This is a genomic window from Limosilactobacillus vaginalis (assembly GCF_025311515.1).
Taxonomy (GTDB): domain Bacteria; phylum Bacillota; class Bacilli; order Lactobacillales; family Lactobacillaceae; genus Limosilactobacillus; species Limosilactobacillus vaginalis.
On record NZ_CP104399.1, the window covers coordinates 519,044 to 576,714 of the forward strand.

Annotated in this window: 51 protein-coding genes and 2 other annotated features (2 of these 53 running past the window's edge); of the genes, 48 read left to right on the top strand and 3 right to left on the bottom strand. The window is 40.5% G+C overall.

The annotated features are described in order from the left end of the window. Window positions 1-39, bottom strand: the start of a protein-coding gene (locus N4627_RS02405) for a GAF domain-containing protein (RefSeq protein ID WP_003717694.1). Its footprint begins 420 nt before the window's first position; the window shows 39 of its 459 coding nt (coding positions 1-39); the start codon lies at window positions 37-39; the stop codon falls past the left edge of the window. A 122-nt stretch (window positions 40-161) separates the two neighbouring features. Between N4627_RS02405 and ezrA the strand changes: the two genes are divergently transcribed. The 41 genes from ezrA (at window position 162) to trxA (ending at window position 52,224) form a co-directional block, all read left to right on the top strand. Continuing rightward, window positions 162-1,865, top strand: coding sequence for a septation ring formation regulator EzrA (gene ezrA / locus N4627_RS02410; protein ID WP_124031447.1), 1,704 nt, complete (start codon window positions 162-164; stop codon window positions 1,863-1,865). 168 nt (window positions 1,866-2,033) lie between these two features. Next, window positions 2,034-3,182: a cysteine desulfurase family protein gene (locus tag N4627_RS02415; RefSeq protein WP_191337118.1), complete on the top strand. Its 1,149-nt coding sequence runs from the start codon at window positions 2,034-2,036 to the stop codon at window positions 3,180-3,182. 15 nt (window positions 3,183-3,197) lie between these two features. Then, window positions 3,198-4,418, top strand: a complete 1,221-nt coding sequence (thiI, locus tag N4627_RS02420) for a tRNA uracil 4-sulfurtransferase ThiI (RefSeq protein ID WP_098044689.1) — start codon at window positions 3,198-3,200, stop codon at window positions 4,416-4,418. A 49-nt stretch (window positions 4,419-4,467) separates the two neighbouring features. After that, window positions 4,468-4,684 (top strand) — a binding site (T-box leader). 67 nt (window positions 4,685-4,751) lie between these two features. Further along, window positions 4,752-7,409 carry a valine--tRNA ligase gene (locus N4627_RS02425; RefSeq protein ID WP_003717699.1) on the top strand — a complete coding sequence of 886 codons (2,658 nt, stop codon included), beginning with the start codon at window positions 4,752-4,754 and terminating at the stop codon, window positions 7,407-7,409. Window positions 7,410-7,752: 343 nt separating this feature from the next. Continuing rightward, window positions 7,753-9,168, top strand: coding sequence for a cytochrome ubiquinol oxidase subunit I (locus N4627_RS02430; protein ID WP_040531652.1), 1,416 nt, complete (start codon window positions 7,753-7,755; stop codon window positions 9,166-9,168). Then, window positions 9,169-10,185, top strand: a complete 1,017-nt coding sequence (cydB, locus tag N4627_RS02435) for a cytochrome d ubiquinol oxidase subunit II (protein ID WP_260964901.1) — start codon at window positions 9,169-9,171, stop codon at window positions 10,183-10,185. A 5-nt stretch (window positions 10,186-10,190) separates the two neighbouring features. Then, complete coding sequence (gene cydD / locus N4627_RS02440; RefSeq protein ID WP_003717702.1) at window positions 10,191-11,909, top strand: thiol reductant ABC exporter subunit CydD; 1,719 nt, start codon at window positions 10,191-10,193, stop codon at window positions 11,907-11,909. Next, a complete protein-coding gene (gene cydC, locus N4627_RS02445) occupies window positions 11,909-13,648 on the top strand; it encodes a thiol reductant ABC exporter subunit CydC (RefSeq protein ID WP_260964902.1) in 1,740 nt (579 codons plus the stop codon). The genes cydD and cydC overlap by 1 nt, the downstream gene beginning before the upstream one ends. Window positions 13,649-13,710: 62 nt before the next feature. After that, a complete protein-coding gene (locus N4627_RS02450) occupies window positions 13,711-14,928 on the top strand; it encodes an NAD(P)/FAD-dependent oxidoreductase (RefSeq protein ID WP_260964903.1) in 1,218 nt (405 codons plus the stop codon). A gap of 171 nt (window positions 14,929-15,099) precedes the next feature. Beyond that, entirely contained in the window at window positions 15,100-16,410 is a 1,311-nt protein-coding gene (locus N4627_RS02455; RefSeq protein ID WP_040531655.1) for a bifunctional folylpolyglutamate synthase/dihydrofolate synthase, read from the top strand. A gap of 64 nt (window positions 16,411-16,474) precedes the next feature. Further along, window positions 16,475-17,113 carry a JAB domain-containing protein gene (locus tag N4627_RS02460; RefSeq protein WP_003717706.1) on the top strand — a complete coding sequence of 213 codons (639 nt, stop codon included), beginning with the start codon at window positions 16,475-16,477 and terminating at the stop codon, window positions 17,111-17,113. Between the two features lie 142 nt (window positions 17,114-17,255). Beyond that, window positions 17,256-18,260, top strand: a complete 1,005-nt coding sequence (locus N4627_RS02465; protein ID WP_040531657.1) for a rod shape-determining protein — start codon at window positions 17,256-17,258, stop codon at window positions 18,258-18,260. A gap of 87 nt (window positions 18,261-18,347) precedes the next feature. Further along, complete coding sequence (mreC, locus tag N4627_RS02470; RefSeq protein WP_003717708.1) at window positions 18,348-19,196, top strand: rod shape-determining protein MreC; 849 nt, start codon at window positions 18,348-18,350, stop codon at window positions 19,194-19,196. 13 nt (window positions 19,197-19,209) lie between these two features. Beyond that, a complete protein-coding gene (mreD, locus tag N4627_RS02475; protein WP_260964904.1) occupies window positions 19,210-19,764 on the top strand; it encodes a rod shape-determining protein MreD in 555 nt (184 codons plus the stop codon). A gap of 29 nt (window positions 19,765-19,793) precedes the next feature. Beyond that, window positions 19,794-20,025, top strand: a binding site (T-box leader). A 175-nt stretch (window positions 20,026-20,200) separates the two neighbouring features. Beyond that, window positions 20,201-20,848 carry an amino acid ABC transporter permease gene (locus N4627_RS02480; RefSeq protein WP_040531661.1) on the top strand — a complete coding sequence of 216 codons (648 nt, stop codon included), beginning with the start codon at window positions 20,201-20,203 and terminating at the stop codon, window positions 20,846-20,848. Between the two features lie 13 nt (window positions 20,849-20,861). Beyond that, the gene (locus tag N4627_RS02485) at window positions 20,862-21,509 is read left to right on the top strand and encodes an amino acid ABC transporter ATP-binding protein (RefSeq protein ID WP_003717711.1); all 648 of its coding nucleotides are present in this window, start codon (window positions 20,862-20,864) and stop codon (window positions 21,507-21,509) included. 18 nt (window positions 21,510-21,527) lie between these two features. Then, window positions 21,528-22,370, top strand: coding sequence for an amino acid ABC transporter substrate-binding protein (locus N4627_RS02490; RefSeq protein ID WP_260964905.1), 843 nt, complete (start codon window positions 21,528-21,530; stop codon window positions 22,368-22,370). A gap of 266 nt (window positions 22,371-22,636) precedes the next feature. Then, window positions 22,637-23,890: an EF-P 5-aminopentanol modification-associated protein YfmF gene (yfmF, locus tag N4627_RS02495; protein ID WP_191337114.1), complete on the top strand. Its 1,254-nt coding sequence runs from the start codon at window positions 22,637-22,639 to the stop codon at window positions 23,888-23,890. Window positions 23,891-23,896: 6 nt separating this feature from the next. After that, window positions 23,897-25,195, top strand: a complete 1,299-nt coding sequence (yfmH, locus tag N4627_RS02500) for an EF-P 5-aminopentanol modification-associated protein YfmH (protein WP_124031454.1) — start codon at window positions 23,897-23,899, stop codon at window positions 25,193-25,195. A gap of 84 nt (window positions 25,196-25,279) precedes the next feature. Then, entirely contained in the window at window positions 25,280-26,344 is a 1,065-nt protein-coding gene (locus N4627_RS02505) for a helix-turn-helix domain-containing protein (RefSeq protein WP_260964906.1), read from the top strand. Between the two features lie 21 nt (window positions 26,345-26,365). Beyond that, entirely contained in the window at window positions 26,366-26,953 is a 588-nt protein-coding gene (gene pgsA, locus N4627_RS02510; RefSeq protein ID WP_260964907.1) for a CDP-diacylglycerol--glycerol-3-phosphate 3-phosphatidyltransferase, read from the top strand. Between the two features lie 176 nt (window positions 26,954-27,129). Beyond that, the gene (locus tag N4627_RS02515; protein ID WP_003717717.1) at window positions 27,130-28,488 is read left to right on the top strand and encodes an MFS transporter; all 1,359 of its coding nucleotides are present in this window, start codon (window positions 27,130-27,132) and stop codon (window positions 28,486-28,488) included. 182 nt (window positions 28,489-28,670) lie between these two features. Next, window positions 28,671-29,912, top strand: a complete 1,242-nt coding sequence (locus N4627_RS02520) for a competence/damage-inducible protein A (RefSeq protein ID WP_260964908.1) — start codon at window positions 28,671-28,673, stop codon at window positions 29,910-29,912. Between the two features lie 88 nt (window positions 29,913-30,000). Next, window positions 30,001-31,083 carry a recombinase RecA gene (recA, locus tag N4627_RS02525; protein WP_260964909.1) on the top strand — a complete coding sequence of 361 codons (1,083 nt, stop codon included), beginning with the start codon at window positions 30,001-30,003 and terminating at the stop codon, window positions 31,081-31,083. A 230-nt stretch (window positions 31,084-31,313) separates the two neighbouring features. Continuing rightward, on the top strand, window positions 31,314-32,873 hold the full coding sequence (gene rny / locus N4627_RS02530) for a ribonuclease Y (protein ID WP_260965071.1): 1,560 nt from the start codon (window positions 31,314-31,316) through the stop codon (window positions 32,871-32,873). A gap of 184 nt (window positions 32,874-33,057) precedes the next feature. Further along, window positions 33,058-35,691, top strand: a complete 2,634-nt coding sequence (mutS, locus tag N4627_RS02535; RefSeq protein WP_260964910.1) for a DNA mismatch repair protein MutS — start codon at window positions 33,058-33,060, stop codon at window positions 35,689-35,691. 10 nt (window positions 35,692-35,701) lie between these two features. Continuing rightward, the gene (gene mutL, locus N4627_RS02540; RefSeq protein ID WP_056974573.1) at window positions 35,702-37,705 is read left to right on the top strand and encodes a DNA mismatch repair endonuclease MutL; all 2,004 of its coding nucleotides are present in this window, start codon (window positions 35,702-35,704) and stop codon (window positions 37,703-37,705) included. A gap of 17 nt (window positions 37,706-37,722) precedes the next feature. Then, complete coding sequence (ruvA, locus tag N4627_RS02545) at window positions 37,723-38,325, top strand: Holliday junction branch migration protein RuvA (RefSeq protein ID WP_003717724.1); 603 nt, start codon at window positions 37,723-37,725, stop codon at window positions 38,323-38,325. Between the two features lie 19 nt (window positions 38,326-38,344). Beyond that, on the top strand, window positions 38,345-39,361 hold the full coding sequence (gene ruvB / locus N4627_RS02550) for a Holliday junction branch migration DNA helicase RuvB (RefSeq protein WP_260964911.1): 1,017 nt from the start codon (window positions 38,345-38,347) through the stop codon (window positions 39,359-39,361). A gap of 8 nt (window positions 39,362-39,369) precedes the next feature. Next, a complete protein-coding gene (locus tag N4627_RS02555) occupies window positions 39,370-40,398 on the top strand; it encodes a tRNA-guanine transglycosylase (RefSeq protein WP_260964912.1) in 1,029 nt (342 codons plus the stop codon). Window positions 40,399-40,508: 110 nt separating this feature from the next. Next, the gene (gene yajC / locus N4627_RS02560) at window positions 40,509-40,949 is read left to right on the top strand and encodes a preprotein translocase subunit YajC (RefSeq protein WP_003717727.1); all 441 of its coding nucleotides are present in this window, start codon (window positions 40,509-40,511) and stop codon (window positions 40,947-40,949) included. A 154-nt stretch (window positions 40,950-41,103) separates the two neighbouring features. Next, window positions 41,104-42,009, top strand: a complete 906-nt coding sequence (gnd, locus tag N4627_RS02565; RefSeq protein WP_003717729.1) for a phosphogluconate dehydrogenase (NAD(+)-dependent, decarboxylating) — start codon at window positions 41,104-41,106, stop codon at window positions 42,007-42,009. Between the two features lie 229 nt (window positions 42,010-42,238). Next, on the top strand, window positions 42,239-43,192 hold the full coding sequence (locus N4627_RS02570; protein ID WP_003717730.1) for a DHH family phosphoesterase: 954 nt from the start codon (window positions 42,239-42,241) through the stop codon (window positions 43,190-43,192). Window positions 43,193-43,208: 16 nt separating this feature from the next. After that, a complete protein-coding gene (locus tag N4627_RS02575) occupies window positions 43,209-44,585 on the top strand; it encodes a DEAD/DEAH box helicase (RefSeq protein WP_260964913.1) in 1,377 nt (458 codons plus the stop codon). 258 nt (window positions 44,586-44,843) lie between these two features. Beyond that, entirely contained in the window at window positions 44,844-47,498 is a 2,655-nt protein-coding gene (alaS, locus tag N4627_RS02580; RefSeq protein WP_098044704.1) for an alanine--tRNA ligase, read from the top strand. A gap of 209 nt (window positions 47,499-47,707) precedes the next feature. Continuing rightward, entirely contained in the window at window positions 47,708-47,953 is a 246-nt protein-coding gene (locus N4627_RS02585; RefSeq protein ID WP_003717733.1) for an IreB family regulatory phosphoprotein, read from the top strand. Beyond that, window positions 47,950-48,393: a Holliday junction resolvase RuvX gene (gene ruvX, locus N4627_RS02590; protein ID WP_003717734.1), complete on the top strand. Its 444-nt coding sequence runs from the start codon at window positions 47,950-47,952 to the stop codon at window positions 48,391-48,393. The genes N4627_RS02585 and ruvX overlap by 4 nt, the downstream gene beginning before the upstream one ends. Window positions 48,394-48,404: 11 nt before the next feature. After that, window positions 48,405-48,704 carry a DUF1292 domain-containing protein gene (locus N4627_RS02595; RefSeq protein WP_003717735.1) on the top strand — a complete coding sequence of 100 codons (300 nt, stop codon included), beginning with the start codon at window positions 48,405-48,407 and terminating at the stop codon, window positions 48,702-48,704. Between the two features lie 197 nt (window positions 48,705-48,901). Beyond that, window positions 48,902-49,429, top strand: a complete 528-nt coding sequence (locus tag N4627_RS02600; RefSeq protein WP_040531676.1) for a CvpA family protein — start codon at window positions 48,902-48,904, stop codon at window positions 49,427-49,429. A gap of 13 nt (window positions 49,430-49,442) precedes the next feature. After that, window positions 49,443-51,821, top strand: a complete 2,379-nt coding sequence (locus N4627_RS02605) for an endonuclease MutS2 (protein WP_260964914.1) — start codon at window positions 49,443-49,445, stop codon at window positions 51,819-51,821. Between the two features lie 85 nt (window positions 51,822-51,906). Then, window positions 51,907-52,224, top strand: a complete 318-nt coding sequence (gene trxA / locus N4627_RS02610; RefSeq protein ID WP_040531681.1) for a thioredoxin — start codon at window positions 51,907-51,909, stop codon at window positions 52,222-52,224. Window positions 52,225-52,350: 126 nt separating this feature from the next. Here trxA and N4627_RS02615 read toward each other — a convergent pair whose 3' ends face one another. After that, the gene (locus tag N4627_RS02615) at window positions 52,351-52,863 is read right to left on the bottom strand and encodes a DUF2507 domain-containing protein (protein ID WP_003717739.1); all 513 of its coding nucleotides are present in this window, start codon (window positions 52,861-52,863) and stop codon (window positions 52,351-52,353) included. Between the two features lie 142 nt (window positions 52,864-53,005). Between N4627_RS02615 and murI the strand changes: the two genes are divergently transcribed. The 4 genes from murI to cbpB are packed head-to-tail and all read left to right on the top strand — an operon-like array spanning window position 53,006 to window position 55,438. Beyond that, a complete protein-coding gene (gene murI / locus N4627_RS02620) occupies window positions 53,006-53,806 on the top strand; it encodes a glutamate racemase (protein ID WP_003717740.1) in 801 nt (266 codons plus the stop codon). Next, complete coding sequence (locus tag N4627_RS02625) at window positions 53,806-54,402, top strand: XTP/dITP diphosphatase (protein WP_098044706.1); 597 nt, start codon at window positions 53,806-53,808, stop codon at window positions 54,400-54,402. Before murI ends, N4627_RS02625 begins: the two co-directional genes overlap by 1 nt. After that, window positions 54,402-54,923, top strand: a complete 522-nt coding sequence (locus N4627_RS02630; protein WP_098044707.1) for a metallophosphoesterase — start codon at window positions 54,402-54,404, stop codon at window positions 54,921-54,923. Before N4627_RS02625 ends, N4627_RS02630 begins: the two co-directional genes overlap by 1 nt. A gap of 32 nt (window positions 54,924-54,955) precedes the next feature. Beyond that, entirely contained in the window at window positions 54,956-55,438 is a 483-nt protein-coding gene (cbpB, locus tag N4627_RS02635) for a cyclic-di-AMP-binding protein CbpB (RefSeq protein WP_098044708.1), read from the top strand. A gap of 84 nt (window positions 55,439-55,522) precedes the next feature. On the opposite strand, the gene N4627_RS02640 is transcribed toward cbpB, so the two are convergent. Continuing rightward, window positions 55,523-56,392, bottom strand: coding sequence for a mechanosensitive ion channel family protein (locus N4627_RS02640; RefSeq protein WP_098044709.1), 870 nt, complete (start codon window positions 56,390-56,392; stop codon window positions 55,523-55,525). Between the two features lie 130 nt (window positions 56,393-56,522). On the opposite strand from N4627_RS02640, the gene N4627_RS02645 reads away from it, so the two are divergent. From N4627_RS02645 to ccpA, 3 genes are all read left to right on the top strand, one after another. After that, a complete protein-coding gene (locus N4627_RS02645; RefSeq protein ID WP_260964917.1) occupies window positions 56,523-56,954 on the top strand; it encodes a DUF948 domain-containing protein in 432 nt (143 codons plus the stop codon). Further along, on the top strand, window positions 56,954-57,409 hold the full coding sequence (locus N4627_RS02650; protein WP_003717746.1) for a hypothetical protein: 456 nt from the start codon (window positions 56,954-56,956) through the stop codon (window positions 57,407-57,409). The genes N4627_RS02645 and N4627_RS02650 overlap by 1 nt, the downstream gene beginning before the upstream one ends. Window positions 57,410-57,641: 232 nt before the next feature. After that, window positions 57,642-57,671, top strand: the start of a protein-coding gene (gene ccpA / locus N4627_RS02655; protein WP_040531685.1) for a catabolite control protein A. Its footprint extends 978 nt past the window's final position; 30 of the gene's 1,008 nt are visible here — the first part of the coding sequence; it begins with the start codon at window positions 57,642-57,644; the stop codon falls past the right edge of the window.

Consider the following 57,671-nt stretch of genomic DNA (forward strand, 5'->3'; position numbering starts at 1 on the left):
CGCGGAAAGTTGTTCATTTAACAGGGATAATTCTGTCATAATCGTTCCTTCTTCCTTCTAATGTTAAATTGGTTCCAGTAATAGCAGACCATTATGGTATAATTTTCATAGAATTTTAGAGCCGATGGATATAATTTGTCAATGATGGCTTAAAGATGTAGGTGGATAAATTGGTTTTTCAAATAATAATTGGGATTTTAATTGTTCTTGCAATTATCTTGGCGGCATTATATTACTACCAAAAGCGGCTAATCCGTCAGTATGAGCAAATTGATGCACAAGTTAAGCAGTTACAGGAAATGAAAATTGAACAACATTTTGAAAAAGTTGAGCAATTGAAGGTAACTGGCGATTCCCAGGAACAATTAGAGAAACTTGAAAAGAACTATCAAGACGAGGTCGTTTCTCAAGAAAAGAAGCTAGCGGGCGAGTTAGAGACAATTAAGTCACTAATCCACACAAGCAAAGTTTTCTCTCTTGCTAAACGGTTAAGTGATTTAGAATTAGCGGTTCACCAGGTGAATGACCAGTGCTTGCAGATAAAATCTTCACTTCATCATATAGAAGAGCTGCACCAAGCTCATAAGCGGGCAATCGATCAAATTAAGCAACGTTATCGTCATTTCCATCACGTTCTTGATGAAAAGAGCTTTGAATATGGTGATAGTATCAAACTGCTTAATGATCAACTTGATGATCTTGAACATGAATACGATAAGTTTTCCCAGTTGAGTCAGACGGGAGATTTTGATGCTGCCCAACAGATATTGACTGATTTAAAGCAGAATAATCAAAAATTGGCAGACTTGATTGAGCAAGTCCCTAAGCTTTATAAACCATTGATTGCTGAATTTCCTACCCAGTTAAATGAATTAGCAAGTGGCTATGAGCAGCTCACTAAGCAAAATTATCGCTTTACAACGGATAACATTCCTGAAAAAGTTAATCAGCTTCGGCAGTTATGCCAAGAGGATCTCAAGCAGATTAATACCCTTCAGCTTGATGGGGTTGAGGATTCAATTAAGGACATTGCTGATCAGATTGATGATTTGTATGCAACAATGCAAAGTGAGATTGATGCTCGTCCACAAGTTGAACATCTGATGGGAGTTTTAGGAAAGTTTATTAACCATGCTTCAACTCAAAATAATGAGTTAAGTAATGAACTTGAGCGGCTAAGCATTAATTACACATTGAATAACCACGAAATTGAAACCGCTCGTTCGTTAAATGAACAAATTATTAACATTGAAAAGGAATATAAGGACGACCAGGCCGCAATCAAAGACCATACTGCTATTTATAGTCAAGTCCTTGCACGGCAAAATAAGAATGAGCGTTCCTTAACGGAGATTGAAAAGCAACAGGCAAAGATTAACGATGAGGTTGCCAAGCTACAAGGTGATCAGCAACGGGCTGAACAAATGCTGCAAAAGTATTCAACAAAGCTGAGGACGACACGGCGGCAAGTTGAGCAACTAAACTTGCCTGGATTACCAAAGGATTATTTAGATTACTTCTTTGGGGTTAGCGATGAAATCAAGCGGTTGGCCGATGAACTACAAAAATATAAGGTTAATATGGATGAAGTTACTAAGCAGCTAATAATTGTTGAATCAGACTTAGAAACTCTTGACGAAAAGACAAATGATATTCGTGATAGCGTTGAGTTAACTGAGCGGCTTCAGCAATATGCTAATCGCTTTAGTGATGAATCAAAAGTCGCTGCTGCAGCGGCAAAGTCTCAAGAAGAGTTTAATAAGTTTAATTACACGACAAGCTTAGAAACAATCGCAACGGCTCTGGAAGAGGCTGAACCTGGTAGTTATAAGCGGATTGAAGATAGCTACTATAATGAAAAGTAGCAAAAATTAAGAGGGTAAGAAAAAGCAGATGTTTTTTCTCACCCTCTTAATTATTATCTGCTATAATAAAAAACTGGTTTATTGGCGTCGCAACCAAAACATCTATCCAATTTTTAGCGCATTAATAATATTTATAATCAAGCTTTGTTTGATGAAAGGAAAATAAGCATGATCTATTTTGATAATAGTGCGACAACTCAGGTAGCACCTGAAGTTCTCCAGACCTATAATACGGTTAGTCAAAAAATTTGGGGTAACCCAAGCAGCCTTCACAATTTTGGTGAAGAAGCGTGGAACCTGCTGGAACAAGCACGACAACAAATTGCTAACTTATTTCACGTTAATCCAGGCGAAATCATCTTTACCAGTGGCGGCTCTGAAGGTGACAACTGGGTAGTTAAAGGAACTGCGATGGCAAAACAACGCTTTGGTAAGCACATCATTACGACCTCAGTTGAGCATGCCGCTGTTCGTAACCCAACTGAACAGTTAAAGGAACTGGGCTTTGATGTGACTTACCTTCCCGTTGATAAGGAAGGGCGGATTAATCCAGCAGATTTAAAAGCAGCTATTCGTCCAGACACGATCTTGGTTTCAATTATGGCAGTGAACAACGAGATTGGAACAATCCAACCAATTAAAGAAGTTGGTGAAATATTAAAGGATTATCCGAATATTCATTTCCATGTTGATGCTGTTCAAGCAATTGGCAAGGGGATTGATGATGCTGTTTTTAGTGATCGGGTTGACTTCGCTACGTTCTCTGGGCACAAGTTCCATGCTCCTCGGGGAACCGGCTTTGTTTATGTTAAGGCTGGCCGAAAGTTAGCACCGCTAGTAGCTGGTGGTGGTCAGGAACGTGGATTGCGGAGTGGTACTGAGAATACTCCTGGTGACGTTGCAATGGCCCGGGCAATTCGGTTAGTTAAAGAGGGCGAGGCTGATGCTGTCAAGCGTGAACAAGCCATTAAGGAACGAATTTATGATCACATTAAGCAGTTTGACCACGTTAAGATCTTTTCTGGACGTGATCAGGGATTTGCTCCACACATCCTTTGCTTTGCAATTGTTGGTGTTCGTGGTGAAACAATCGTTCATGCGTTTGAAGATCAAGGAATTTACATCTCTACGACTAGTGCTTGTTCATCAAAGAAGCATGCTGAAGCAGGAACCTTGGCCGCAATGAAAGTTCCAGAAAACGAAGCAACGAGTGCAGTCCGGATTAGTTTAGGCGATCAGAATACGCTGGAAGAAGCAGAGCAGTTTAATAAGACCTTTGATAAGCTCTATGCAGGATTTAAGAAAATTATTGAATAGGAGGGAGCAATACTAGTGGATTATACTGAGATTATGGTTCGGTATGGTGAATTATCAACCAAGGGCCATAACAAGAAAAACTTCATTGACCGCCTTGGTACTAATGTCCGGAAGGCGCTTCATCGCTTTGAACAGGTTAAGGTTCATGCCCAGCGTGATCGCCTTCACGTTGAATTAAACGGGGCAAATTACAACCAGGTCATGGAACGGTTGCAGGACGTCTTCGGAATTCAAAATTTTTCACCATCGATCAGGGTTGAGAAGAGCTTTGAGGCAACTGCCAAGGCTGCTGAACAGATGATCCGTGAGCAGGTTAAGTCCCCAATTACATTTAAGATTAATACCCGCCGTTCTGATCATAAATTTCCAATTGATACGTTTGAAATGAATGATCAGCTGGGTGGCTACCTCTTGAAGAAGTTTCCAGATCTTTTGAAGGTTGACGTTCACCATCCTGACTTAACGCTCCGGGTGGAAATTCGCTTGAACGGGATCTTCCTTTCAAGTGAAACTATTAAGGGTGCTGGTGGTCTTCCCGTTGGAACCGCTGGTAAAGGAATGATGATGCTTTCGGGTGGAATTGACTCGCCAGTTGCTGCCTATCTAGGAATGAAGCGAGGCGTTTCCATGGAAATGGTTCACTTCTTCAGTCCGCCATATACCAGTCCCCAAGCCCTTGCTAAGGCAAAGCAATTGACGGAAAAACTTGCTAGGTATAGCGGGAGTATTAAGTTCATCCAGGTGCCGTTCGCTGAGATCCAAGAAACCGTCAAGGAGAAGGTTCCTGAAGGCTACTTAATGACCGTACAGCGACGGATGATGTTACGATTAGCTGCTGCACTAACGATGAAACGTCATGGCCTAGCAATCTTTAATGGTGAATCTTTAGGACAAGTGGCATCGCAAACGATGGAAAGTATGCTGGTAATTAATGACGTTACTAGTCTTCCGGTATTGCGGCCGGTTCTTTCTTATGATAAGACCGAAATTATTGATGTCGCGAAGAAGATTGACACTTATGATCTTTCGATTTTGCCATATGAAGATTGCTGTACTGTCTTTACACCGCCTTCGCCAAAGACTAAACCTGATCTTGAAAAGACACGAAAATACGAAGAACGTTTGGATATTGACGGCTTAATCAAACGGGCGTTAGACGGGATTGAAATTACTGAGATTCATTCTGGTGAAGATTTCTTAAACCAGAATGAGGACGTTTTTGCAGAACTTCTTTAAACTTCTGCTTGACGATGGTTTTTAAATTGGCTATCATTACAAGCAAATAGTAAATGCGTTGATCAAAAGAGTAGGTAACTATTTTCTTCACAGAAAGGGAATAATTAATGGAATATTCCTAGAAAGTAGTTATTGAAAGTAGTTTGGTAGCACTCTAACTGAAGTAACAGTAGGTTGGAACGGTTCATTTTACCGTTATAAAATGAATGAGTGAGACTATAATTAGATAGTCTAAAATAGGTGGTACCGCGGAACTCGTCCTATATGTTAGGGCGAGTTTTTTATTTTCAGCGTAAAATACTTGCAAATTAACTACTTAGAGGAGGACTCATAATGAGTACTGAGAAAGAAATGTCCACTAAGTACGACCCAACAGCTGTTGAAGCTGGTCGTTATCAATGGTGGATTGATCAAGGTTTATTTAAGCCTAGTGGAGATAAAAAAGCACATCCATATTCAATTGTTATTCCGCCACCGAACGTTACCGGGAAGCTTCACTTAGGTCACGCCTGGGATACAACGTTGCAGGATATGATTATTCGTCAAAAGCGGATGCAGGGATACGATGTCCTTTGGCTTCCAGGAATGGATCATGCTGGGATTGCTACCCAAGCAAAGGTTGAAGCACGGCTACGTAAACAAGGAATTTCACGTTACGATTTAGGTCGAGAAAAATTTGTTCAACAAGTTTGGGACTGGAAAGATGAATATGCTGACATTATTCATAAGCAATGGGCCAAAATGGGGATTTCCGTTGATTATGATCGGGAACGATTCACCCTTGATAAGGGATTGAACAAGGCTGTTCGGAAGGTCTTTGTTGATCTTTACAATAAGGGATTGATTTACCGGGGAACTTACATTATTAACTGGGATCCGCAAGCACGGACCGCATTGTCAGATATTGAAGTAATCCACAAAGACGATAAAGGGGCATTCTATCACGTTAAATACCCATTTACTGATGGAACTAAGTTTAACGGTAAAGATTACATTGAAATTGCTACTACTCGTCCAGAAACAATGTTTGGTGACGAAGCAGTTGCCGTTAACCCGCATGACGAACGGTACAAGGACTTAGTTGGTAAGCATGTTCGCGTTCCATTAGTTGATCGGGAAATTGAAATTATTGCGGATGACTATGTAACCCCTGACTTTGGTACCGGGATGGTAAAGATTACCCCAGCTCACGATCCAAACGACTTTAAGGTTGGTAAGCGTCACAATCTTCCTGAGCTAAATACCATGAATGAAGATGCTTCAATGAACGAGAATGCCGGAAAGTACGAAGGAATGGACCGGTTTGAAGCACGAAAAGCAATGGTTAAGGATCTGGAAGACCAAGGCTACATGCTTAAGATTGATCCAATTGTTCACTCAGTTGGTCACTCAGAACGGACTGGTGTTCAAGTTGAAGCACGGCTTTCGACTCAATGGTTTGTTAAGATGAAGCCATTAGCAGAAGCTGCCCTAAAGAACCAGGAAACTGACGATCGCGTTAACTTTATTCCTGGGCGCTTCGAACATACCTTTACACAATGGATGGAAAACATTCATGACTGGGTTATTTCCCGTCAATTATGGTGGGGACACCGGATTCCAGCTTGGTATAACAAGAAGACCGGTGAAGTTTATGTTGGGATGGAAGCACCTAAAGACGCTGAGAATTGGGAACAAGATAAGGATGTTCTTGACACCTGGTTCTCAAGTGCTCTTTGGCCATTCTCTACAATGGGTTGGCCAGACACTGATTCTGCAGACTTCAAGCGTTACTTCCCAACCAATACTTTGGTAACTGGTTATGATATTATCTTCTTCTGGGTTTCCCGGATGATCTTCCAGTCACTCGAATTTACTGGCAAGGCACCATTTAGAAACGTTCTTCTTCACGGATTGATTCGTGATGAGCAAGGCCGGAAGATGAGTAAGTCCCTTGGTAACGGAATTGATCCAATGGACGTAATCAAAAAATATGGTGTTGATGCCTTACGGTGGTTCCTGATTACCGGTTCAACTCCTGGACAGGATATTCGCTTTAGCTACACTAAAATGGATGCTGCCTGGAACTTCATTAACAAGATTTGGAATGCTAGTCGTTACGTAATTATGAACCTTGGTGATATGCCAGCCCCAGTTCTTCCAGAAAAGAGTAAGTGGGATCTCGCAGATCGCTGGATTTTAAGCCGACTAAATGCTACTGTTAAGCAAGTTAATGCTCAGTTTGAAAAGTTTGAGTTTGGTGAAGCGGGTCGAGCACTTTACAATTTCATTTGGAATGACTTCTGTGACTGGTACATTGAAATGACCAAGGAAAAGCTTAATAATGGGACCGCAGAAGAACAGGCCAACACGAAGAATATTCTTGGCTATGTTTTAGACCAAATTCTGAAATTAATGCACCCAATCATGCCATTTGTTACAGAAAAGCTTTGGCAATCAATGCCTCATGATGGCAAGTCAATTATGGTTGCTAAATACCCAGTTGCTCATGATGAATTTGACGATGATGCCGCAACTGAACAAATGAGTCACTTAATTGAATTAATTACTGCCGTTCGGAATATTCGGAACCAGGCAAATGCGCCAATGTCTAAGCCGGTTGATTTAATCATTAAGGTTGAAAATGATCACCTTGCTGAGACGTTTAAAGCCAATAAGGATTACATTGACCGCTTCTGTCACCCAGAAAAATTAATTATTGGGACCGATGTTGAGACACCTAAGCTTGCCCTATCCGGGATCTTGACCGGAGCAGAAGTTGACATTCCGATGGCGGAATTAGTTGACTTAGATGAAGAACGGGCACGGATGAAGAAAGAGATTGCTAACCTAGAAAAAGAAGTTCAGCGTTCAGCAAAGAAGTTAGGCAACGAAAACTTTGTTAAGAATGCACCAGAAAAGGTTGTTGAAGAAGAACGAACTAAGGGCAAAGAGTGGCAACAAAAACTTGATGCTGCTAAGGATCGTTTAGCTTCACTTCAGGATGCCTAATCATTATTTATGACGTAATACCCCCCATAGTTGGACGAAAAAATCTAACTATGGGGTTTTACTATACCTAAATTAGCAATTGAGTAATCAAGTCACTCCTATGGATGCAGGCGAGTAAGCCAGTAACTTAGTTCAAATTAAAATTTTTAATTCTTTATTTTTATGAATTGCATATCATTTGATAAGATGAAAAAGACAGCTAAGTCAAGTGATTAGATTTGAAAAAAGATTGAAATAATTTGGAATAAAAATTGTAATTATTTATCAACAGTATTATGATTAAAGGTGAATGAAACACGGTAACGGTTTCACGTTTATTTCTTTTCGGAGGGAGGCCTTTATTATGAGTATTCTTAGTCTTGCGCGATTTCAATTTGCAATGACGACTGTCTACCACTTTTTCTTTGTTCCATTTACTATCGGGACAGCCTTCATTGTTGCAATTATGGAATCAATGTATGTTCATACTAAGAATGAATCATATAAAAAGATGACAAAGTTTTGGGGGAATATTTTCCTGCTGAGCTTTGCTGTTGGTGTTGTTACAGGTATTATTCAAGAATTTCAGTTTGGAATGAACTGGTCTGATTATTCACGGTTCATGGGGGACATCTTTGGTGCTCCATTAGCCTTGGAAGCTTTGCTATCATTCTTTATTGAATCTACATTTATTGGTCTCTGGGTATTTACCTGGGATAAGGTAAAGCCAGGACTCCATGCTTTCTTTATTTGGATGACCAGTTTTGGTTCACTTACCTCTGCTCTTTGGATCCTTACTGCTAACTCATTTATGCAGCACCCGGTTGGTTATGCCATTCGTGGTGGTCGTGCAGTAATGGTCGATTTTGGTGCTCTATTGAAGAACCCTCAATTATGGTTTGAATATGGACACGTTATCTTGAACGCAGTTATGATGGGTGGGGTAATCTTTGCCGGATTAACCGCATTCCAATTGCTAAAGAAGCATGAGATTTCCAATGAAGCACGGACAATTTACAAGAAGACAATGCGTCTTAGCTTGTGGATGTCACTAATTTTTGCAATCTTTGGCTTGGTTCTTGGTGATCTTCAAATGCAATACCTTGTTAAGGAACAGCCAATGAAGTTCGCTGCTACTGAAGATGTTTACACTACGACTGGTGAACATGCTCCATGGACCATTGTCGGAATTGCTAATACGAAGGAACATAAGGTTCAAAATAACATTGATATTCCAGATATGTTAAGTATCTTGTCTTATCACAAGACGACCGGAGCCGTTACCGGGATGAATGAACTGAATGCCCAATACAAGAAGAAGTATGGCAAGAACATTGATTATTATCCACCGGTAAATACGCTATTCTATAGTTTCCGGATTATGTGTGCAATTTCTGCTTGGATTATTCTGGTTTCATTCGTTGGCTTGATTATGAGCCGTAAGAAGTCCGAATATTTGTATGAGCATAAGTGGACGCTATGGATTTTAGCATTAACCACCTTCTTACCATTTATGGGTAATACAGCTGGTTGGTTCGTAACAGAATTTGGCCGTGTTCCGTGGACCGTTTACGGACTCTTTACAATTCAACAAAGTGTTTCGCCAAACGTATCTGCTGCCTCGCTGCTAACTTCTAATATCGTTTACTTCGTATTGTTCACAGCTCTTGCAATTACGTTAATTGGTTTGATCGTTCATGAATTAAAGAAGGATCCGACCCAGGTCATCGAGCCAAAGTTCAAGAAGGTTCTTGATCCATTTGATAAGGAGGCGTTCTAAATGAGTTTTCTCCAATTATTATGGTTTATTTTGATTGGTGTCCTCTTTGCCGGCTTCTTCTTCCTTGATGGATTTGATTACGGTGTTGGAATGGCAACCGTTACGTTAAGCAGTGATGAAGCAGAACGTGATCAAATGGTGCAGACAATTGGACCTGTTTGGGACGGAAATGAAGTTTGGTTAATTACTGCTGGTGGGGCAATGTTTGCCTCTTTCCCATACTGGTACGCAAGTTTATTTAGTGGTTACTACATTATTTTGATGTTAGTTCTAGTTGGCTTGATTATTCGTGGGGTTTCATTTGAATTCCGTGCAAAGTCACCAATGCCACGAAAGCGGATCTGGGATTTGGCCCTCGGTATCGGAAGCTTTATGGCACCATTCTTCTTGGGAATTATGTTTATTAGTATGATTCAGGGAATGCCAATTGATGCTAACGGTAACTTCCACGCAACTTTCTTTGATTACATTAACTGGTTCTCCGTTGTTGGTGGGGTTGCTTTAACCCTCTTAACATACCTTCACGGACTTAACTACATTGCATTAAAGACTGCGGGAGATATTCGTCAACGGGCAAACAATGTTGCTCAATTCCTTTACTGGGTTCTTTATGTTGGCTTAGTTGTCTTTGCATTAATGCTAATCTTTATGACCGACTTTATGAAGGTTCACCCAGTTGCAACAATTACAATGTTAGTCGTAATGGTTGTTTTGACCATCATTGCGCAAGCAGCTGCTATTAAGGGCAAGGAATTAACCGCCTTTATTGCTAGCGGATTAACTCTAGTTGCATTAGTTGTCCTTCTGTTTGTCGGCTTATTCCCACGGCTACTAATTAGTTCAATTAGCTCACGGTATGATCTATTGATTCAAAATGCATCGTCAACTCAGTACACATTGACAGTAATGACAATTGCTACATGCTGCTTATTGCCATTTATTCTTGCTTACACGATCTGGGCATACTGGATCTTCCGTAAGCGGATCGCCATGCCAGTTGTTACGGAGGCTAAGTAAGCATTATGATTGATCGATTACTCTTCACGCTTAAGGGGAGCAAACAGATCATGATAAAGCTTGTAGGGGTTTATGTCCTGCAAGCTTTTCTTATCATTGGTCAAGCAATTTCGCTAGCTTCACTATTAACAAATCTTTGGGCCGGTCATTCGCTGGCAAGTGAATGGGGCTGGCTAGTCGGATTTATTAGTTGTTTTATTGGTCGTCATATTATTAATTGGCTGGATACTGTATTGCTTGATAACTATGCCCGGAAAACCGCACAGCATTTACGGCAAGAATTACTAGCTAAGCTATTTAAGCTTGGCCCCCAACTAGTTCAACAACAGGGAACAGGGAATATTGTTACGTTAACTCTAGACGGGATTTCTGAAGTGGAGAACTACATTAATCTTTTGTTTAGTAAGTTTGTCAGCATGATGATTATTCCAGTGATGCTGCTTATTGTTTGTTTTTGGTTGGACTGGATTTCTGGCTTGGTGATGCTTTTGGTGTACCCATTAATAATTCTTTTTATGATTATTCTTGGTTATGCTGCCAAAGCAAAAGCCGATCGTCAATATGCTAACTTCCAAGTCCTGTCGAACCATTTTATTGATTCGCTGCGGGGGATTGATACACTAAAGTATTTTGGCTTAAGCAAACGGTATTCTAAAAGTATTTTTCGCTCAAGTGAACGTTTTCGAAAGTCGACGATGAGCGTTATCCGGGTTGCAATGCTATCTACTTTCGCCCTTGATTTCTTTACTACCCTATCGACTGCTGTTTTGGCAGTTTTCTTGGGCCTGCGATTAATTGAAGGGCACTTATTGCTCTTTCCAGCATTAGGAATCCTGATTTTAGCGCCGGAATACTTCATGCCAATCCGTAATTTTGCCAATGACTACCATGCAACCCTTAACGGCAAAAATTCATTTCATGCAGTTGAAAAAATTCTCCAGGAAGAGATTCCGCCTGAGCCGCATGTTGATATCAAGAAATGGCAAGCAGATAGTAAACTGGAATTAAATAATGTGGAGTTTCAATATGAACACGGGAGTCAATTGGCACCCGTCAACATCAATCTCCATGGTTTCCAGAAAGTAGGAATTGTGGGGATGAGCGGTGCTGGGAAAACCACTTTGATTAATCTCTTAGGCGGGTTTCTCCATCCCACATCTGGGACAATAAAGATTCAGGGACAAACTGTTAAGACTCTAAATATTGAAGATTGGCAAAAACAGATTATTTATATTCCCCAGGATCCATATATTTTTGATGATACTTTGCGGAATAATATTTGTTTCTATACACCGGATGTCAGCCAAGAACAAATTGATAAGGCGATTGAAATGATGGGACTCACATCACTGGTTGCCGAATTACCCGATGGACTTGATACAATGATTGGCAAGGGGCACCGGCAATTAAGCGGTGGTCAGGCACAACGAATTGCTCTTGCCCGTGCCTTCCTGGATCAATCGCGACGAGTTTTGATCTTGGATGAGCCAACTGCTCACTTAGACATTGAAACCGAACTAGAGTTGAAGGAACGGATGATTCCGATCATGAAGGATCACCTTGTCTTGTTTGCTACTCACCGGCTGCACTGGATGCGGCAGATGGATTACATTATTGTGATGCGTCACGGCAAGATTATTGAACAGGGAACCTATGATCAATTAATGGCTAAACCAGGATATTTTACGGACTTGGTATTTGACCGTTCAAAGGGGGAAGATTAATGAATAGAATTCCATTATTGAAAGCCCTCCGTCATGATCGTTGGGTTCGACCATTTCTCAAAAAATATCGCTGGACATTAGTACTGGCTATTTCATTGGGAATTTTAACCTTTGTTTGTGCTGGCGGGCTAATGTTTACCGCGGGTTACCTAATTAGTAGGTGTGCAACGATGCCGTTTAATATTTTGCTCGTGTACGTTCCAATAGTTTTGACGCGGGCATTCGGAATTTTTCGTCCCGTATTTCACTATGCTGAACGATTAACGAGTCATAATTGGGTTTTTAAGATGACATCAATGTTTCGGAAGAGACTCTATGACTCGTTGGAGAAGGATGCAGTATTTTTCAACAGCAAGTACCGAATTGGCGATGTTTTAGGGCTGCTTTCTGAGGATGTTGCCCATATTCAAAACCTATATTTGAGAACTATTTTTCCAATGTTGGTTGCTTGTGGGCTGTACCTTATTATAGTGATTGCTCTGGGGGCTTTGACACCATGGATGGGATTGTTAATGTTAATCCTATTTGGGTTAATTATTTTTGGCATCCCAGTTTGGTCGATCTTAGTTAATGGAGCACGTCAAGAACAAGAAAAGGAAGCAACAAACCGGCTTTATTCTGACTTAACTGATAATGTGATGGGAATTACAGATTGGGTGCTTTCAGGAAACTCTAGTAAGTACCTTCAGCGACATGATAGTGATGAGAAGAAGCTGCTAAGTTCGCAACGAAAGATGCACCGGTTCAATAATTTCCGTGACTTTGTTCTCCAAATGCTGATTCTCTTGGTTATCATTTCATTAGTAGTCTGGGGTTCCTATCATTTTGGCGGTCATTGGGGTGCTAACTGGATTGCCGCATTTGTTCTCTGTGTTTTTCCGCTAGATGAAGCATTAGCTGGATTGCCGGTTGCTGCTCAGCAAACAAACGTTTATACGGATTCGTTAGACCGCTTGAATAGTCTTCCAGAACCTAGTAAGGAACAGCAAGCCACTCCTCAAATTGAAGCACCATACCAAATTGATATTGATAATGTCAGCTTTCAGTATTCGTCAGACACCGAGCAAATTCTGCAACACTTGAACTTGCAAATTAAGCCGGGAGAGAAGTTAGCAATCCTTGGACGGAGCGGAACCGGAAAAAGTACGTTAGCTAGTCTAATTCGTGGTGATCTGCAACCTACTGAAGGTCAGATCACGATTAATGGTGAGCTAACAGATAAATTTGGTGATCAAATTGCTAACTATATTGGCGTCGTCCACCAGTCGCCATACTTGTTTAACACGACCGTTTTGAATAATATTCGTTTAGGAAATGAGGATGCAACAGAAGAAGACGTTTGGAGTGTCCTGAAACGAGTTGGCCTGGAAGAGAAGATTCGTCAATTGCCGGATGGTCTTAATACGAAAATCGGTGAGGCAGGACTAATCTTTTCTGGTGGTGAACGACATCGCCTTTCTTTAGCGCGGATCCTGTTAAAGGATGTTCCGATTGTTATTTTAGATGAGCCAACGGTCGGTCTTGACCCGCTAACTGAACAACGAGTTATTGATACTTTTATGAATGAATTGGCTGGAAAGACGCTTATTTGGATTACCCACCATTTACAAGGAATTGATGCAATGAATCGTGTGATTTTCCTTGAAAATGGTAAAATAACAATGAGTGGGACACCACAAGAGTTATGGGAGAATAACCCTCATTACCGAAAACTCAAAAAAGCAGATCAAGGTCTGTAAAAAAGAAGCATAATTGACAAAGAATGTTTTATACTATTACTTAAATAGGGGATGAATTATTTATGAAGAAGATTGTTGTACTAGGTGCGGGATACGCTGGCCTAAAAACTGTTGTCCTCCTTCAAAAGAAGCTGAAGGGTGAGGGACGAATTGTCTTAGTTGACCGGAATACTTATCACTACGAAGCAACTGACCTTCATGAAGTGGCTGCAGGAAACCTACCACCTGCAAAGATTTCATACCAGGTTAGTGACTTGATTAATTCTAAGGTAACAACCTTTATTCAGGATGAAGTTGTTAAGGTTAACCCTGATGATAAAACGGTTGAATTAGCACATCGTGAACAACCATTAGATTATGACTACTGTGTTGTTAGTCTTGGATTTACTTCTGAAACGTTCGGAATCGAAGGCGCTAAGGAAAACGCACTTCAAATGACAAACGTAAAGGAAGCACTTGAAATTCACAGTCACATTATTGACAAGATGAAGGATTACAAGATTACCAAGAATCCTGATGACTTGAAGATTATCGTTTGTGGTGCCGGATTTACTGGAATTGAATTAGCAGGTGCATTAGTTGATGCTCGTCCACGCTATGCCCAAATTGCAGGGGTAAAGCCTGAAGATATTCAAATTTCATTGATTGAAGCCTCAGAACGTCTTTTACCAATGTTTAATCAGGATCTTGCTAACTATGGTGTTAACTTGGTAAAGAAGCTTGGGGTTCACCTTTACACAAGTTGCTTGATTTCACGGATTAAGCTAAGTACCGTAATTTATCAACATGGTCGTGGTAATGGTGATGAATCAATGACTGCTGGTACCATTATTTGGACAACCGGTGTTAGTGGTAGCCCAGTAATGGCTGAATCTGGATTTAACGAACGTCGTGGCCGGGTTGTTGTCACTGATCACTTAAATGATCCAGATCATGATGACCTATACATTATTGGAGATGTGGCAGCGGTTATGGCACCAGGTTCTCCTCGTCCATACCCAACTACAGCTCAATTGGCACTTTCAATGGCTGATTATGTTGCCGATGACATTGACGATCGTGTAAGAAAGGGCGAACGATTGAGTGAACCTTATGCATACAAGTCACTTGGTACTGTTGCCTCAGTTGGTAACACACGAGCTTTCGGTGTTGCAATGGGACACGAAGTTAAGGGATATGTTGGTTCATTCATGAAGAAAATGATTGCTAACCGTTCACTCCTAGAAGTTGGTGGATTGAAGGAACTCTTTGCTAAGGGACGCTTTGATTTATATCACTAGAATATGATAAAGGTCGAGAAAAGCATTTTGTTTTTCTCGACCTTTATTTTTGTATATTGCATTGTAATAAATTAACGTTATAAGAATAAAGTCCATTTGCCGATTAAATTATGTTAAGATGTGATATTAAGTTGCTAAGGGATTTAAGTTAATTGAGTGGAAGGGATAGAAATGATTGAATCATATGCTGAAGCGCTGAACTTTATTCATGGACGGACAAAATTCAAAAAGATTCCAACGTTAGACCGGATGAGACTTTTCCTTGACAGGTTAGGAAACCCGCAAAAAGGCTTGAAGTATGTCCATATTACGGGAACAAACGGCAAGGGTTCAACTGTTGCAATGTTAAGGTCAATGTTAATGAAGGCAGGGCTAAATGTGGGGAGTTTTACTTCACCGTTTATTACCCGCTTTAACGAACGAATAGCATTGAATGCTGAGCCGATTAGCGATGAAGATTTGACAAGGTTAGCCCGCAAAGTAGAACCGGTTGTTCAGCAGTTAGATCAGGAATTACCAACCGGTGGACCAACTGAATTTGAAATTGATACTGCAATTATGTTCTGCTATTTTGCAGAAAAACAACCAGATTTAGTCCTTCTTGAGGTTGGCATTGGTGGGCTATATGATTCAACAAACGTAATTACGCCACTAGTTAGCGTGATTACCACCGTGAGTTGGGATCACATGAAATATCTTGGTGATACTTTAGCTAAAATTGCTCACCAAAAAGCAGGAATCATTAAGAAGGGTGTTCCCGTAGTTATCGGCCAGCTTCCCTCATCAGCGCGTCAAGTAATTATGAGAGAAGCAAATGAAAAGAGCGCCAAGGTTTATGAATTAGGCAAAGACTTTTCGGCACAGAAGATTAACCGAAATGCCATTAAAGCAGAGATCGTATATGATGGTGATCAATTGCACCATTTTCGGAGTAATCTCGGGTTGGCCGGTGACTATCAGGTTGAGAATGCTGCAATTGCGATTACAACAGTACAAATAGTGTTAACCAAACTAGGGATCCCGGTAATCACTGGCGATTTGAAAAAGGGGTTAGAGATGACTCGGTGGCCCGGCCGAATGGAAACGATAATTAGTGAGCCGTTAGTATTATTAGATGGGGCACATAATCTTCCCGGAATGCAGGCGTTAGTTAAAACCATTCGCGATGATTTTAGTGATCGTGAAGTGTACGTCCTTGTTGCCATTTTGGCTGATAAACAATATGAATTAATGCTTGGTGAATTGGCTAGTTTGGGGAATGTCCACTTGATGGTTACTAATTTTGCAGGCCCTGGACCTAAGCGACCAAGTGCTGATTTGGCGACTACGATTGGTGAATTTAAGACAAAGTACCCAATTCAAGTTGCGGAAAATTGGCAAACTGGATTCGTCAAGCTATCTCAAGAATTGGCAGCTGATGATGTAATGATTATCACTGGTTCACTTTATTTTGTTTCTGAAGTTAGAAAAAATTTAAAATAAAATAATGCAAAACTTCTTTTATTCCGTTATGTATATATAGAACGGGAAAAAGGAGTTTTTATTTATGTTTACACCAGAATCAACACAATACTTGCAGCTTGTTGGCAGAATTTTAATTGATGGCAGTGAAGAAGCAAATGTACTATTTCGCCAGTTTATCGGCCAATACCCAACACCAATTTCGATCAAAAATATGACAAATGCTGAGAAAGAAAGGCTACTTGAAGAAGATGAACGAATGGAAGTTCTTCTTGCAGCAATTGAACTCGGGACAATGGTAGTCCGGAGCCAGGCACCATTGCTTGGTCACGCTTATTCCAGTCAATTATTAAGCACTGAGATGATGGACCGGTTAAGCGGGGAAAATCAAGAAAGCCTCTATTTAGTTGGCACGGATGTCCATAACGATATTATTGATATTAAAAAAATGTTTGTCGGCGGGTTAAGTGAATGTAGCGTCTATCCTGATCGCGTTTTTCGGCGGGCATTGCTTCAATCGGCTAATGGGATTGCGGTTGTCCATAATCACCCCTCTGGAAATGTTGAACCGTCCTCAGCCGATATTGCGATGATTAAACGGTTAGAAAAGGGAAGTCGGATCTTAGGGATAACGTTCCTTGATTTTCTCATTGTCGGTCGGAATAGTTATTATAGTTGGCGTGAAAATCAGGCATTTCACAAAAATGAGGAAGAAAAAAGTTAAAGAAAACGTTAATTTATCAAAGAATAAGTCTTTTATGGCAATTTATTGTGTATATTAAGGTTCGTATATGGCTTTTTGCTATGGTATAATATGCTCGATATTAGATTAAAAATAATTTACTAAAATGAAGGGAAGAAGCAGATTGCTAGGAATCGGAACCAAAAATATTGGCATCGACCTCGGAACAGCAAACACAATTGTGTATGTTGAAGGCAAAGGAATCGTATTACGTGAACCATCAGTTGTTGCTCGTAATACCAAGACCAATGAAGTTATCTCTGTAGGTAAAGATGCTCGAGACATGATCGGTCGAACCCCAGGTAGTATTACAGCCATTCGTCCAATGAAGGATGGGGTTATTGCTGATTATGATACGACTGTTGCCATGATGAAGTATTACATTGAAAAGGCCCTTGGTAATTCTAACGGTAAGCCATACGTGATGGTATGTGTTCCAAGCGGAATTACTGAAGTTGAAAAGCGGGCTGTGATTGATGCTACTCGTGTTGCAGGAGCACGTGACGCTTACGTTATTGAAGAACCATTTGCCGCTGCTATTGGTGCTGGTCTTCCAGTTATGGATCCAACAGGAAGCATGGTTGTTGATATTGGTGGTGGAACTACCGATGTTGCTACTATTTCATTAGGTGGTATTGTTTCTAGTCGTTCAATCCGGATGGCTGGGGATGAAATGAATGATGCAATTGCCCAATATGTTCGTCAAAACATGAACTTACTGATTGGTGAACGAACTGCCGAAAAGATTAAGTGGGATATTGGTTCTGCTTCTACAGATGCTGCTGCTGAAATGGGTTCAACAGAAGTTCGGGGACGGGATCTTGTTACCGGATTACCAAAGACAATGGAAGTTTCTGCAAAAGACGTTTCCGTTGCACTGCAAGATGTTGTTGCCTCAATTATTGATGCAATTAAGGGGACACTGGAAGAAACATCTCCAGAAATTGCTGCTGATGTTATTGATCACGGAATCGTCCTCACCGGTGGTGGTGCGTTATTAAAGCACTTGCCTGACGTAATTGCCGATGCTACTAAGGTTCCTGTATTTATTGCAAACGATCCGCTTGACTGTGTTGCAACTGGTACGGGTGAATCATTAAAGAGTATCGATGTAATGAAGAAGAAGTAATAAGTAACGGGATGGGGCTGGTCGCAAAACGATTTGTTTTGTCCAGTCCTTTCTTATTACCTAGTAAAGAAATGCTGGAGGAATAAAATGCGCAAGTTTTTTTCCAATCGACGGCTTGTTATTCTTGTGCTAATTTTAATTGCGTGTTTCGGTTTAATGGCCGGCTCTGTTTCAATGCGCAATCGGCGGAATACGCCCCCATTAATCCAACAATTTGGTAATGATATTGTTGGCTTTGTGGATGGAATCGTTGCTATTCCGGTAAATGCTGTTCAGGGCGGTTTTAGTTCCGTAGGGCAATTGATGAATACATATTCTGAAAACCGGGAATTGAAGCAGCAGGTAACTGAATTAGCACAAACGAAGGTCCGTGATCAGACCTTAGCAAAGGAAAATAAAGAACTGAAGCAAGAGTTAAAGCTTAATAAATCCTTGACTGATTACAATACAATTACGGCTTCTGTAATGATGAGAACACCATCATCATGGCAGAAACAATTGGTAATCAATAAGGGACAATCTAATGGAATCAAGAAAAACATGCCAGTAATGAGTGGTAGTGGTTTGATTGGTCGAATTAGTGAGGTTAACAAGACTAATAGTAAGGTTGAACTATTAAGCAATACTAGTGAATCCGCTAATCGTTTTGCCGTAACGATTGATGGAACTAATGGTCGAACAGTTAACGGAATTATTACCGGTTATGACGCTTCAACTGATGAACTAATTATGGGCCAAGTTAGTTCTAAGGCTAAGTTAAAGAAGGGTACTAAGGTAATGACAAGTGGTATGGGTGGGGTAACACCGAAGGGCCTTTACGTTGGCCGTGTAACCCGTGTAGGGAAAGATGACTATGGATTAGCCCAAAAGGTATATATCAAGCCCGCTGCTGACATGAATGACGTTAATATTGTGACCGTTGCCGAACCGGCTTAATCGAGGTGGTTTAATGTATAGATTATCGAGATTAAGATACATTTTTCCGTTAGGGTTATTTATATCGTTGTTTTTAGATGGTTCGTTAAGTAATGTTTGGGCTAAACTATTTTTTAGCTATCCATATTCAATGATGAGTGAGTTAGTATTGCTTTGGTTAGTTCTCTCGTATTACTTTGAAGAAGAGATTGAAATTCCGTTAATTCCCTTTGCTGCACTTGCAGGGATCGTTTTTGATGTCTACTTTACGGGAATTTTGGGATTAGACATTTTCCTTTTTCCGTTAATTGTTGAACTTACCAAAGTTCTTTCAAGATATTTTAGCCAGTCGTTTTTAACGATCATTATGATTTTCTTTATTGATATTGTTGCCTTTGTAACGTTGACGTACTGGGCATATTCATTAGTTGGGATTACACATATGGATATTGGCGATTACCTTGTGTTTACTCTTGCACCAACCCTAGCGCTTAACTTGGTTTACTTTGTAATCCTCTATTGGCCAATTCAGGCAATTTATACTTGGGCTCTAACACAAAAAAGATCTAAAAAAGGATTGACAAAGTGAATTATCAAGTGTAGGATACATGACAATATCAAAAAACGAAGAACAGACTAGTAAAGAATTAACTTGCTCTTAAGAGAGTTCACTGTGGTGGGATGTGAATGAGCTGGTGTTCTTGAATCACATCTGCAAGTTGATCCATTGAAGTAAGTAGGTGGATCCGGGGAAGCCCGTTACAGCGCGGAGTTTAATTAATGAACTTACTGAGGTTGCTTTTGTGAGAAAGTAACAACATGAGGTGGAACCGCGTGAAACGCCCTCATAGTCATATTTGACTATGAGGGCGTTTTTCTCTTTCCAGATAATTAGACTCACGAGGTAATTACTGTGAGGTAATTATAAAATGAGGTGGGACCACGACTTGCTCGTCCTCTTAAACTAATGTTAGTTTAAGAGGACTTTTTTGTTTAACGTTTTTGAAATTCAAGGAGGTTTTAAAATGTCACTTAATTATGTTTCACAAATCTTACCCTCACTTATTCAAGGGGCTGGATTAACGCTACAAATCTTTTTTTGGACGCTAATTGTTTCAATCCCCTTAGGAATCATTGTAAGTTTGGGACTGACATCGAAGGTTAAGCCGCTTAAATGGATTTTAGAAATTTACGTTTGGCTGATGCGGGGCACGCCATTACTTCTGCAATTAATCTTTGTCTTTTATGGATTACCAATTATTGGAATTGTCTTTCAACGATACGATGCGGCCTTAGTTGCATTTATTCTTAATTATGCCGCCTACTTTGCTGAAATATTCCGTGGTGGTTTTCAATCAGTTAGTGTTGGTCAGTATGAAGCTGCCAAAGTGTTACGGTTAAATTACTGGCAAACCGTTCGGAAGATTATCATTCCCCAAGTTGTTAAAATCGTTATCCCGTCAATTGGAAATGAAGTTATTAACTTGGTAAAAGATTCTTCCTTAGTTTATGTTATTGGTCTTGGTGACCTCTTGCGTGCAGGAAATGTGGCAACTTCACGGGATGTTACTCTTATCCCATTACTTCTGGTTGGCTTAATTTACCTAATTCTTGTTGGAATTTGCACGTTGGTATTACGTCAAGTCGAAAAACGGTACTCATATTTTAAGTAAGGAGGAGTAGTCAATGTTAGAAGTTAAAAATTTAAAGAAAAGCTTTGGCAATCGGGTAATCCTTGATGATGTTAACCTAACCGTTAAAGATGATGAAATTCTTTGTATTGTTGGTCCTTCTGGTGCTGGGAAAACGACATTGTTACGTTGCATTACAGGATTAGATACTCCTGATAGTGGTGAATTCTTGATGGATGGTAAGCCATTCGATCCTCAGGGAACTGGTGCTTCAGATCGGGTAATTGGGGTTGTCTTCCAAGATTTTAACCTTTTTCCGAACCTTTCAGTAATGGAAAACATTACCCTTGCGCCAACGATGGTGCTTAAACAACCCAAAAATGAAGCGGTAAAAAAGGCTCAAGAGTTATTAGCTGAATTAGGGTTATCAACAAAGGGCAATCTTTACCCTTGGCAATTGTCTGGTGGGCAGAAGCAACGGGTAGCAATTGCACGGGCTTTAGCAATGAAACCTAAAATTCTTTGCTATGATGAGCCAACGTCAGCCCTTGACCCGAACCTTCGTCAAGATGTTGCTAACATTATTCTTTCGCTAAAGAAGGGTGGAGTAACCCAGCTAGTAGTTACCCACGATTTGGACTTTGCCGAAGAAATTGCTGACGATTTGTTGAAAGTTAACCCACTTGATCAAGGGCAAGACTAAGAATGAGAGGTGCTTGCGATGCGTAAAATTAAATATTGGCTGGTGCTTCTAGCTTTAATTACGCCCATCATTTTTCTTAGTGGTTGTGAGAGTGTTACCCAACGTGCGAATACTCAAGATACCTGGAACCGAATTGAACGCAGAAAGCGGGTTGTTATTGGACTGGATGATAGTTTCGTACCAATGGGCTTTCGGCAAAAAAACGGGAAATTAGTTGGGTATGATGTTGATCTGGCACGGGCTGTCTTTAAGCAGTACGGGATTAAGGCCGATTTTCAACCAATTGATTGGTCGATGAAGGAAACGGAATTGAAAAATGGGACAATTGATTTGCTATGGAATGGTTACTCAATTAATTCTAGTCGGCGGAAAAAGGTTGCTTTCAGTCGACCATACTTGAAGAACGAGCAGATTCTTGTTACCAAAAAAGCTTCTAACATTTTAAACTTTGCCGGTATGAAGGGTAAATCATTAGGGGTTCAGAATGGTTCAACTGGACTTACTGCATTGGACGAGCGGCCTAAAGCTCTTAAGGACTTAATTAAAAACCAGAAACCGGTCCTCTATGATACTTTCCCGGATGCGTTTATCGACTTAAACGCAAACCGGATTCAAGGAATTTTGATGGATCAGGTATATGCAGATTATTATATTAAGCACCAAAAAAATAGTTCTTCATACAGGACCTATTCTAGTAAAGAACTCCCTGTTGAGTATTATGCTGTGGGGATGCGGAAGGGCGACAAGACTCTTCACCAAAAAATTAATGCTGGACTGGGTAAATTACAAAAGAATGGTGAATTAAGAAAAATTAACCAGAAGTGGTTCGGTACTAATAGTAACTACCTTGGTGCAGATTAAAATTTTTCTGTGACATCTTTAAACCATGGAAGTGGAGAGCGCAAATAGGGTTCCAGAGTTCGGCTATACCGGATACTGGAACCCATTTGCGTACCGCGCTGTTCGTATTTGAACTTGGTAAAAGTACTTATGTCACAGTCCCCACATTTTCTTAAAATTAAATTATTGACAAAGTTTGTAATTTAGAGCGTGATAAAGTATCATTATTCAGTATGATTTAGTTTCGATCTATAATTTTAATTGCATTGGGGAAGGGAGATATATCAGTGGATTATCGTCTTGCTAAGGGTGTCGATTTGCATGTTATTCCGACAAAGCAGTTTAAGATGACCCATATCTTGATTGACTTTGCGACACCACAGACAACTACGAATGCCACAGCAAGGAACCTCCTTGCTAACCTATTGGAAACAAGTACTCATCTTTATCCGACACAAACAGCGCTTGCACGTCAGATGGCAAAATTATATGGAGCATTTGTTTCACTTGGTGTTGGTCGGGTAGGCCGGTTACACACCGTTCGGCTGCGATCAAGTTTTATTAATAACTACTTGGCACAGAATAATTTATTTGCGCAGGTAACCGAGTTGATTAATCAGGTACTGTTCCACCCATTAATTGATGATGGTGAATTTGATAGCCCGACTTTCCGTCTTCAGGTAAATAACCTTGCTAGTTCAATTAAAGCGCTATACGATGACAAACAATTTTATGCTAATCAGCAATTATTAAAGCTCTATTATGCTCCTGATTCTGTTATGAGGACGCCGAGCTTTGGTAAAATTAAGGATCTTGATTACTGTACGCCTGCAAGCCTTGTTCAAACATATGAGAAAATGATTAACCAGGATAAGGTTGATATTTTTGTCTTGGGAAATGTTGATCCTGAAAACGTCCATTCAGCAATTTGTCAGCTACCGTTTGCTGATCGAAATTCACAGCTTCCTGAGACGCCATTTTACTTTCAACAAGCTCATGAAGATGTAATTAATCAAGAAGAACAGCAGCATGTTAGTCAGGCTAAGTTAGACCTTGGCTATCACCTGCCAATTTACTACCGAGATCCGCTATATCCGGCTGCATTAGTTTTTAATGGGCTCTTTGGTGGGACCCCTTATTCAAAACTATTTACTAATGTTCGTGAAAGGGCAGGGTTAGCATATTACGCTTCAAGTCGCCTGGCACCATTTTCCGGGTTAGTTAACGTGCAAACCGGAATCCAGCCAACTGATTACCAAACTGCTCTAACAATGATCCAGGAACAAGTAACCGAACTCCAAACCGGAAACTTTACTGAAGACTTAATGCGTGAAGTTCAGGATGCATTAATTAATCAGCATTATGCTGGCTTTGACCTTGCAAATAATATTTTGGAACACCATCTGGTTAACCAATTGCTTTCATTAGGAGAACAAACGGATTTTGCAAATCAAATCAACCAGGTGACGAAGAATGATGTAATGAAGGTTGCATCAATGATTAAACTACAGGCAAGTTATTTATTGAGTGGTGAAAAATAAAACTATATGAATAAAGAAGTTTATGACGAATTTAACCAACCGGTTTATCGACAACAGTTGCCAACCGGTTTATCCTTGCAGATGATCCCGATGAGTGGTTACCATAAAACTTATGCAATTTTTACTACTGATTTTGGTTCAATTGATAATCACTTTGTTCCGTACGGCAAAAAAGACGCAATTCAAGTTCCAGATGGGATTGCGCATTTTTTAGAGCATAAAATGTTTGAAAAGGCTGATCACGATGCATTTGATCTATTCGGAAAACTTGGTGCTGATTCAAATGCCTTTACAAGTTTTACCCAAACAAGCTACCTCTTTTCTACTACCGATCATGTTCGGGAAAGTTTGAATGTCTTGCTCGACTTTGTTCAAGAACCGTACTTTACAGAGCAAACGGTTAAAAAAGAACAGGGAATTATTGGTCAAGAGATCAAAATGTATGAGGATGACGCTGCTTGGCGGTTATATCTTGGAATCTTAGGCAACCTTTATCCCAATGATCCCATGCATATTGATATTGCAGGAACAGTCGATAGTATCAGCAAGATTACTCCCGAGTACTTAATGGAGACTTACCGGACTTTCTACCAACCTAGCAATATGAACCTAGTGTTGGCAGGGAAGTTGGATCCGGATGAGGTTGTTGAATGGGTTACTAACAATCAAAGTCGTCGGCAATTCTTACCTGCAATAACACCAGAGCGAATCTTTAACCTTCATGATCCAGCTGCTCATGATGTTATTCCGTTTCGGTCCCTAACAATGGATGTTGCCAGGCCAAAAGTTATTGTTGGGTTGCGTGGAATTGAGCTTCCTGACAGTGGTCGAGAACGGTTGCATTACAAATTAGCGATTGACTTATTACTCGATGTCCTATTTGATGATACTTCGGACAATTATTTGCGTTTATACAATAATGAGGTTCTTGACGATTCATTTGCTTATAATTTAGAAATGCAACGCGATTTTTACTTCGCATATTTCAGTTCTGACACGGATCAAATGGAACGATTTGCGGACGAAGTGATTGCTATTTTAGAAAGTGCGGATCAGCAAATTGATGCTGCGAGAACACGCTTTAATGAAATTAAGAATGCGGAGATTGGTCGCTTAACTGGCTTATTGGATTCGCCAGAGGCTGTTGCAAACCATTATGGAGGAAGTTTCTTCGATGGTGCTAACCTGATGGATGAGATTAGGGAATTACGATCAATCAATTTGAATGACCTTTATGATGTTGCCAAACGCTTCATTGTTTCACGGGGGATTTCTGTATTCCAAATTATTCCACAGCACCGTTAATTCAATACTTTCTTAATAATTGATAGCGGGATGCCATGCTATAATTAGCAGGTAGGATTAAAATTCAGAGATGGAGATATCACAATGAGTGAAAACGATAATGAACAACAAATCCAAATTGGAAAGAAGCTACGTGATGCCCGCCAAGCCAAGGGTTACACGTTAGATGACTTACAACAGTTAACGAAAATTCAAAAGCGATACTTAATTGCAATTGAAGACGAAAAATTTGACGAATTGCCAGGGGACTTTTACGTTCGGGCCTTTATTAAGCAATATGCAGATACGGTGGGCCTTGATGGCAATGAGCTGTTAAAAGAGTTCAATGAACAATTACCTAAGGCGAAGACGGAGGAATATTCCGACCACATTAGTCAGGCAGTTGAAACACGAGCAAATCGGCGGAAAACCGTTAGCCAAGGGGTTAGCAAGGTTCGCCAATACATGCCAACCATTATTATTGCGTGTGTAATCGTGATTGTTCTAGCTGCAATTTGGGTAACAGCAATTGTTCGTGGTCATCAGGATGCTTCAACAAAGATCGATAATAGCTCTGTTTCGGTTTCGGGTGAAAGTCGGAAGAAGAGCAGCAGTTCTGTAAAGAAGAGTTCTAATAAGCCAAAGAAGAGTGCGGCTATTAAATTAACAGAAGCTAGCCGGAATAATAATAGTGTTACTTACAATGCTGCTTCATTAAAGAAGGATGCCAAGTTACAAATTAAGACAAGCGGTCGGGCATGGAACAGTGTTACTACTGATGGTACAAGTGCTCTAAGCCGGACAATGGACGCTAATTCAACGGCTAATGTAACTATTAAACGAACTACCAATACAGTTGTTATTACTGTTGGTAATGCTTCAGCTACTACCTTAAAGCTTGGTAATAAGAAGATTAACTTTACGGATAATGGTCGTTACAATAATACTCGAATAGTGACGATCCACTTTGGTAATTCATCAAGTTCATCTGTATCAAGCAGTGTTTCCTCTAGTCGAACTACTAGTGGTCAGCAAACTACTACCCAGACGACGAGAACTAGCCAAACAACCCAAAGCACTACAACTAATGCGGCCCGGACTACTACAAATCAAAGTCAGAACCGGACACAAACGCAACAGTCACAAACTAACCAAACGCAGTCACGTTAATGGTTATGAGGAGGAAGTAATTTGAATTTACCTAATAAACTAACCGTTGTGCGGTTAATCATCATCCCCTTTTTCTTACTGCTAATGGTTCTCCCATTACAATCGTGGGGTGCGATTAGCTTTTGGGGTGCGACAATTCCCGTTTCACAATTTATTGCTGCAATCTTATTTATTGCAGCAACGTTAACCGATAATTTAGACGGTCGAATTGCGCGTAAGCACCACTTAGTAACTAATTTTGGAAAGTTTACTGATCCGCTAGCAGATAAATTACTAGTAATGACGGCATTTATTGTTTTAACTGGTAATCAAGTTGTTCCTGCCTGGGTAACATCAATTATTATCTGGCGAGAATTATCGGTTACTGGGTTGCGTCTCTTGTTGGTAGAGCAAGACGGTATTGTTTTGGCTGCTAAAATGCCAGGGAAAATTAAAACAACTACCCAGTTTATTGCAATTATCTTCTTACTTCTTAATAACGTGATTTTTGCAATTTGGGGAATTCTGTTCGGTCAAATTATGCTATACATTTGCCTATTCTTTACCATTTACTCCGGGGTTGACTACTTTATTCAGGGACGAGATGTCTTTTCAGACGGTTTTAAATAATTATTACTTTTATATGTATAAGAAACGACTTGGCTCATCTTTGAGCGAGGTCGTTTTTGTTTTGATAAAAAAAGTTATTGATATTTTTAGAAAAAATGTTCATTTATTGTTTGAAATATGTTAACATTGGTCTGTACCTTTTTTTGAAAAGGATTTCATATTAAGGAGATGTAGTTATGCTTTCATTTTTGAAACCAGCTCCTGATGCTAAAACTAAGGTTCCAAAGGATAAAATTTCAACCGTTTATAAGTGGCGTCAAGTTGGTGTTTTATTGTCAATCTGTATTGGTTACATTGGCTATTATGTTATTCGTCTTATTTTCACAACCGAACAGAATGACATTATGAAGCAATATGGATTTACTACGGCTGATATCGGGATGGTTCTTTCTTGTTTTGGTATTGGTTATGGTATTTCTAAGCTGTTCATGGGAGCACTTAGTGATAAGAGTAACCCAAATCACTATTTAGCAACTGGGTTGATTATTTCAGCAATTTTGAACTTCGGGTTAGGGGCTACAAAGAACCTTTACGTAATGATGTTCTTAATGCTTGTAATGTCAGTTGCTCAAGGGATGGGGGCTGCCGCATGTCAACGGATCGTTCAACTTTGGTGGGGTAAGAAGCACCGTGGAGCTATTTACTCTATTTGGTCTTCTGCCCACAACGCTGGTGCTTTTGTCTGTGTTGCCGTTGTTCAATTGGCAACTTTCATGTTCTCAGGTTCAATTCCGGCTGTGTTCTACACGGCATCAGTTGTTTCATTGATTATCGCTGCCTTCGTATTGATCTGTGGTGCTGATCGGCCAACAACTGTAGGTTTGCCAAGTATTTCTCAATACACTGGCGATGAGGTTGTTCTTGAAAACGGTAAGGCTTCCTCATCAGAATTAACAAACTTAACCTTGCCACAAATTTTTGTAAAGTACATTTTGACTAACAAGGTAGTTTGGGCGATTACGCTAACTTCAATGTCTCTTTACCTGGTTCGTTACGGGGTTATGAGTTGGATTCCAAGTTTCCTTGTTCAATCTAAGGGCTTCAGTCCATCGTTTGCTAAGTGGTTAGTCGGGATCTTTGAATTAGCAGCTGTTCCAGGTGTTATCATTATGGGTGCCATTTCTGACTTCTTAAAGGATCGACGGGCAATTGTTTGTATCGCTTGTGTTATCTTGCTTTTCATTTGCCTGACTACTTACTTCTTTAGTACAAGTCATGCCTTAATTGTTACTGTTCTTTTCATTATGGGAACTTTAATTTACGCCCCATTAACATTAGTTGGTTTAATGGTTAATGAAGCTGTTCCAAAGTTTGCCGTTGGGTCCTCAACAGGATTCATGGGCTTCTTCCAATACATTTTTGGTGAAACTTTGGCAACTGCCTTAATTGGGGTTTTAGTATCCAAGTATGGTTGGTTAGCAAGTAACATTGTCCTCTATTCAGCTGCAACACTTGCCCTCTTGTTGTTAATCTACATTATGTTTAACGAAAACCGTGTGGCAAAGCTTGCCAAAGAGGAAAATAATAAAGAATAAGCACTAAGCTGTTTTTGTAAGCAAAAGACTCTAGTTTCAGTTTATCTGGATACTAGAGTTTTTTGATCGAGACTTATATCTCTAAGAAATTAGTTATATCATTTATCTAGGACAAAAAATTATTTTCCATAAAAAATAAAATTGAAGTAATTTTACGTTATTGATAGTTGGAGGCAAAAAACATGAATGCAGAAATTATTTCGGTTGGTGATGAACTTCAGCGTGGTGAAATCACGAATACTAATTCAGCATTTTTAGCAAAAAAGCTCAATTCTTTAGGCATTACGGTAGCATCGCAAGTAACAGTCGGGGATGATCCAACTGCTATTATTAATTGTGTACGGGAAGCGCAGGATCGTGCAGAGATTATTTTTATTTGTGGCGGTTTAGGACCAACAGCAGATGATGTTACCTTGTCAGCAGTCGCGAGAGGTGTTGGTGTAATGGTAAAGACCGATGATCAAACCTGGCACCACCTTTTGGGAATCTTTGCACAGCGGCAAATTCCGGTTCAACCGGAGAATAAGCGCCAGGCTCAATACATTGGCGAGCTAATTCCAAATTCGCGGGGACTCGCTTTAGGAAGCTGGTTCAAGACGGCAAAGAGCCGAGTGGTAATTCTTCCCGGACCCCCTGCCGAATTTCAAGCAATGGTGGATCGAGAGGTGCTTCCGCGAATTATCAAAGAGTTTAGTATTCAAAAAACGATCAAAACACGAGCACTCCATTTTCTTGGTCGGCCTGAATCAACCTTAATGAGCGAGTTAAAGCCGATAATGAAGGATTACCCTAACGTTGCTATTACTTCCTACGTCAAGCCAACTAATATTGAGCTCCGGTTAACGATAATTGCAGGTGCACACGCAGATATTAAAGCAACATTTGATCGGGTAACTAAGGCAATTCTGAAAAAAGAGCAGCAATACTATCTGGGAATGGGGAATGACTTTAATTTAGCCAATGAGGTTGTTGGTCTCCTTAAGCAGCAAAAGCTAAAAATTACGGGGGCTGAAAGTTTGACTGGGGGACTCTTTCAAAGTACGATTTGTTCTATTCCTGGAGCTTCGGCGATCTTTGATGGGGGCTTTGTTACCTATTCTGCTGAAGCAAAAATTAGCTTGCTTGGTATTCCTGCTTCACTGATTAACCAAAACGGGGTTGTAAGTAGTGCGACTGCTCAGGCAATGGCAGATTACTCACGAAAGAAGCTTGATGCGGACTTTGGAATTGGCTTTACAGGGGTTGCGGGGCCCGATGAACTCGAAGGACAACCAGCTGGAACGGTGTGGATTGGATTGGCGCGCAAAGGCCAACCTACTATCTCTAAGCAATTACGGTTGGCCGGATATTTGGGACGACAAGAAATTCGCTTACTGAGCGTTCAGTATGGTTTACAGATGCTTTTAAAGGAATTAAGAAAATAACCGAACTTTTGTTTGCTAAAATTCTTGTTTTTTTGCCCAAAACTGTTATGATTATTAACGGATATTCCGTTTCAAAGGAGGAATTATTTTGGCTGATCAACGAAAAGCAGCACTTGATGTCGCAATTCGTAAAATTGAAAAGAATTTCGGTAAGGGCTCCATCATGCGGATGGGGGATGCTGCCGATATGAAGATTGCTACAGTTTCAAGTGGTTCATTAGCAATTGACAAGGCCCTTGGTGTAGGTGGTTACCCCCGTGGCCGAATTGTTGAAATTTATGGTCCTGAAAGTTCAGGTAAAACGACCGTTGCTTTGCAGGCGGTTGCCGAAGTGCAGCGTCAAGGCGGAACAGCTGCCTATATTGATGCTGAAAACGCCCTTGATCCTCAATATGCAGAGGCATTAGGTGTAAACGTCGATGACTTACTTCTTTCTCAACCAGATACTGGTGAAGAAGGACTAGAGATTGCGGATGCTTTGATTTCTAGTGGAGCAGTTGATTTGGTAGTTGTTGACTCGGTAGCTGCACTTGTCCCACGTGCCGAAATTGAAGGTGAGATGGGGGATGCCCATGTTGGTCTTCAGGCACGGTTAATGTCACAAGCATTGCGGAAGCTTTCTGGGGAGATTAACAAGACAAAGACGATTGCCATCTTTATTAACCAAATTCGTGAAAAAGTTGGTGTGATGTTCGGTAATCCAGAAACTACTACCGGTGGCCGAGCATTAAAGTTCTACTCAACAATTCGAATGGAAATTCGGCGGTCTGAACAGATCAAAAACGGCACTAATGTTATTGGTAACCGGACAAAGATTAAAATCGTTAAGAATAAGGTTGCTCCGCCGTTTAAGCGCGCTGAAGTTGACATTATGTATGGCGAAGGAATTTCCAAGACCGGTGAACTTCTTGATATGGCTGTTGAACAAGATCTCGTTAAGAAGTCTGGTGCATGGTATTCATATGGCGATGAACGGATTGGTCAAGGACGTGAAAATGCTAAGAACTGGTTGGCTGAACACCCTGATAGTATGGCTGAACTGATGAATAAGGTTCGTGAAGCTAACGGAATGGAACCGTTAAAGGATACTGAAAATAAGTCTCAAAACGGGAAGCAAAGCACCAATTCTGAAGCTAAGCAGGAAACAATTGAAGAAGCAAGCAAAAAATAAAAGATTTAAATACTAGGAAGAGATTAGACTCTGTAAGTTTAATAATTACTAGCAATAGATAAAGACCGGGAAAACATTTTTCCGGCCTTATTTAATTATTGAAAGAATGGTTGACACTAATTAACGGCAAGCTTAAAATTTAATTTGTGTGGTATTTAATTTATCATACGGTTAAATTAAACTAATTAATTGAACCAATAATAAAAAATAGTGAAAGCGGAGGTGAAATGATGGAAGCTTTCGGCTTAGTTTTCGCCGCGCTTGCTATGATTATCGGTGTTATTATTGGATATGCAATTCATAAGGTTTCTGTTGAAAAGCAACTCAAAGCTGCTAATCAAAGTGCAGAGCAAATTCTTTCCACTGCAAAACAGGATGCTGCGACGGCGAAAAAAGAGGCTATTTTAGAGGCCAAGGAAGAAAGCCATCGTTACCGAGAAAGTGTTGAACAAGAACTGAAACAACGGCGAAATGAGGTTCAGAAGCAAGAAGATCGACTCTTGCAACGGGAAACCTCATTAGATCGCAAAGATGATGCTCTTGAAAAGCGAGAGGGTGCTGTTGGTAAACGGGAGCACCAACTTGAACAACAAACTAACCAGTTAAAAGTATCTCAAGAAAAGGCAGATTCGTTAATTGAACAGCGACAACAAGAATTGGAAAAAGTTGCCCAATTGTCTCACGAGGATGCAAAAACCCAGGTCTTAGATCAGGTTAAGGAAGAGCTAAAGATCGAGCGGGCAATTATGATTCGTGATAGTGAACAAAATGCTGAATTGGTTGCTGATAAAACAGCAAAGAAGCTGATTGTTGAAGCAATTCAACGAAGCGCTGCGGATGTTGTTTCCGAAGCAACGGTTTCTGTTGTTAACTTACCAAACGATGACATGAAGGGGAGAATTATTGGTCGAGAAGGACGAAATATTCGGACCCTAGAAACTCTGACGGGAATTGATTTGATTATTGATGATACTCCTGAAGCTGTTGTGTTAAGCGGATTTGATCCGGTTCGGCGTGAAATTGCTAAGATTGCTTTGGAAAAGCTGATTCAGGATGGACGTATTCATCCGGCAAGAATTGAAGAAGCTGTTGATAAAGCCCGTCAAGAAATGGATGCTAACCTTCGAGAAACTGGTGAACAAGCTCTCTTCGATCTCGGAATTCATTCAATGCATCCGGACTTGATTAAGACAATTGGTCGGATGAAGTACCGGACTAGTTACGGTCAAAACGTTCTTGATCATTCGATTGAAGTTGCTAAGCTTGCTGGAATAATGGCAGCAGAGTTAGGAGAAGATGTGACCCTTGCTAAGCGGGCAGGTCTTCTTCACGATATTGGAAAGGCAATTGACCACGAAGTTGATGGTTCGCATGTTGAGCTAGGTGTTGAATTAACTACCAAGTATAAGGAAAATAAAGTAGTAATTAACACGATTGCTTCACACCACGGTGATGTTCCGGCAAAATCAGTGATTGCCGCGCTTGTTCAGGCTGCTGATGCTATTTCTGGTGCACGCCCTGGTGCGCGGAGTGAATCACTTGAACAATATATTCAACGATTAAAGAAACTGGAAAGTATTGCAAATGACCATAATGGTGTCGATCATAGTTACGCAATTCAGGCAGGTCGTGAATTGCGGGTAATAGTTAAACCAAAGAAGATTTCGGATCTTCAAGCAATTGCTTTGTCTCATGATATTAAACATGAAATTGAACAGGAGCTTGAATACCCTGGTCATATCAAGGTAACTGTTATTCGTGAAACTCGAGCGATCGACTACGCAAAGTAAATGACATGTTAGAGAAAAACGCTTTAATATGGTAAAGAGACTAGGTTATTTCCTGGCCTCTTTCTTTATTTTGCCATTCTCTTTCTTGCACTTGAATTACGCAAAAAATATAATAAATAAAGTAAAGATACGGTAAAAAAACGTTATAAGTTATATAGAGAGAAAAATTACGGGGTGAAATTAGGTGGCAAAGAAAACAACGCCAATGATGGAACAGTACCAAAAGGTCAAGGATCAATACCCAGATGCATTTTTATTTTACCGGTTAGGGGACTTTTACGAGCTCTTTAACGATGATGCAATTAAGGGTGCCCAATTGCTTGAATTAACGCTAACAACAAGAAATCATAGTGCTAAGAACCCGATCCCGATGTGTGGCGTTCCCCATCGAGCCGTTAACAGCTACATTGATGTACTAATTGATAAGGGATATAAGGTTGCAATTTGTGAGCAAATGGAGGACCCCAAAAAAGCCAAGGGGATGGTTAAGCGGGCAGTTACCCGGTTAATTACTCCAGGAACTCAAATGGACTTGAACGGTGATCAGGCTAAAAACAATAACTATTTAGCGGGAATTATCCGTCAAAACGGTCATTATTATCTGGCGTATACTGATTTATCAACTGGAGAATTAAAAACAACCAATTTTGCAAGTGAGGATGAGGTCATTAATGAGCTGATTAACTTGCAGAGTCGGGAAGTTGTCCTTGATGATTCAGTTGAAGATGATTTTAAGCAACAGTTAACTAAACGAAATATTTTGCAATCACACCAGCCTGAAATTGTGAATGAAGCAGAGGTGAGTTACCTAACCCAAGACTTAACTGATGAAGGTCAGCAAGCCGTTGTTTCACTTCTAGTTTCGTACCTGCTCACAACGCAAAAACGTTCACTAGCGCATTTGCAAAAAGCAATTTCTTACCGGCCCAGCTCCTTTATGAAGATTGATCACTATTCAAAAACTAATCTTGAATTAATGACCAACATGCGGAGTGGTAAACGACAGGGAACGTTAGCCTGGTTGCTTGACGAAACAAAAACGGCAATGGGAAGCCGGCTATTAAAACGGTGGCTAGATCGACCGTTAATTGACCCCAAGCAAATTAGTGCTCGTCAGGATAAGGTTCAAGAGCTCCTTGAACACTATTTTGAGCGAAATAATATCCAGCAAGAGCTGATTAAAGTTTATGATTTGGAGCGGCTTGCTGGTCGAGTAGCATACGGAAGCGTTAATGGCCGGGATTTAATTCAGTTAAAGACTTCATTGCTTCAGGTACCAAAAATTAAGTATACCTTAGAGACGCTTGATGCACCGGCATTTGCTGACTTGGAGAAGCAACTCGATCCCTTGAGTGATGTAGCATCCCTGATCGAAAACTCAATCGTTGAAGATCCACCAATTAGTGTGACTGATGGTGGAGTAATTAAGGATGGTTATGATCAGCAGCTTGATGAGTACCGTGACGCGATGAATAACGGTAAGCAATGGATTGCGGATTTGCAAAAGCACGAACGAGAGGTAACGGGAATCAATAACCTCAAAATCGGTTATAACCATGTTTTTGGTTACTATATTGAGGTGACAAAGGTTAACCTCAATAAGATTCCTCGTGACCGCTATGAACGGAAGCAAACACTGGTAAACGCGGAACGGTTCTCAACGCCTGAGCTAAAGGAAAAAGAAGCGTTAATTTTAGGTGCTCAAGAAAAATCAACCGCACTTGAATACGATGTCTTTGTTAAGATTCGGGAGAAAGTGAAAAAGCAGATTAAACGGTTGCAAAGCTTGGCTCAAGCGTTGTCTGAATTAGATGTTCTCCAAAGCTTCGCGGTTGTCAGTGAAGATTATCATTTTGTTCGTCCACAAATGAACACGGGTCACGTATTGAAAATCAAGGATGGTCGGCACCCCGTTGTTGAAAAGTTTATGGGTCATCAAGAATATGTTCCTAATGATGTTATGATGGATGAATCAACGGATATTCTTTTGATTACTGGACCAAACATGTCTGGTAAGAGTACCTATATGCGTCAATTAGCATTGACCGCTGTGATGGCTCAAATGGGGTGCTTTGTTCCGGCAGAACGGGCAGAGTTACCTATTTTTGACCAAATTTTTACCCGCATTGGGGCAGCGGATGACTTAATTTCTGGTGAAAGTACCTTTATGGTTGAAATGATGGAGGCTAATAATGCCCTAATGCACGCTACTGATCGGAGTTTAATCTTATTTGATGAAATTGGTCGGGGAACTGCTACCTATGATGGGATGGCATTAGCTCAAGCGATTATTGAATACATTCATGAGCATTTGCGGGCTAAAACGCTTTTTTCGACTCACTATCATGAATTAACTGCTCTTGAAACAACCCTGTCCCGGCTAAAGAATGTTCATGTTGGCGCAACGGAGAAAAATGGCGAATTAGTATTCTTACACAAGGTGAGTGCTGGACCAGCAGATAAGTCATACGGGATTCACGTTGCTAAATTAGCTGGGATGCCTGAGGATCTCCTGAAGCGTGCCGATCAAATTCTCAGCTCTCTAGAAAAGAAGGATGTAAAGCTGCCGACAATTCCTGCGTCTATTGAGCAGCAGTCTGAGGCAAGTAAGGTTAAAGAAAAAACTGTTCATCCTGCTACTCAACCACCATTGGTTGATCCAAATGGGCAAGTAGAACTATTTGGAACTCCAGCACCCAAAGCAAAGGACCCGGCAGCTGCAAAAATTATTAAGCAGTTAAAGAACCTTAACTTGATGGGGATGACACCAATGGATGTTATGAACCAAATTTATCAATGGCAGCAAAAGTTAAAGTAAGGTGGCATAAATGGGAAAGATCCATGAATTAACTAATGTATTAGCGGATCAAATTGCCGCTGGGGAAGTAATCGAACGGCCCGCGTCAATTGTTAAGGAGCTGGTCGAAAATTCGTTAGATGCTAACAGTAAGCGAATTGACATTATTGTCGAAAATTCTGGCCTGGATAGTATCAGGGTAATTGACGATGGTTCTGGGATTGCGGATGATGATGTTAAAATTGCATTTAAGCGTCACGCTACCAGTAAGATTACAACTCGACGCGATCTTTTTAAGGTTCGGACAATGGGTTTCCGGGGTGAAGCTTTGCCAAGCATTGCCTCAGTAGCTGATGTTACCTTAACGACAGCTACACCGGGTAGTACGACTGGTTCTTTAATCCATATTCATGGTGGTGAACTAGTTGACTTAAAGCCGGGACCAGCGCGTCAAGGAACTGACGTGGTTGTTCGTGAACTTTTCTTTAATACCCCAGCACGGTTAAAATATTTAAAATCCCCCCAAACTGAATTAGCACGAATTACTGATATTGTGAACCGCTTGGCTTTAGCTAATCCACAAGTAGCATTTAGCCTGACGCATAATAACAAGGAGCTATTCCGAACTGCAGGAAATGATAATTTACAACAGGTTGTTGCGGCAATTTACGGCATTCAGGTTGGTAAGAAAATGCTCCCCTTTGCTGGAGAGGATAACGACTTTAAGATTAGCGGTTTAGTTTCCTTACCCGAACTTACGCGAGCATCACGGCAGTACATTACAATTACGATTAATCATCGTTATATTCGCAATTTCGAATTAACAAAGGCAATTATCAATGGCTATGAATCAAAGCTAATGGTCGGCCGTTACCCAATTGCTGTCCTTAATATTCAACTTGATCCCGTATTGGTTGATGTTAATGTGCACCCGGCTAAACGTGAGGTGCGACTAAGTAAGGAACCGCAGCTGGCAGGACTAATTGCAAAAGTGATTCGTCAGCGAATATCGACAGAAAACTTAATCCCTGATGTGGATGCTAAACAATTCATTCCTGACGAACCAGATGTGGATGAATTAGAACGCCAACTGAACGAGGCTGCTAAACAATACGAAACGCCAGCGACTAATTTTGTTCATCCCTCAGCTTCTTCATCTTCTACGAGTGGAATTAAAAACGGTGGTCCAGCGGATGTTGATGCAGCTGATAGCATTGTGCATGAACCAGTTGTTATTCATAAGAAAGATGAACTAGCAAGCTCGCAGATGCAAAAGTTTGACCAGCGCTATCTTGATGAGGGAATTGCTTACCCGTTTGGTAGTCCGGATGAGCAGGCTCCCCAGAAACCTACCCGGGCGGAAAGCATTGAGCTAGATGTGCGCGATAAAAGCGATCAATCCCAAAAACGTTTTCCTGATTTACAGTATATTGGTCAGTTACAGGGAACCTTCCTCTTAGCACAGGCGGGAGACGGATTGTATATTGTTGATCAGCACGCAGCTCAAGAACGAATTAATTACGAAAAGTTTCGCAAAGAGATCGGTCAAGTAAGCGATGATCAGCAAACCTTTTTGGTGCCATTAGTGTTAAATTATTCAACAGTTGATACGATGACGATTACTCAACACTTGGATACCCTTGAGGCAGTCGGTCTTCACTTAGAATCTTTTGGCCCAAACAGTTTTATTTTACGTTCTCACCCCACCTGGTTCGCAGAAGGTCAGGAAGAAGCAACTGCTAAGGAAATGATTGAATGGCTGATTAATGATGGAAAAATTTCAGTTCACGATTTTCGTCAGCGGACCGCAATTATGATGAGTTGTAAACGGGCAATTAAAGCTAATCACCACCTTGATGATCGTGAGGCTAAGGCACTTTTACACCGGTTGCCAAAATGTGAAAATCCCTTTAATTGTCCACACGGTAGGCCAGTGACGGTTCACTTTAACGACCGTGATTTAGAGAAAATGTTTAAACGGATTCAAGATTCGCATGTCCCGTTTGCCCAAGATTTTGATGAACACGAATTTTAAAAGAGGAGTACAAGAGAATGTATGAATACCTAACCGGACTAGTTACAGTGGTCGAACCTCGTTACATTGTGGTTGAGGTTAACGGTATCGGGTACCGACTATTAGTTGCAAATCCTTACCGTTATCATATTGACAAGCGACAAAAAGTAACCGTCTATGTTTATCAAGCTGTTCGTGATGATGATATTTCACTATTCGGTTTTAGTGATGAGGACGAAAAGCAGTTGTTTATGCAATTGATTAATGTTTCTGGAATTGGTCCCAAGAGTGCTTTGGCAATTTTGGCCAATCCAGATCATGAAGGGTTAATCAATGCAATTGCCAATAATGATGTTAAATACCTGACTAGGTTTCCAGGAATCGGTAAGAAAACTGCTTCACAGATTTGTTTAGATCTTAAGGATAAGATTGAACGTTTGGCACCGAGTGAATCTAACTTGTTAAAGCCATTATTACCAGAGAATGAAAATGTTAATGATGCTTTACAGGATGCGCTAGAAGCGTTAACTGCTCTGGGCTACAAAGAACGGGAAGTTAAGCGAATTAAAAAAGAACTGGAAAAGGAAGGAGAAACCTCTACGGAAGAATATCTGCGGCATGCTTTAAGGTTACTAAACTAGTGGAAGGTGGTTAGAGAAGATGGCAGATCGAGATGAACATGAACTGGTTTCTGGCAAGGCAACGGGAAAAGCAGAGTCGGCCTTTGAACTAACTCTCCGTCCGCAAAACTTAGCTGATTATATTGGTCAAACCAAGATCAAGCATGAATTGAACATCTATATTAAGGCCGCAAAAGAACGAGAAGAAGCATTGGATCATGTTCTCCTATACGGCCCGCCTGGCTTGGGGAAGACCACTCTTGCAATGGTAATTACAAATGAATTGGGAGTAAATATCAAAACAACGAGCGGTCCAGCAATTGAAAAGCCAGGAGATCTTGTGGCACTGTTGAATGAATTGAAGCCGGGAGATGTCTTGTTTATTGATGAAATTCATCGCTTGCCCAAAGTAGTTGAGGAAATGCTGTACTCCGCAATGGAAGATTACTATATTGATATTGTAATTGGCGAAGGACCAACAGCACATCCTGTTCATTTTCCACTACCGCCCTTTACTTTAATTGGTGCAACAACCCGTGCTGGAATGCTATCTGCCCCGCTGCGCGATCGTTTCGGCATTGTGGAGCACATGAGTTACTATAACCAGGATGAACTGACAAGGATTATTTTTCGTTCAGCCGGTATTTTTCAAACAAAGATTGAAGATGAAGGGGCACATGAATTAGCCTTGCGTTCACGAGGAACACCACGAATTGCTAATCGCTTATTGAAACGAGTTCGTGATTTTGCTCAAGTTACCGGAAAGGGCTCAATTGATTTAGCGAGTGTTCGTCAGGCATTGAAGCTACTTCAAATTGATGATCAGGGCCTTGATGAGATTGACCGGAAGCTCCTTTTGACAATGATTAACTATTATCATGGCGGTCCGGTAGGGTTAAAAACAATCGCAGCCAATATTGGCGAAGAAAAGTCAACAATTGAAGAAATGTACGAACCGTACCTTCTGCAAATCGGGTATTTGACGCGAACCGCTCGGGGAAGAATGGTTACGGAAGCTGCTTATAAGCATTTAGGCTTAGAGTATCCGACAAAGTGAGGGTTGCTATGAATAGGTATTTTAAAATTAATCGGACTGAAGACGGATTACGAACCGGAAAATTGGTGGTTAATGGGCTAGAATTGAGGACGCCACTGCTTGTTCACTCGGAAAACGTAATTCGATACTTAAGGCCAGAACAAGTTCGCGCTACTAATACCAAGGCTTTATATTATGATCCAATAGTCCTTGCAGAAAAGCTGGACAAAAGAGATCTTGCCGATTTGCCCGATTTACACCGGGTACTCGGTTGGCAAGGAGTATTTTTTACAACTTCTGGTGCTGCTGAAATTGGTAAACTTGCTAAACCGCGAGGATATAAGACTAATGGAATTAATTTTCGGCTACCCAATCAGGGACAGTTGATTAGCCTATCACCAAAAAAAGCAATCCAACTTCAAGTGCAATTGGGAGCAGACATAACTGAACAGTTATATCGTGACGTAAATTATTATGCTCCGGTTGATGACTTAGCTGCCGCGGTAGAATTAACGGGACGTTGGTATTTAACTAATCAGAATGAGTTATTTCCAATTACTGGCGGCGGCTTGAAAAAGCTTCATCGACAGAGTGTTGATTCTGTAACCGGACAGCAACCGTTTGGCTATTTTATTACCCAAACTGAACAGATTGATTCACTTGCTGAAATTGAACGCAATCTTTCAGCGATAATAAAGCTGCTACCGTTTGAAAGCCTGCGGGTAACGAAGACAAGGGCTAATTTCGAACAATTAACAACGGTAATTCGTTCAGGGATTGATGTTGTTTACTCTGATGTGGCTGTTCACGAAGCAGTAATGGGGAATGCACTGGTAGATAATGGAAAGCGACTTAACTTTACTCGGGAGTCTTTTAGCAATGACTGGGAAGCTATTGATCCAGAATGTCAGTGTCCCGTATGTACCAGTCACTATTCACGAGCTTACCTTCATTACCTTGCTAGAATAAATTCACCACAATACATCAGTTTAATCTTGGAACACAATCTCTTCTGGCTAAACCAGTTTGTGGCTAACCTTAGTTCTAAAATTAAATGATTTTGATTACTATTCTACTTAGTAGTGAGTAGCTTTTTACCGTGTTTTTTGTTACAGTTAAACTTGAAGAATTTTGAAGGGATGGATATTCAGTGAACGGGTTACAATTTATGAACCTCGGTGCTGCATCAAGCAGTGCTAGTAGTTATTCTGGAATGATCTTAATCATTCTAATGATTGCTTTAATGTATTTCTTTATGATTCGCCCACAACAAAAGCAACGGAAGCAACATCAAGACATGATGAGTCAGTTGCATAAGGGTGATGAAGTTGTCACAATTGGTCGGATGCACGGAAAAATTGATTCAATTAACCGTGAAGACCGGACAGTTACTTTGGACTGCGAAGGAATTTACCTAACTTTCGATATGGTAGCAATTGCTCGGGTTGTTAAACCAGCAGATACCACAGAAACTAAGGCAGAAGATAAGGAAGCTAAGGAACCTGCTGAAAAGAAAGAAACTAGCTCTGACGCTAAGGAAGAACTAGCTGCTTCTGATTCAGCCAAGTCTGAAGCTCCAGCATCTGATGATAATAATGACGAAAAGTAATTGACACGTATAGCGAAACGTGGGAAACTTTTAAAGAATGTTATTGCAAGCCTTTTAGTTTGCAATTTCATAGTGACAATGAGCTGTTGTCATTATTATTGTTGAGTGTTCGCATTTTCGCTCATCACGACTGTAAAACAGGAGGGAATTTAGAATGCAAATTGGATTGATTGGTTTAGGTAAGATGGGTATTCACCTTGCTCAAAACATGATGAACAATGGTAACGATGTTGTTGCCTTTGATTTGAATCAAGACCTTGTTGATGAAGCTGCATCTTATGGTGCAACTAAGGCAAGCAGTCTTGAAGACATGGTTGCTAAGCTTGATAAGCCACGTACTGTATGGGTAATGGTTCCAGCTGGAAAGCCAACTGATAGCACCATGGAAAAGTTAGCTGAATTGCTTGATGCTGACGATGTTGTTATTGATGGTGGTAATACTTTCTGGAAAGATTCTATGGGCCACAACCGTATGTTTACCGAAAAGGGTATTCACTACTTCGACTGCGGTTCCTCCGGTGGTTGGAAGGGTGCCCTCAAGGATGGTAACTTCATGATCGGTGGGGATGACAAGAAGGTCTTTGACGAACGCCTTGCCCCACTTTACGATGGCATCGCTGAAAAGGATGGTTACCTTTACACTGGTAAGGCTGGTTCAGGCCACTACCTTAAGATGGTTCACAACGCAATTGAATACGGTATGATGGAAGCTATGGGTGAAGGTTTCGAAGTTCTTGAAGCTTCTGACTTTGACTACGACAACGCTGCCGTTGCTAAGATGTGGAACCACGGTTCTGTTATCCGTTCATGGCTGATGGAATTGGCTCAAGAAGCCTTTGAAAAGGATCCTCACCTTGACAAGATTGCTGGTCGGATGCACAGTTCTGGTGAAGCTCACTGGACTTTGATGGATGCTATGGACAAGCAAGTTCCAACTCCAGTTATCTACGAAGCCTTAAGTCAACGGTTCCGTTCAATGCAAGATGACAGCTTTGATGGTAAGGTTGTTTCTGCATTACGGAATGGTTTCGGTGGCCACGCAATGGACAAGGCTAAGTAAACCTTAATAAATAACATGAGTGGGAAAACTAGTATATGATTTTATACAAATTTTCCTAATTATAAATGGGTCAGGTATTCACACTGTGAGTGCTTTGACCCATTTATTTTGTTTTAATAATGGCAGCCTAGACATTCAGTTAATTTATCGGTAAAATTAATGTTTTAATCAAACTGGTTAGCAGTGCTATAATTTTAAAGAGTATTAATTTTAGAAACGGAGATACGACATGGCTGATCAATTAGAAGCAATTCTTGAACAAATTAAAAAATATAATAAGATTATTATTCATCGTCACCAACGACCTGATCCAGATGCGATTGGGTCGCAGATCGGGTTGGCCGAGATCCTTAAAGCATCATTTCCTTATAAGCAAATTTACGTTGTGGGGAAGGACATTCCTGGCTTAGATTGGATTGGCCAAATGGATGAAATTGATGGGCAAACCTTTGATGGTGCCTTAGTGATTGTTACTGATACAGCGAATGCTCCCCGAATTGATGACCGCCGCTTTGATAATGGCGATAAGTTAATTAAAATTGATCACCATCCAAATGATGAGCCATATGGTGACTTAATGTGGGTTGAACCAGAAGCATCAAGTTGTTCTGAAATGATTTATTCTTTCTACCAACACTTTGCAAAGGAATTAAAGATGCCAAAGAAGGCTGCTTCGGCACTTTATGCAGGAATTATCGGGGATACAGGCCGGTTCTTATATCCTGCCACTACTCCGCGGACGATGTTGGTAGCGGGTGCACTAATGGCTGCTGGTGCTGATGCCTCAGCAATTAGTCAGCGAGAAAATGAGATTTCAGAACCAGTGGCGCGCCTATCAGCCTATGTTTATGAAAACCTAACGATTAATGAGAGTGGGGCAGCTTATATTGTTTTGGACAATGACACCTTGACTAAGTTTGGCCTCACTGAAGCGGGTACTTCAGCTGTGGTTTCACTTCCTGGACGAATTCAAAATGTATTGGCTTGGGCAATATTTGTGGAGCAGGAGGATGGTCATTTCCGGATTCGGTTACGTTCAAAGGGGCCAGTAATTAATGAACTTGCTAAGCATCATTATGGTGGCGGACATCCACTAGCAAGTGGCGCAAAGGCAGCAGATCATACCGAAATTAGTCAAGTTATAAAAGAATTAGATACATTAGTAAGTGAATACCAAAAATAAGGAAGGGAGGCCAATAATGGGTCAAACAAAAACATTTGCCGATTTTAATTTGCAACTGTACCTTTTAGATGCAATTAAAGAAATTAACTTTCATCAACCAACTCCAGTTCAGGAAAAAGTGATTCCTTTAATCCTAAAGGGGGACAGCGTGGTTGGGCAGTCTGCAACCGGTAGTGGGAAAACCCATGCCTTTTTATTACCGATCTTTGCTCAATTGGACCCTGCTAAACAGGAGGTTCAAGCGGTAATTACTACCCCAAGTCGTGAACTTGCCTACCAGATATACGCAGCCGCAAAGCAATTAAACAAACACTTACCCACACCAGTAACAATTCATAATTATGTTGGTGGGACCGATAAACAACACCAGATCGAACAGTTAAAGCGTCAGCAACCACAATTAGTAATTGGAACTCCAGGACGAGTATTAGACTTGATAAAGAGTCAAGCACTTGATATTCATACCGCAACTAAGTTCGTTGTTGATGAAGCAGATATGACACTTGATATGGGATTTCTGGATCAAGTTGATCAAATTGCTAGTCATTTCCCAGATGATCTTCAAATGATGGTCTTTTCTGCTACGATACCGCAAAAATTGCGACCATTTTTGAAAAAATATATGGAAAATCCGGTAATGGAGGAAATTCCAACAGAGACTGTAATTAATCCTGACGTTAAGAACTGGTTAATGTCGACTAAGGGTCGGGATAAAAATCAGTTAATATATCAATTACTGACAATGGGGGAACCCTATTTAGCATTGGTTTTTGCGAATACTAAAGAGCGGGCAATTGAATTGGCCACTTATTTAGGCGAGCAGGGACTAAAGGTTGCCTTGATTCATGGTGGCTTGGAAGCACGACGACGGAAGAGAACGATGCGGCAAATTCGTGATCTGGACTTCCAATATGTCGTTGCGACCGACTTAGCAGCACGGGGAATTGATATTGATGGGGTTTCTTTGGTAATTAACGATGATATTCCAAGCGACTTAGAATACTTTATTCACCGTGTTGGCCGGACTGGTCGAAACGGGATGCCGGGAACTGCGATTACGCTTTATGCTCCTTCTGAAGATGGTTTAATTGCTAAACTAGAAGAACGCGGAATTAAGTTTGTGCCAAAGGAAATCCGTCATGGTCGAATTGTCACAACCCATGATCGTAACCGTCGTCAAAATTATAGCCGCCGACAGGCAAAACTCGATCCTTCGATGAAGGGCTTTGTAAAGAAAACAAAGAAGAAAGTAAAGCCAGGTTATAAGAAGCGGATTAAGCGGGCAATTCGTGAGGATGAGCAGCAAAAGCGAAAGCAAGAATTAAGACACAAAATCCGAAAAGCTAAACGAGCACGGCAACGTCAACACCGTCGCGAACGAAATAGCCGTTGATTTTGGGATTATTATTCGTTATAATATGACTTGTCTGGGACATATTATCTAAGGCTTGCATTCCAGAGACAGTTGGGATGGTGTGACAGCTGATGCAGCTTTGGTTAGTGCTACCCATTCAGAAAATTCAATATTAAACTTACTTTTAGGTAAGAAATAAGAGGTTAACGAAATCTATCGTTGCAATCAGAGTGGTACCGCGTCTGTTCGGCGTCTCTGAAAGCAGGGATGGATTTTATTTTTTGAAAGGGAGATATTATGAAGCAGTTAAAGAAGCTGAACAGTGCCCAAGTACGACGGATGTACTTGAAGTTCTTTGAAGAACACGGTCACAAGATTATGCCAAGTGCTTCCCTTGTACCAGTTAATGATCCAACTCTGTTATGGATTAACTCTGGTGTTGCAACGATGAAGAAGTACTTTGACGGTAAGGTTGTTCCTGAAAATCCCCGAATGACTAGTTCACAAAAGAGTATTCGGACTAATGATATTGAAAATGTTGGGAAGACTGCCCGGCACCATACCATGTTTGAAATGCTCGGTAACTTCTCGGTTGGTGATTATTTCAAAAATGAAGTTATTCCTTGGGCTTGGGAATTACTAACAAGTGACGACTGGTTTGGTTTTGATCCAGAACGGCTTTATATTACATACTACCCAAAGGATCATGATGCTTATAACAAGTGGCGTGAAGTTGGTGTTGCAAAGGATCACCTTATTCCTGATGAGGATAATTTCTGGGATATTGGTCAAGGTCCTTCTGGTCCGGATACTGAAATTTTCTACGACCGTGGTCAAGAATTTAATAATTTGGCTGACGATGATCCTGAAAATTATCCAGGTGGCGAAAACGAACGGTACCTTGAAATTTGGAACATCGTGTTCAGTCAATTTAACCACACCCCTGAAGATACTTATGAACCACTTCCGCATAAGAACATTGATACTGGGATGGGGCTTGAACGGGTTGTTTCGATTTTTGAAAATGCGCCAACTAACTTTGAAACCGACCTCTTTATGCCATTGATCAAGCAAACCGAAAAGTTTAGCGGTAGTAAAAAGTATGGTGAAAGCAAGGAAGATGATATTCAGTTCAAGATCATTGCTGATCATATTCGGACCATTACCTTTGCTATCGGTGATGGTGCACTTCCTTCAAATGTTGGTCGAGGCTACGTTATTCGGCGGCTTCTCCGGCGGGCAGTTGTTGCTGGAAAGAAGCTGGGAATTGATGAACCATTCCTTGCTAAGATGGTTCCAACTGTTGGTAAGATCATGGAAGACTACTATCCAGATGTGTTAGAAAATGCTGACTACATTGCATCAGTAATCAAGTCTGAAGAAGATCGCTTCAGTGCAACATTAAACGGCGGGCTAAACCTTTTGAACAACGTGATTGCAAATGCTAAGAAGGATGGCAGCAATGAGATTGACGGCCGGACTGCTTTCAAACTTTATGATACTTATGGTTTTCCAATCGAACTTACTAAGGAATATGCAAGTGATGAAGGCTTGACAGTTGATGAAGATGGATTCCAAGCTGCAATGACTGAGCAGCAGAATCGGGCACGGAATGCTCGTGATATGGATAACGGAATGGGTGTTCAAACGGATCTCTGGACAGATTTCAAGGATGCTAGTCGTTATGTTGGCTATACTGACTTAACTGTTGATAACGCTAAAGTAATTGGCTTGGCTCATGATGGTAAACAGGCTGACGATGCTCAACCGGGTGATAAGAACATTGAAGTAATCTTTGATGTAACTCCATTCTATGCTGAGATGGGTGGACAAGTTGCTGATACTGGTGACATTATTGACAATTACGGTAAGAAAGTTGGCCGGGTTGTTGATGTTCAACACGCCCCTAACCAACAAAACCTTCACCGGGTTGAATTAAATGCCCCATTGAAAAAGGGTGCCCGTTACAAATTAGTTGTTGACCGGATTCGGCACTTAAAGATTGAAAAGAACCATACTGCTACACACTTGCTTGATCAAGCATTGCGGAATGTCCTTGGCGGTCACACTCAACAGGCTGGTTCCCTAGTTGAAGAACATTACCTTCGTTTTGACTTTAACCACTTTGGTCAAGTTACTGCTAAGGATCTAAAGGCAGTTGAACAAATGGTTAATGAACAAATTTGGAAGGAAATTCCGGTTAAGACTGTTGAGACCGATATTGATTCTGCTAAGGAAATGGGAGCAATCGCCCTCTTCTCTGATAAGTATGGTGATAAGGTTCGGGTTGTTAAGATTGGTGATTACAATACCGAATTCTGTGGTGGTGATCACGTTAAGAATACGAACGAACTTGGCCTCTTTAAGATCGTTTCTGAAGGAGGGGTTGGTGCTGGAGTACGGCGAATTGAAGCGGTAACTTCAAGCGATGCCTTTAACTTCCTTCAGGATCGGGACGACCTCCTCAATAAGGTGGCTACCGACTTGAAGGTTGCCCAAATTAAGGAAGTTCCTCACCAGGTTGAAGCTTTGCAAAGCGACCTTAAGGAAGCACAGAAGCAAAGCGCTGCACTTCAAGCAAAGATTGCTGCTCAACAAGCCAACAATGTCTTTGAAAATGTTCAGAAGACAGCCAATGGTAGCTTGATTGCTGCTGAGGTTCAGGTAGCAGGAATGGGTCAACTCCGTCAGTTAGCTGATAGTTGGCGGGCAAAGAGTCTTTCAGACGTCCTTGTTTTGGGAACCGCTAATGATGGTAAAGCTAATTTATTAGTTGCTGTTAGTGATGACAAAGTTAAGGATGGCTTAAGGGCCGGTGATTTAATTAAGGCAATTGCTCCTGCCATTAACGGTGGCGGTGGCGGCCGGCCAAACCTTGCACAAGCAGGTGGGAAGAAGCCTGAAGGAATCCAGGACGCCCTTAAGCAAGCAGCTGATTACCTGAATAATTAAATAGATAATTGTGGTCTTCATTAATTACTTGTTAGTGAGCTGCAGTTAACTTCAAAAAGGAGTAACCATCATAAAGTCGTAAATGACTTTGGGTGATTGCTCCTTTATTTTCCGAGCGAGTGAATTGTGATTTACCAATGATTATAGTAAAATTGAACTATGAATAGTCACTGGAGGTGACAAGTGTGTCAGGGAATAATGATAAGACGATGTTTTTTGATTTTGGCCAAAACAGTCAAGAAAATATCAAGCAAACATTAAAAACTGTTTATGAAGCACTAGAGGAAAAGGGTTATAACCCCATTAACCAAATTGTTGGTTACCTTCTTTCAGGTGATCCGGCTTATATTCCACGGTTAAATGATGCGCGGAACCTTATTCGCCAGCACGAACGTGATGAAATTATTGAAGAATTAGTACGGTCATACCTTAAAAATAATGGGGAAACCAAATGAGGCTATTAGGATTAGACGTTGGCTCAAAAACTGTTGGAATTGCGGTTAGTGATCCCCTGGGCTGGACCGCTCAAGCAGTTGAGATTATCCCCATTAATGAAGATGAAGAAATCTTCGGAATTGATCGGGTTGCTGAAATTGTTAAGCAAAGGCAGGTTGCGGGATTTGTTGTTGGCTTGCCGAAAAACATGAATAATACTGAGGGCCCCCGTGTCGAGGCTTCCCACCACTATGGCGAATTACTTAAGAAGCGCTTCCCATCAATTCCGGTTGATTTTCAGGATGAACGGTTAACAACAGTGGAGGCTCATCGGATGTTGGTTGAAGAAGCTGATATTTCGCGGGCTAAGCAGAAGAAGGTAATTGATGAAGTAGCTGCCACCTTTATTTTGCAAAGTTACTTAGATCGACACGGCAAACTTGTCCAAGTATTGAAATGAGGTAGAAATTAATGAGTAAGCAACAAAATACAGATGACCAAATGATTACCCTAGTTGATGAGAACGGTAATGAACAGCTTTTTAAGGAGTTGTTTACGTTTGATTCAGATGATTGGGGAAAATCATATATTTTTATTTATCCAGCTGAACAAGAAAATGATGATTCAGTAGATATTCAAGCCTATATCATTGCTGATAACCAAGATGGTGATGGTGAAGACTTGGTACCGATTGAAGATGATAAAGAATGGGATATGGTTGAAGAAGTTTTAAATACCTTCCTGGATAATGATGGGAACTTTAAGGCTTAAAGTTAACCATATTTTATAAAGGGGCTGGGTAGTAACCTAGTCCTTTTTCGATCTTAATATATTAAATATTGACCTTGCTAAGAGAGGAAGAATCAGAAGCGTGACGGTAACTGTTCATGGCTTCGTTTTTTATCTATGGATATAGAAAAAACGTCACAGCGTTTCAACCTCTTTTGCTTTTAATGGGGGATTGACGATTGATTCTTTCAACAATTATCTTATTACTACTAATAGTCAGCATTATTCGTGGCTACCGAAACGGCTTATTATCAATGATTATTACAGGAGTAACGTTCCTTGTTAGTTATTTTGGCGCTAAATTTTTAGCCCCAATAATTGGGGACTGGTTGACGAACTTTTTTCCCGAAATTAATCATGGAACAACCATTTCAGGAGCGGTTCTTGCGAGTTTAAACCTTAACCAATTCTTTTATCGGGGGCTCGCTTTTACTAGCTGCTTTATTATCTTAATGATAGTTATTCGTCTCTTATTACGACGGTTAAAATGGCTTGCAAAATTACCAATTTTAGGAACAATTGATCGCTGGATTGGAGCAATATTAGATTTTATTATTTGCTATGTAATTATTTTTATCTTATTAATGGTTTTCCAATTATGTCCCGTTGGTTGGTGGCAAGTTCAGTTAGCCAATTCAGAAATTGCCCAACTAATGATTAAGGAGACACCATTTTTAACTCAGACACTTATTAATTTTTTAGGTTAGGAAGGAAAGAAAAGTGGATCAAAAAACGATTTCAACAATGGAATTTGATCAGGTTAAGCGTGAACTAGGACGTTATCTGGTCTCAGCAGCTGGTAAACGTGAGCTAGCAACGTTAACGCCATCAGCTGATCATGATCAAATTCAATATTGGCTAGATGAAACAACCGATGGTGCTGATATTTTACGTTTGACAGGCGGTATTCCCATTCCTAAATTAAAAAACATTCAGCCTCAATTAAAACGGTTACGGATCAATGCTAATTTAAACGGAACCGAACTTGCACAAATTACTAAGGTTCTTCAAACAAGTATGAGCGTTAAAAACTTTTTTGCTGAATTTAAGGAGCAGCAGAAAGTTGAATTACGAGTAATTAACGAATCTGTTCAGCAGCTAATAACAATTCCAACAATTACTAAACGGCTTATTCAGTCAATCGATCCTGATGGTCGGGTCACTGACGAAGCCTCAACCAAACTACACGGAATTCGGCAACTGATTAGCAAGACCGAAGCAGAGATTCACCAGCGGATGGAACGATTTGCTCAGGGAAAAAATGCTAAGTACTTGAGTGATGCAATTGTAACTGTCCGGAATGACCGGTATGTTGTTCCGGTATTAGCACGGTACCGCAACAAGTTTGGCGGTGTTGTTCACGACCAGAGTGCAAGTGGGCAAACATTGTATATTGAACCAGCTGCGGTCGTTGAGTATAACAACCGTCTTCGTCAGGCTCAGATAGAAGAAAAGCAGGCCATTTTAGAAGTGTTGGCGGAGTTATCAGCCCTGATTTCACCATACCGAAGTGAAATTGCCGCCAATGCAAAAATCTTGGGGCACCTTGACTTTATCAACGCTAAGGCTCGTTTTGCCCGCGATCATAAAGATAGTTTGCCATTACTCAGTCCGGATAATCAGGTAATTATTCGTCAGGCCCGGCATCCCTTAATTGATCCGCAAAAGGTTGTTGCTAATGATATTAAGATTGGGGACGAATACCAGTCAATTGTAATTACCGGGCCAAACACTGGTGGGAAGACAATTACCCTTAAAACTTTTGGCTTAATTCAAATGATGGGTCAGGCAGGGTTATTCATTCCAGCCCAAGAGGGAAGTACGATTGCGGTCTTCGATAATATCTATGCGGACATTGGTGATGAGCAATCGCTTGAACAAAACCTGAGTACGTTTTCCGGACATATGGAGAACGTGAAGTCAATTCTTGAACGAATTACTAGTCGAAGTTTAGTCCTTCTTGATGAATTGGGTGCCGGAACTGATCCTAAAGAGGGGGCTGCTCTCGCAATGTCAATTCTTGACTATATTGCAAGTAAGGGCAGTACAGTAGTGATCACGACTCACTATCCAGAATTAAAGGTTTACGGTTATGATCGCCCGGGAACAATTAATGCTAGTATGGAATTTGATCAGGAAACTCTTAAGCCAACCTATCACCTTCTGTTAGGAATTCCCGGACGTTCAAACGGGATTGAAATTGCTCAACGACTAGGAATTAACCAGACAGTTATTACTGAATCTAAATCCTTAGTGAGCGAGGATAGCCAGGATCTTAACCAAATGATTGGGGAGTTAGTTGAACAACGAAAAGCTGCTCGGGAAGAAAAGGAACGGTTAGAAAAATTATTAGTTGCTAACCGCGAAAAACAAGCTGATTTAACAAATAAGTTGGATCGGTTTAATGAGCAGCGCGATTCGCTATTAGCAAAGGCACGGAATGAAGCTAACCATGAAGTATCAATGGCTAAGAAGAAGGCTGACCGGATTATTCACCACCTGCGTCAGTTAGAAATTAGCCAAGCCGGGAACGTTAAGGAAAATGAATTAATTGATGCACAAGGAGCATTGAATGCCCTTCATCGTGAAGATCCGCGGTTGAAGAGAAATACAGTTTTACGAAGGGCAAAAGAAAAGCATGACCTTCACGTTGGGGATGCGGTCCTCGTTAAATCTTATGGTCAACAGGGAGAATTACTATCGAAACGTAGTAAGCATAAGTGGGAAGTTCAAATTGGAATTCTCCGGATGGAAATTGATGAAAATGATCTTGAAAAAATTAGTCATAAGCAGTTACGAAAAGAAGAGCGGGCAAAGGAAAAGGTCAGCTCTGGAGTCAGAACAACGCAAACACGACAGACTAGTGCACTACTAGATCTTCGTGGTCACCGTTACGAGCAGGCAATGAGTGAATTATCCGCCTTTATTGATCACGCATTGTTGAATAACCTTTCGAGTGTAACAATCATTCATGGTAAGGGGACCGGTGCTTTGCGAAAGGGAACCCAGGAATATCTACGGTCCAATCCACGGGTGAAATCGTTTGATTATGCGGCACCGAATAACGGCGGTGATGGAGCAACAATTGTTAATTTATAAATACTTCTAAAAAGTAAGCATATTATCTGACAAGATTGCAAGACTTTGATACACTATGAGTAAATCAATCGAGGAGGAATTTGAGATGACTGTTAAAGTAACAACTGATCAAACCTTTGAACAAGATACTTCTACTGGTGTAAGCTTAACTGATTTTTGGGCAACTTGGTGTGGCCCTTGTCGGATGCAGTCACCAGTAATTGAAAATTTATCTGCAGAAATGCCAAATGTCCACTTTACGAAGATGGATGTTGATCAAAATCGTCAGGTACCTCAAGAATTTCAAATCATGAGTATCCCAACCTTACTGATTAAGAAGGATGGTAAGGTAGTGGATAAAGTAGTGGGTTACCACTCAAAGGAGCAATTGAAGCAACTGCTTGAACAATATGAGAATGCTTAAGTGAAAGTCTCTGTTTACAATTCAAAGTAAGATTATTCAATTTTCACGATTAGACTCGATAAGTTCGACAAACCAGGCAGCAAAAAGCGACTGAGAAAGATTTTCCCAGTCGCTTTTCTTTAGCTCTTAATTATCCTGCTTCTTGTCGCTTACGGATTGATGGTTGTGAAGATCAAGGAACGTTATTAATTCCGTTCGTTCACTATCAGCCTTATTTTGCGGATCGTTTTTAACTTCGATGAAAATACAGTCCTTTTTTCGCTCACTAAGTTCAGCCTCAGCAACGGTCATTAGCTGGAACTCAATTTCTTGAGCGATGAATCCAATTTCAAGACCAAAGGATGTTTGTTCTCCATTTTGCTTAATCCGTTCTTGAACAATGGGACCGCTTAGTTTCCATTGTTGACTAGTAGCGGTTTTCTTTTGGAGTGATAGTTCACCGAATCCCAATTGTTTGGTGATTAGTTGCAAATCCTCAAGCGAGCCAACGGGAAATTGTCTGGCGATATCTTTTCCAATCCAGTAAAGCATTTCATCGGTTTCCTTACCAAGAATTGCAGGGAGGATAACATCGCGAAGACTTCCGTTCATTAGTCCCCTGTGACTATTTAGCAGTGAATCATATAACTTTTGGCTCATTGATTAATACTCCTTTTGAAGAATCAATACTATTATACTGAATAATTAGGGAAAGATGACGATTTTACTCGAAAACTTGCAAAAGATTTGAGAAAATTAAATAATATAGTTTCAAGGATTTCTAAAGAATGAGGTGCATAAAATGGATAATCGACCAATCGGGGTTATGGATTCAGGCTTAGGAGGCCTTTCTGTTATCCGGGTTATTCAACAGGAACTTCCAAATGAATCTGTTGTTTTTGTTGGGGATGAGGGGCATTTCCCTTATGGTACTAAATCACAAGAACTTATTCGGCAACTAGTTTTAAGAATTGGCCGTTTTTTAGTAGCCCAGCCAGTAAAATTAATGGTGATTGCTTGTAACACCGCTACAGCAGCTGCTTTATCAACGGTACAAAAAGAGTTGCCAATTCCAGTTATTGGCGTAATTAACCCTGGAGCAACCGCTGCAATTGAAAGTAAAGCAAGTCGGATTGGTGTTATCGCAACTGAATCGACTACTAAGGATGGGGCTTATGTGCGTGAACTAAAGAAACTTGATCCCCATGTTAAAGTGATTAGCAAGGCAACACAACCATTAGTAGCAATTGTTGAGCACGGTAAGACGGGCACCGCAGAAGCACAGAAAACAGTGGATCAGCAATTGGCATCCTTTGATCAGGAACCGGTAGATGCGTTAATCTTAGGGTGTACTCATTTTCCATTTCTTGCCAATGAGATTAGTCAAAAGATGGGAAAAAAAGTAAAGTTAATTGATCCCGCATTAGAAACGGTTAATCAAGTAAAGAAATTATTGACCGCTGAACACTTATTAGCCCAGCAAGCTGTTAGTTATAAGCTCTATTCTACTGGAGATCGCAATGATCTGATTGCTGGTGCAGATAAATGGTTGCATGGTCATTATGATAGTTGTAATAATTTGGATTTAGAAGGAGAAAATTAATGGATTCTCTAGTAATCGCAACTAAAAATCAAGGAAAAGCACGTGAATACCGTGAAATGTTTGCTCCCTACAACATTGATATAAAGACATTGGCTGATTTTTCAACACCAATTAAGATTAACGAAAGTGGGTCAACCTTTTTAGAAAATGCCACAATTAAGGCACAAACTGTGATGGCAAAGCTGGGCGTCCCCGTAATGGCAGATGATTCCGGACTAGTAGTTGACGCGCTAAATGGTGCTCCAGGGGTCCATTCAGCTCGTTATGCTGGTGACCATGATGATCAAGCAAATAATAAAAAGTTGCTTCGTGAACTAGCGGGAGTACCCACTATGAAGCGGACAGCCCACTTCCATACTACGATTGTCGCTTTAAAACCAGATGGTGCTAAGTTAGTTGCTAATGGTCGAGTTGACGGGCGAATCTTAACAAGTCCTCGTGGTAAAAATGGCTTTGGCTATGATCCATTATTCTATGTTGAAAAATTTGACTGCTCAATGGCAGAATTAACCGCAGAACAGAAAAATTCGATTAGTCACCGTGGACAAGCATTAGAAGAATTTCTTCAGCATTTTGCAGAATGGTGGAATAAATAATGAAAACACTAATTGTTAGCGATAATCATGGTGACCAAAAAATCTTAAGGGATATTCAGGATAAGTTTGCTAAGCAGGTTGATGTTTTAATTCATTGCGGTGATTCCGAATTACCAAATGATTCTGCCGAGATGACTGATTTTCAAGCGGTTAAGGGAAACAATGATTGGGGGTTGAATTACCCTTCACAGCTATCTTTGACGGTAAAAGGCACTAAATTCCTAGTTGTTCATGGTGATCACGATCAGGTTAATTATTCACTAACACCATTAATGCTTAAAGCTCAATCACTAGGTGCCCAAGTAGTCTGCTATGGTCACACTCACCAATTAGCAGTTTCAATGGATGCGGGAACCCTTTTCATTAATCCTGGGAGCATCAGCCTTCCTCGTGGTGAATACTCACGAATTGGGGGAACATTTGCAATTGTAGAGGTTACAAAGAAGCAATTTATTGTTGATTACTATAACCGTAATTGTTCACCAATTTCTGAATTACATTTTGAATTTAATCGTTCTTAAAATTAATTAAAGATGAAGGGGCGGACTAGTTAATGATTGAAAAACATCTCAAAAAGTTACTGCTTCAGCGCCGAGGCAAATTTATGATTCCTGCTAGTTTAGTGGCAACGGTGAACGTTAATAACAGTCTTGATCATGCATTCTTGGTATTAACGAAGGATCGGTACGCCAAAATTATCGTTGTTGACAATGAAAACCATTATCGTGGTCAATTATCTTTAGCAATGATTACCGATCGGCTGTTGGAAACGGAAAGGATTAATGTTAATAAGCTGAATGAATTAACGGTTGCTGATGTGATGCAAACTAATACTCCCGTAATTCAGGATCCATTTGATGTTGAAGAGAACCTTCGACTAATGATTGATCAGTCATTCTTGGCGGTTGTCGATCATCAGGACCAGTTTTGTGGGATTGTAACACGGCGAGAACTACTAAAGGCAGTTAGTTATACCTTGCATGAATTTGGGAAAGACTATGAGGTTATGCCTAAAAAGCAGTCGGATAATGAATAGTAATCTAAAATAAGCTTCAAAAGTCTGGTGAATCCGGACCTTTGAAGCTCATTTTGTATTGCAACGTTACTGTTACTTAATTTTTTAACTATTTTGACTTGGACTAGGCTCATTAACCCAGCCGAGTGGAATTTTGTTTTTTCGTAATGCCTTTAAGTAATCGGAAAGGAAGTGACTAGCGATTTTATCCTGAACGCCATTTTGGGTAGTGATTGTAACACGAAAGACTAGCTGACCACCAACGTTAACAGGACCAACAATTACTGGTGTAGAACGAAGCTCGGGGATGTTAGCTACCAATTTCTTGTTTTCTTCGCTAATAATTTCGGCGATCTTTTCTAACGGTGCCTTAGCGGAAATACGAATATCAACGTTGGCCACCATGTTATTTCGTGAAAAGTTTTGTACGGTTGTAATATTCCGGTTTGGGATGTAATTAAGTGTACCATCACTACTTGTAATTTGGGTTGTTCTAAGTCCAAGTGCGGTGACAGTTCCCTTAATTGAATCAACTTTTACAACATCACCAACGTCCAGCTGTTGTTCTAAAAGGATAAAGAAGCCGGTCACCATATCACTGACAAACCCTTGAGCCCCTAACCCTAAAGCAATACTAAAGATTCCGGCTCCAGCAATTAATGTCCCGACTGGAACACCAATTTCCGATAGAATGGCGTAGAGTAGAAAAAAGTAACACGTATAACGGTAGATGTTTAAGGTAAGAGCGTGAATAGTAGCGACCCGGTTACTTGATTGGAGAAATTTAACATGGTTCGATTCAACAAAGAGGTGATCGATAATCAGCCGTCCTAACCAAAGCAGGACGCAGAATAGCAAAAGAGTAACTACGATTAAGAGTAGCCGACTAAAAAAATGTTGCGAAATTTCATGCCATGATAAATCAGTAAAAACTTTAGTAACCTGTTGAACTTGCTTGTTAAGCACCGAATTCATTGTTTTCCTCCTTAAAAATACTTATTTTATTGTACAAGCCATTGGATCAATTGTCGAATGGGAGTTAGGTATGCTATTCTACTATTGTGGATAGAATTATCGAGATTTCTTGATAGGAAGGGGATAAATAATGACAATCGGTGAATTAGCAGGTCTTATTGCGGCAATTGCGTTTGTTATTTTGGTTATCTTTGCTTGCATTTCGCTTAGTCGAGTAAGTAAAGTTCTTAAAGAGACCAACGAATCAGTTAAAGTATTATCGGCTGATGTTGATTCTTTAAGCAAGGAAACCGAAAAATTGCTGGGGAATACTAATAGCTTGTTGGAAGATCTTAATAAGAAGTCTGTTGAACTTGATCCGGCAGTTAAAGCAGTTGCTGATGTTGGGCAAAGTGTTTCAAATGTAAATGAAGCAGTTAATAACTTTGTTGAACGCCATGAAGAACGGCAAAGTAAATTTTCTGGATTTACCAAGTTTGCAACTCAAGCTGTTGCAATGAATGCATGGCGGAAAATTCGTCAACATCGTCAAGCAAAAAAAGCAAAGGAGATGGATAAATAATGAGTAAGAATTTATTGTTAGGAACCATCCTTGGTGGTGCGGCTACTTATGTTGCTTGGAAATGTTTATCTGATAAGCAAAAGAATGACATTAAGAAAAACGTTGGTTCATATGTAACTGAAGTTGCGGATGCTTCAACTGATTACGCATTGAATGCTCTGGATATTATTGATGAGAAGCTGGCCGAACACGATGCAAGCGAAAAGTTGAATGATTTAAGCAATCGTTTTAACAAGACAGCAGATAAGGTTAAAGACAAGGCCAGTCGTGTAGTTGATCGCTTTACTAATGATGACTTTGATAAGGAAACAGCAGAAATCCGTCAACAGCTTGCTAATAATGCTGATCCAGATATCATTATTGATGCAACTGATCAGGATAATGAACCGGCTACACCAGACGCTCAAGATACTAAGAGCGATTCAGCAGAAGAAAACAAAGCTGGTAAGGACTAGCTAGTGATTTTCAATTTAATGAAAAACATATTAATAATAAAAGTGATAAAGACCGCTAATATCAAACAAATGATGTTGTCGGTCTTTTTAGATCTGATGATTTTAGGTAATTAACTGAAATTTTAAAATTAATTCATGATAACGTTTGCCAAAAGAATATTGATCTGCTATATTAATGTGGTTATGAAAAAATATGAAAACAGATAAAGACAGTAAAGAAAGGGCTATCAATATGGAGAAACAAGCAGTTACCATTTATACT

Coding starts and splice junctions, on each gene's coding strand:
- mutL (WP_056974573.1), top strand. CDS start 35,702: ATGGGAAAGATCCATGAATTAACTAATGTATTAGCGGATCAAATTGCC.
- N4627_RS02615 (WP_003717739.1), bottom strand. CDS start 52,863: ATGAGCCAAAAGTTATATGATTCACTGCTAAATAGTCACAGGGGACTA.
- N4627_RS02520 (WP_260964908.1), top strand. CDS start 28,671: ATGAATGCAGAAATTATTTCGGTTGGTGATGAACTTCAGCGTGGTGAA.
- N4627_RS02480 (WP_040531661.1), top strand. CDS start 20,201: ATGTCACTTAATTATGTTTCACAAATCTTACCCTCACTTATTCAAGGG.
- murI (WP_003717740.1), top strand. CDS start 53,006: ATGGATAATCGACCAATCGGGGTTATGGATTCAGGCTTAGGAGGCCTT.
- N4627_RS02450 (WP_260964903.1), top strand. CDS start 13,711: ATGAAGAAGATTGTTGTACTAGGTGCGGGATACGCTGGCCTAAAAACT.
- N4627_RS02490 (WP_260964905.1), top strand. CDS start 21,528: ATGCGTAAAATTAAATATTGGCTGGTGCTTCTAGCTTTAATTACGCCC.
- N4627_RS02645 (WP_260964917.1), top strand. CDS start 56,523: ATGACAATCGGTGAATTAGCAGGTCTTATTGCGGCAATTGCGTTTGTT.
- cbpB (WP_098044708.1), top strand. CDS start 54,956: ATGATTGAAAAACATCTCAAAAAGTTACTGCTTCAGCGCCGAGGCAAA.
- N4627_RS02640 (WP_098044709.1), bottom strand. CDS start 56,392: ATGAATTCGGTGCTTAACAAGCAAGTTCAACAGGTTACTAAAGTTTTT.
- cydB (WP_260964901.1), top strand. CDS start 9,169: ATGAGTTTTCTCCAATTATTATGGTTTATTTTGATTGGTGTCCTCTTT.
- gnd (WP_003717729.1), top strand. CDS start 41,104: ATGCAAATTGGATTGATTGGTTTAGGTAAGATGGGTATTCACCTTGCT.
- yajC (WP_003717727.1), top strand. CDS start 40,509: ATGAACCTCGGTGCTGCATCAAGCAGTGCTAGTAGTTATTCTGGAATG.
- N4627_RS02515 (WP_003717717.1), top strand. CDS start 27,130: ATGCTTTCATTTTTGAAACCAGCTCCTGATGCTAAAACTAAGGTTCCA.
- N4627_RS02455 (WP_040531655.1), top strand. CDS start 15,100: ATGATTGAATCATATGCTGAAGCGCTGAACTTTATTCATGGACGGACA.
- N4627_RS02570 (WP_003717730.1), top strand. CDS start 42,239: ATGGCTGATCAATTAGAAGCAATTCTTGAACAAATTAAAAAATATAAT.
- trxA (WP_040531681.1), top strand. CDS start 51,907: ATGACTGTTAAAGTAACAACTGATCAAACCTTTGAACAAGATACTTCT.
- rny (WP_260965071.1), top strand. CDS start 31,314: ATGGAAGCTTTCGGCTTAGTTTTCGCCGCGCTTGCTATGATTATCGGT.
- N4627_RS02625 (WP_098044706.1), top strand. CDS start 53,806: ATGGATTCTCTAGTAATCGCAACTAAAAATCAAGGAAAAGCACGTGAA.
- ruvX (WP_003717734.1), top strand. CDS start 47,950: ATGAGGCTATTAGGATTAGACGTTGGCTCAAAAACTGTTGGAATTGCG.
- mreC (WP_003717708.1), top strand. CDS start 18,348: ATGCGCAAGTTTTTTTCCAATCGACGGCTTGTTATTCTTGTGCTAATT.
- N4627_RS02460 (WP_003717706.1), top strand. CDS start 16,475: ATGTTTACACCAGAATCAACACAATACTTGCAGCTTGTTGGCAGAATT.
- ruvB (WP_260964911.1), top strand. CDS start 38,345: ATGGCAGATCGAGATGAACATGAACTGGTTTCTGGCAAGGCAACGGGA.
- N4627_RS02650 (WP_003717746.1), top strand. CDS start 56,954: ATGAGTAAGAATTTATTGTTAGGAACCATCCTTGGTGGTGCGGCTACT.
- N4627_RS02585 (WP_003717733.1), top strand. CDS start 47,708: ATGTTTTTTGATTTTGGCCAAAACAGTCAAGAAAATATCAAGCAAACA.
- yfmH (WP_124031454.1), top strand. CDS start 23,897: ATGAATAAAGAAGTTTATGACGAATTTAACCAACCGGTTTATCGACAA.
- cydC (WP_260964902.1), top strand. CDS start 11,909: ATGAATAGAATTCCATTATTGAAAGCCCTCCGTCATGATCGTTGGGTT.
- N4627_RS02485 (WP_003717711.1), top strand. CDS start 20,862: ATGTTAGAAGTTAAAAATTTAAAGAAAAGCTTTGGCAATCGGGTAATC.
- ruvA (WP_003717724.1), top strand. CDS start 37,723: ATGTATGAATACCTAACCGGACTAGTTACAGTGGTCGAACCTCGTTAC.
- N4627_RS02430 (WP_040531652.1), top strand. CDS start 7,753: ATGAGTATTCTTAGTCTTGCGCGATTTCAATTTGCAATGACGACTGTC.
- mreD (WP_260964904.1), top strand. CDS start 19,210: ATGTATAGATTATCGAGATTAAGATACATTTTTCCGTTAGGGTTATTT.
- N4627_RS02555 (WP_260964912.1), top strand. CDS start 39,370: ATGAATAGGTATTTTAAAATTAATCGGACTGAAGACGGATTACGAACC.
- N4627_RS02630 (WP_098044707.1), top strand. CDS start 54,402: ATGAAAACACTAATTGTTAGCGATAATCATGGTGACCAAAAAATCTTA.
- alaS (WP_098044704.1), top strand. CDS start 44,844: ATGAAGCAGTTAAAGAAGCTGAACAGTGCCCAAGTACGACGGATGTAC.
- N4627_RS02595 (WP_003717735.1), top strand. CDS start 48,405: ATGAGTAAGCAACAAAATACAGATGACCAAATGATTACCCTAGTTGAT.
- N4627_RS02575 (WP_260964913.1), top strand. CDS start 43,209: ATGGGTCAAACAAAAACATTTGCCGATTTTAATTTGCAACTGTACCTT.
- cydD (WP_003717702.1), top strand. CDS start 10,191: ATGATTGATCGATTACTCTTCACGCTTAAGGGGAGCAAACAGATCATG.
- N4627_RS02415 (WP_191337118.1), top strand. CDS start 2,034: ATGATCTATTTTGATAATAGTGCGACAACTCAGGTAGCACCTGAAGTT.
- N4627_RS02505 (WP_260964906.1), top strand. CDS start 25,280: ATGAGTGAAAACGATAATGAACAACAAATCCAAATTGGAAAGAAGCTA.
- N4627_RS02425 (WP_003717699.1), top strand. CDS start 4,752: ATGAGTACTGAGAAAGAAATGTCCACTAAGTACGACCCAACAGCTGTT.